Raw genomic sequence first — 54,979 nt, 5'->3', positions numbered from 1 at the left:
GGCGATCACCTGGTCGAGGGCGAACAGCGGTGTCCTCCGGGTCAGCGCCCAGCTCCCGTAGCCCGTCCAGGCCAGGCAGAGTGCGACGAGCAGCCCGAAGGCCAGGTGCGTGCGGCCCGGCAGCGCCGGCTCCGTGGCCCACAGCAGGCCCACGCCCACCGCCCCCACCAGCCCGCCCAGCAGCGCCACGACGACGCCGATCCGGCTGCGCAGTGAGAGCGGCCGGGACAGTTTGCCGATCATGTCATCGGGGTTCATCGCCGGTATCCCTTCTCCGTCAGGTGGTCGCGCAGCATGCGCCGCGCACGGGAGAGGCGTGACTTGACGGTGCCGACGGGGACGGCGCAGATCTCGGCGCAGTCTTCCACGGAGAGATCCTCCAGGTAGAACAGCACGAGGATCTCCCGCTCGCGGACCGGCAGCCCGGACAGCCCCTCGACCAGCTCGGCGCGGTCCACGAGCGCGACGGTCGCGTCCGGTGACACCGGTCCGTCCTCGGCTGCGACCTCCGGCCTGGCGTACTCCTCGCGGAGCCTGTTGGCCACCGCGCGCCGGGCGATCGTGAACAGCCACGGCGCGAACCTGTCGGGCTCCTTGAGCCGGGGCAGCCCGCGGACCACCGCGAGCCAGACCTCCTGACTCACGTCGTCGGCCTCCATCGGGCCCAGCATGCGGCGGACGTAGGTCCACACGGGGCCGTGCCAGGCCCGGACCAGCTCGGCGAACGCCTCGCGCTCGCCGAGCTGGCAGCGGACCACCAGCAGTTCGTCGCTCACCTTGCCTCCTCACCCTGCACAGTCGGGGAGCAGGCCCGTCAGGTTCACGGTCCCGCGGGCTCCGGCGCACGGCCCCGCGGGCTCCGACCGTGAAGGGCGGCGGCTAGTCCGCCGGGAGGTGGGCGGTGAGCCACTCGACGAGCGGGGTGAGGTCGCGCCAGACCACGCGGACGCGGTCGAGGACCTCGGGGGTGTGGACCCACGGCTCGGGAGGGAAGCGGCGGCCGGCGTGCAGGGATCTGTGGCGGAGCAGGTCGAGGCGGGGGTGGCCCTCCGGGGTGCCGCGGGGGCGAGTCTTCAGCCGGTCGCCCTCGATCTCGTAGCCCGCCGCGCGGAGCTCGTCCACGATCTTCGCCAGCGGGACGCCGCTGAGCTCCTCGTCGACCGCCTGACGGTAGCGGGCGAGTTGGCCGCCCTGCGCCGAGTAGAGGCCCGCGCCGGCGTGCAGCCCGGCGGCGTCGATCTGGACGTAGTAGCCGATGGCGTCGGCGGTGGCGGCGTAGGCGCCCTGGTGGGTCTTGTAGGGCGACTTGTCCTTGGCGAAGCGGACGTCGCGGTGCGGGCGGAACAGGTGCACCGGGCCGAACTCGGCGGACAGCTCCTCGCCCAGCGCGGTCATGGGCGCCCTGACCATGTCTGTGTAGAGCTGCTTGTGACGCGTCCAGTAGGTCTTGGAGTTGTCGGCCTCCAGGCCCTCGTAGAACAGGAAGGCCTCGTCGGGGAAGCCGCTGAAACTCATGGTGCCCATACTTCCACCCGCGACCGACATCGGCCCGTCACCGCCCGGCGGGCTCCCTGTCCTCGCCGTACTCCTCGCCGGGGGTGAGTTTCCCGCCGTACAGCTCGGAGACCGTCACGAACGTGTAGCCCCGGGCGGCGAGCAGGTCCAGCACATGAGGGGCGGCTTCGATCGTGGTGGGGTGGATGTCGTGCATGAGCACGACGGAGCCCGGCGTGGCGGCGCTCGCCCGCCGCGTGACGATCAGGCTGTCGCGGTCGCGCCAGTCCTTGGTGTCGACGTCCCACAGGATCTGGGCGAGCCCCCTGTCCCGGGCCACGGCGGCGACGCGCTTTCCGGTGGCCCCGTACGGCGGCCGCATGAGGGTCATCCAGCGTCCGGTCACATGGTGGACGACTCCCTGGGTACGGCTCAGCTCGCCCCTGATCCCGGCCTCCGACAGTGCGGTGAGCTGCGCGTGGCTCCAGGTGTGGTTGCCTATCTCGTGCCCCTCCGTCACCATCCGGCGGAGGTTGTACGGGCCGTCCCCCTCGGCCACCATCCGGCCGATCACGAAGAAGGTCGCCCGGACGCCGCGGCCGGCGAGGATGTCGAGCAGTTGCCCGGTGTGTTCGCCCGGCCCGTCGTCATAGGTCAGCGCCACACACTTGATCCGTCCGCAGTCGATGTGGCGCTTCCCGGGCGGGACGGGATACCTGCTCCTGGGCCACTGCGGCTGGATCGCGGCCAGCTTGGCGGCCAGGGCGCCGAGGTCGACCGGCGGGGGCGGGGTGGCGGGGGCGGCGGCCGCCGGCACGCTCCCGGGCCCCACCACGGCGACCGGCGCGGCGCATCCCCCGGCCCCCGTCATCAGGGCGATCAGGACGATCCACAGCCGCACGCTTCCCCCAAGGAGGCCATGCGGGGCTACGGGTAATCCTCGGCCGCGTCCCCCCGCAGGATCCTGGCCAGGTCCTTCCACCAGGATGGGACATCGGCCTGTAGTTCGGCGTATCGACGCGCCACCCGGATGGCGCATCCGCCGGGGTCGGTGCCCAGGTGACGGCGTTTCACCGGCCCCTCCTGCCAACGGTAGAAACCATCGCGGAAGCGGATGACCAGCCCTATCCAGACCGACAGGATCCCGTCGTCCCCGACCTCGTAGACGCCGGTGACACCGAGGTCCCCCAGCTCGGCGCGGAGCCGGTCTATCTCCCCGCGCGGCCCGTTCACCCGCCACCTCCCGGGCCGGGCGGCGGGAGCGGTCGGCCGGGGGCGGGGCCGCCGTCCGGCGGGGCGGGCAGGCCGGGACGGGAGGGGGCGGGCAGGCCAGGACGGGAGACCGAAAGCGACATACTGTAATGATGCGGTTCCGTCCTGTCGCCGGACAGTGGTTCGCCGCTATTGGTCTGGAGCCTCTGGCGCCCGGTGGCGACCACCGTGAAGTGCCGGGCCGAGGCGGAGAACGACCGCTGTGGCGCCGGCGACGGTCCGCGCGGCGGCGTACGGCACGGCGGGCTCTCCGGGGACCTTGCCACGCCACGGTCACAGACCTCTCCGAGGGCCCGGCGACGCGAGGGTCACAGGTCGTTGCAAGGGCCCGGCGACGCGAGGATCAGAGGTGCCGGCGTTGGTGGCGCCCTCCACGACGGCGGGTCCGGCCCGGGTGGCCGCGCCGCCGCCCGCAAACACCCGCGAGACGCCTCGCGGGGCCTACGCGGCCTGCCGCTGCGCGGGCAGCCGGAACTCGCCCTCCTCGATGGCGTAGTCCTCGAGCATCGTCCGGAGCTGGCGACGGCCGCGGTGCAGACGCGACATGACCGTGCCGATGGGGGTGCCCATCCGCTCGGCGATCTCCTTGTAGGCGAAGCCCTCCACGTCGGCCAGGTAGACGGCCACCCGGAAGTCCTCGGGCAGGGCGCGCAGGGCGTTCATCACCGCACTGTCGGGCAGCTGCTCCAGCGCCTCGGTCTCGGCGGACTTGAGCCCGGAGGACATGTGGGACTCGGCGGCGGCGAGCTGCCAGTCCTCGATCTCCTCGGTGGCCGAGAGCTTGGGCGAGCGCTGCTTCTTGCGGTAGTCGTTGATGAAGTTGTTGGTGAGGATCCGGTGCAGCCACGCCTTGAGGTTGGTGCCCTCGCGGAACTGGTGGTAGGAGGTGAACGCCTTGGTCACCGTCTCCTGCACCAGGTCCTCGGCGTCGGCGGAGTTACGGGTCAAACGCATCGCGGACGCGTAGAGCTGGTTGGTGACCGGTACAACGTCGCGCTCGAACCAGTCCTGGCGCTGCTCTTCGGTCATCGTGATCACGTCATCCCCCTCTTGCTATTCCCTCACTCACCGTCCGGTGCAGGCGCGACGCACCTTCCCCCACGGCTTACGGCATGCTCGCACGCACGTGGTAAAGGTGCCGTTAAGAGTGATCGTGCCTGCTCAGGGGGTTCATCAGTGGCTGTGCCAGTGGCGGGTGCGACACGCCCTACAGCCGGACAAGTCTCATTATCGTAACATCCCTCCTTCAATTTGACTGAACATGTGTCTATCATCACATAACCGCAGCTAGCGATACCTTTAGCCCTATGAAATACGTGGATCGACACGACCCCGAGACCCGGACCTGGGTGGCCGAGGCCATCCGCCGAGTCGAGGCCGACGCCCATAGAAGCTGCGACACTCATCTCCACGTCTTTCCGCTTCCCTCGCGGTGGGGGGTAAACCTCTACCTGAAGGACGAGTCGGTCCACCCGACCGGTTCGCTCAAACACCGGCTCGCGCGCTCTCTTTTCCTGTACGGCCTGGCCAACGGCTGGATCGGTCCCAGAACCACGGTCGTCGAGGCCTCCAGCGGCTCCACCGCGGTGAGCGAGGCGTACTTCGCCCGGCTCATCGGCCTGCCGTTCATCGCGGTGATGCCCGCCTCGACCTCGCGCGAGAAGATCTCGCTGATCGAGTTCTACGGTGGCAAATGTCACCTGGTGGACGACCCTGGAACGATCTACGAGGAGTCCCACCGGCTGGCCGTCGAGACCGGCGGCCACTTCATGGACCAGTTCACCTACGCCGAGCGGGCCACCGACTGGCGCGGCAACAACAACATCGCCGAGAGCATCTTCAGCCAGATGGAGATGGAGCCCCACCCCGAGCCCGCCTGGATCGTGGTCGGCGCCGGCACCGGCGGCACCTCCTCCACCATCGGCCGTTACATCCGCTACCGGCGCTACGCCACCCGGCTGGCCGTGGTCGACCCCGAGGGTTCGGCGTTCTACTCCTCCTGGTGCTCCGGCGACGCCACGGCCACCGCCCCCGGCTCCCGCATCGAGGGCATCGGCCGCCCCCGGGTGGAGCCGTCCTTCATGCCCACCGTGATCGACCGCATGCTCCAGGTCCCCGACGCCCTCTCCGTCGCGGCCATGCGCTGGGTCCGCGAGGTCACCGGCCGCGACGTCGGCGGCTCCACCGGGACCAACGTGGCGGCGGCCGTACAGCTCCTGCGGGAGATGCGCGAGGCGGGCGAGCAGGGCAGCGTCGTCACCCTGATCTGCGACGGCGGCGAGCGCTACCGGGACACCTACGACAACGACGCCTGGCTCGCCGGACACGGCCTGGACATCGAGCCCCACCTGGTGGGGCTGAGGTCCTTCCTCACCGAGCCCTGACCTCCGCTCCCACCCGACCAGAATTTCCTTTTGGGGCTAAGGTTTGGACGCTAATGTGAGCACCACTTGCATCGATCTTGAAGAACTCGCGAGGAGGGGCATATGACGACGCCCTACGGTGACTTCGGGCGGAGCGGCGACCCTGAGGTCGACCGGCTGCTGGAGGGCTTCGGCAAGCTCTCCAAGCAGTACGAGAAGATGATCGACGAACTCTCCGAGGCGAACGGGCAGGGAGAGGCCGCCGACGGTCTGGTCCGGGTCGAGGTCGGCCCCGAGGGCTCGCTGATCGGCGTGAAGATCGACCCGCGGGCCATGCGTCTGGGCTCCGAGGCGCTGGCGGACGCGATCATGGAGGCCGCCACGAAGGCGCAGACCCGGGCCACCGAGCGCCTGAGCGAGGTGATGTCGCCGCTGACCAACCAGCTGGACGGCTTCAACCACTCGGTGCAGGACCGGTTGCCGCGCATGGGGCTGACCCCCCGCATCGACTCCGATCCGCAGATCGCCGAGGCGCTGCGCGAGCTGCAGAAGATCCGCTCCGAGTACGAAGGCCGGTGATCCGGTGGACCGCACGGCCTGCCGTGCGGTCCACCGGGGCCGATCCCGCGTCCCGCCTGAGATCGGCGGGGCGCCGGGCGGGCCCGGGCGGGTCAGACGTAGGACCAGCCCTCGTCGCCGGAGCGCTGGACGCTGCCGCGCTTGATGTCGTCGAAGTCCGTCTTGCTCGCGTCGCCCGGCAGGCCGCCGCTGTCGAGGTTGACCTGGGGCTGCGGGAACTGGTTGTCGGCGCTCGTCAGTCCGACCAGGTCTCCGAGGCTGAACAGGACGGTCGCGCTGATGCCGACGACCGCGGTGATCGTCCCACCCATGAGGAACAGGGCGGAAGACTGCTTCGTGGCGGTCGCCTTGGCCTGGATCCCCATCCCCCGCACCTTGACCTCGCCGCCCTTGATCATCGCACTCATCTTGAGGGCGGCGGTGGCGGGGTCGCCGGCGGGCATGGAGTTGGCCCGGGCGATCAGCACGTCGCCCGCGGCCTCCACCCGGTACCCGAACAGCTGCATGATCTCCGAGGAGATCATGATGGCCAGCAGGGAGTCGATGAAGAGGCCGCAGGTGTTGACGATGCGGTTGACGTTGGACTGGGCGCTCTGCACCGCGCCGGCCATCTGTCCGGCGGCGGTCTCGAACTGCTGGACCTCGTGGTAGACGATCTGCATGAACTTGTCGAAGGCACGGCGGTCGGCGCCCTCGGGCCAGGCCGCCTGGATCTTGGCGAGCTTCTGGTCCCACTCCCTGGTCCTGAGATGCAGGACCTTGAGGTTCACCGTGCGCCAGTCGTTCCACGCCTTGGAGATCGCGTCGTCGTCCCAGGGCTGGGCGAGCGCCCAGATGGCCGCCGCCCCGATGGCCGGCGCCGCCAGCTTCCCGGCCAGGTCGATCTTCTTCATGGTGGCCGCCCAGTTCGGCGCGATCCGGCCCAGGGCCAGCATCCCACCGATGACCCCGAGCTCCGAGGCGCCCAGTACCCCGAGTTCTTCACCTGGCATGCGACACCCCGTCTAGTCCGTGAGTCCCTGGTTCTTCTTCTTCGCTTCCTCAAGGAAGGACCTGTTCGTCTCCAGCCTCGCCTGAAGATCGATGATCTTCTCGGTCTCGTTGCTCTGCTTCGCGGAGGCGAGGTTGGCCTCCATGTAGTGGATCACCACGCTGAGCAGGCCGGCCTTGATGCCGTTGAGGGAGTTGACGAAGCCGTCGGCCTGCTTGGTCTGGTATTCCTGGGCCGGGTTGTAGTTGTTGGCCACCGTGACCGCCCCGATGGGGCCCCACGCCAGCGGACTCAGATGGGTCCCGTCGGCGAGGGTTTTGACGCTCTCCGCGATGGGGAGCAGCGCGTCGACGAACTCCTTGGCAGCCTTCTCCAGCGCCTTCGAATCGACTTCGACCATCCCGCCCCCGCTTCCCGATGCGACGCATGTGAACGATGTGACGATGTGCCGGGAACGAGTAAATCAGGATCAACAACGGTACGGCAAACAAATGGTGATCTTCGGTGAACACCTCACAAATAGGGACAGATCGCGGTGAGGCGGAAGGAAGCCGGCCCCTGCTCAGGGGCCATGGAAAAGGCCCGGCGCCCCACGAAGGGGCGCCGGGCCGGTGACCGGACAGGCGTCAGGCGGCCTTGGCCGGGTCTACCTCGAAGAACCCCGCGAGGTCGTCGAGGATGGCGTGGGCGCCCTGGATGCCGACGGCGCTCATCCAGGTGACGTCGGCCACGTCGTGCTTGGTGCCCTTGAGCTTGCCCCAGAGCGGGTTGGCCTCGAACTTCTTCTTGATCGGCTCGACCGCCGGGTCGGAGTAGGCCGCGACGAAGATGTGGTCGGCGTCGAGCTGGGAGATGTTCTCCTGGCTGATGTTCACGGCGATCGTGTCGGTGGCGGTCGGCTGGCCCTCGGGGCGGGGGAAGCCGACGTCCTTCAGCACCAGGCCGGAGTAGGAGTTCTCCACGTAGAGGCGGACGGTCGGCTCACCGGCGAAGCGGACGACGGAGACGGTGGGCAGCTCGCCGTCCTTGGCCTTGATCGACTCGCCGATCTTGGCGGCCCGGTCCTGGTAGGTCTTGATCGTCTGCTCGGCGAGGTCCTCCTTGCCCAGGGCCTGACCCATGAGCTTGAGGTTCTCCTTCCAGATGGCGCCCGTGGTCTCACTGAACACCGTCGGTGCGATCTTCGAGAGCTTGTCGTAGAGTGCCTCATGCCGGACCTTGGCCGAGACGATCAGGTCGGGCTTGAGCGCGATGATCTGCTCCAGGCTCGGCTGCTCCAGGGTGCCGACCGACTTGGCCTCCTTGGCGTGGCCGAGCACCGGGGCCAGATAGTCGGGGAGCTTCTCGTCGATCGTCCGGTAGCTGGTGAAGCCGACGACGTCGGTCTCCAGGGTCAGCACCGCGTCCACGAAACTCTGGTCGAGGGCCACCACCCGCTTGGGCTGGGCCGCGATCTGGGTCTCACCCATGGCGTGCTTGACCGTGCGGGGGAAGGCGGCCGCGTCGCTCGCCGCCGGGGCCGGAGCCGTCTGACCGGCGTCCGCCGTGGTGGTGGTCGATCCACAGGCGGCGAGGCCAAGGGAGAGTACGGCTCCCGCCACGCCCACGGTCAAGACCCGCAACGCTCTCATCGAACAGCTTCCCTTCAAGGTAAGGCCAACCTAATTTAGCTTAGCCATACCTAAAACTGACATACTCATGCGGGGTCCGGCAAATGAGAGGAGCAGAGGTGAGCACAGCGGTAGCCGCCGCACGGCCGCCGTCGCCCGGAAGGCTCCGGGCGGTCCACCGGCACCGCCTGCTTGTGCTGGTCGGGCTGTTCGGCGCCCTGGCGGTGACGGTCGTGCTGAGCGTCACGATCGGCGCGAAGCCGGTCCCGCTGGATGAGGTGTGGCACGCGCTGACCGGGCCGACCGGCACCGAGAACGACATCGTCATCCGCTCGCTGCGCATCCCCCGGACCGCCGTCGGCGTCCTGGCCGGGGTCGCGCTCGGCGTCGCGGGCGCGCTCATGCAGGGCCACACCCGCAACCCGCTGGCCGACCCCGGCCTGCTCGGCGTCACCCAGGGCGCGGCGTTCGCGATGGTGCTCAGCATCATGGTGCTCGGCGTCACCAATCTGTACGGCTACATCTGGTTCGGCCTGGCCGGGGCCCTGATCGCCAGCGTGGGGGTCTTCGCCCTCGGCATGGCCGGCGGCCGCGGCAGCCCCACCCCGGTGACCCTGGCCCTGGCCGGCACCGCGGTCAGCGCCTTCCTCTACGCCCTCACCTCGGCCCTGGTCCTGATGGACGAGCAGGCCATGGACGTCTTCCGCTTCTGGCAGGCGGGCTCGATCGCGGGCCGGGGCGGTGACGTCGTCTGGCAGGTGCTGCCGTTCATCGCCACCGGCCTGCTGCTGGCGATGGTCAACACACCCGGCCTCAACGCCCTGTCCCTCGGCGAGGACGTCGCCCGCGCCCTCGGCCAGAACGTCACCCTGACCCGCGTCGTCGGCGTGGCCGCCATCACCCTGCTCAGCGGGGCCTCGGTCGCGGCCTGCGGCGCGCTGGCCTTCCTCGGCCTGATGGTCCCCCACCTGGCCCGCCCGCTGTCCGGGCCGGACCACCGCTGGCTGCTGCCGTACTCCGGGCTGATCGGCGCCGCCGCCCTGCTCTTCGCCGACGTGATCGGCCGGGTGGTCGCCCGCCCCGGCGAGCTGGAGGTCGGCGTCGTGCTCGCCCTCATCGGCGCCCCGTTCTTCGTCTTCCTGGTCCGCCGCAGAAAGCCGGTCCGCCTGTGACCTCCTCCCCCACCCGGCCGCCGCGTGAGCGCCCGGTACGGCTCGCGCACGAGCGGCCGCTGCGGATCGGCTCCGCGTCCTGGCTGCTGCGCCTGCGCTCCGCCGTCGTGGCCCTGATCCTGCTGGCCGCCGCGGTGCTGCTGATGGCGCTCGGCATGCGCATCGGCGACATCCCGATGAGCGTCCCGCAGGTCTTCCAGGCGGTCACCGGCGACGGCCCGGACCACTTCGTCGTGATGGAACTCCGGCTCCCCCGGGCCCTGACCGGCGTCCTCGTCGGCGCGGCCCTCGCCCTGGCCGGCGCGATCACCCAGGCCATCGCCCGCAATCCGCTGGCCAGCCCCGACATCCTCGGCGTCACCACCGGATCCAGTGTGACCGTCGTCGCGATCATCGTGGCCGCCGGGAGCACCGCGGGCGGCGCCAGCGGTGCCCTGGCCGAGGTGGGCATCCCCCTCATGGCCCTGCTCGGCGGCCTGGTCGGGGCGTTGACGGTCTACCTGCTGGCCTGGCGCAAGGGACTGGACGGCTACCGCCTGGTGCTGGTCGGCATCGGCGTCTCGGCGGTGTTCACCAACGTCAAATACTGGCTGCTGACCGTCGGGGACGTCACCGACAGCAGCCGGGCCATGGTCTGGATCAGCGGCTCGCTGAACGGCCGGGGCTGGGAGCACGTGCTCCCGGTCGCGATCGCGCTCGCCGTGCTCATCCCGCCGACCCTGGTCGGCACCCGCTCGCTCGGCGCGCTGCGCTTCGGCGACGACACCGTGACCGGTCTGGGCATCCGGATGAACCTCGCCAGGGGCCTGATGATCCTCGCCGCCGTCCTGCTCGCCGCGGTGGCCACCGCCGCCGCCGGGCCCATCTCGTTCGTCGCCCTGGCCGCCCCGCAGATCGCGCTGCGCCTGGCCGGGGTGGCCCAGCCGCCACTGGTCGTCTCGGCCCTCGCCGGAGCCGTCCTGACCGCCGCGGCCGACCTGATCGCGCGGACCCTGTTCAGCCCCGCGGAGCTGCCGGTGGGCGTGGTCACCGCGGTCCTCGGCGCCCCCTATCTGATCTATCTCCTGATCCGTGTGCGCAAGGAGGGACGCTCGTGAGACTGCAGGCCGTCGACGTAAGGCTCGGGTACGGCGATCGCGTCATCGTCGACGGGCTCGATCTCGGGATCGAGGCCGGGACCGTGACCACGATCATCGGGCCGAACGGGTGTGGCAAGTCAACGCTGCTGCGCGCGCTCGGACGGCTGCTCAGGCCCTCGGGCGGCGAGGTGCTGCTGGACGGCAAGCGCATCGACAGGATGCCGACCAAGGAGGTCGCCAAGGTCCTCGGCGTGCTGCCGCAGGCTCCGAGCGCGCCGGAGGGGCTGACGGTGGCCGACCTGGTGGCCAGGGGGCGGCACCCGCACCAGACGTGGTACCGGCAGTGGTCCTCCGACGACGAGTCGGCGGTCAGCGAGGCGCTGTCCATGACCGGCCTGCTCGACCTGGGGGAGCGCCCGCTGGACGAGCTGTCCGGCGGGCAGCGCCAGCGCGCGTGGATCTCGATGGCCCTGGCCCAGGGCACCGACCTGCTCCTGCTCGACGAGCCGACGACCTTCCTCGACCTGGCCCACCAGGTCGAGGTCCTGGAGCTGGTCCGCAGGCTCCACCGCGAGCTCGGCCGCACGGTGGTGATGGTCCTGCACGACCTCAACCTCGCCGCCCGCTACGCCGACCGCCTGGTCGCCATGCGCGGAGGCAGGGTCGTCGCCGCCGGGCCGCCGCACGAGGTCCTCACCGAGCCCCTCCTCGCGGAGGTCTTCGACCTGGACGCCAAGGTGATCGAGGATCCGGTGGCCGGGACCCCGCTGGTCGTCCCGGTCGGCGTGCGGCACTGATCGGCGCACGGCGTCGACCGGCTACCGGCTTACGGCGTCGACCGGCGCACGGCGTTGATCGGCTTACAGCGTTGACCGGCGTACGGCGCCGGAGACGTCCGCAGAACATACGGTGCCGGAGCCGCCCGCTGGGGAGGCTTCACGGGCGGGCGCGCGGAGGCCTCCGCCCGGAGGGCGCCCCCGCGGCACGGGGGCGCCCTCCGGGCGGAGGTGATCAGTCTCCGAGGAGCGTGTCGACGAAGACCTCGGCGTCGAACGGGGCCAGGTCGTCGGGGCCCTCGCCGAGGCCGACGAGCTTGACCGGGACGCCCAGCTCGCGCTGGACGGAGATGATGATGCCGCCCTTGGCGGTGCCGTCGAGCTTGGTCAGGGCGATGCCGGTGACGTCCACGACCTCGGCGAACACCCGGGCCTGGCGCATGCCGTTCTGGCCGGTGGTGGCGTCGAGGACGAGCAGGACCTCGTCCACCGTGGCCTTCTTCTCGATGACGCGCTTGACCTTGCCGAGCTCGTCCATCAGGCCGGTCTTGGTGTGCAGCCGCCCGGCGGTGTCCACGATCACCACGTCGACCTTGTCCTCGATGCCCTTGGCTACGGCGTCGAAGGCGATCGAGGCGGGGTCGCCGCCCTCCGGGCCGCGCACGACCTCGGCCCCGACCCGGTCTCCCCAGGTCTGGAGCTGGTCGGCGGCGGCGGCGCGGAAGGTGTCGGCCGCGCCGAGCACGACCTTGTTGCCGTCACCGATCAGGGAGCGGGCCAGCTTGCCGGTGGTGGTGGTCTTGCCGGTGCCGTTGACGCCGACCACGAGCACCACGGCCGGGCGCTCGCCGTGCGCCCTGACGTGCAGGGTGCGGTCCAGGTCGACGCCGAGCTGGGTGAGCAGCTCCTCCTTGAGCAGGGCGCGCACCTCCTGCGGCGTCCGGCTGCCCAGCACCTTCACGCGGGTGCGCAGCTCCTCGACCATCGCCCGGGTGGGCGCGACGCCGACATCGGCGGTGATCAGGGTCTCCTCGATCTCGTCCCAGGTGTCGTCGTCGAGACGGTCGCGGGAGAGCAGCTCCAGGAGCCCCTTGCCGAGGGTGCTCTGCGAGCGGGCCAGCCTGGCGCGCAGCCGTACCATCCGGCCGGCGGACGGCGGCGGGATCTCGATGACCGGGCCGGCGACCACGGGCTCGGCCGGCTTGACCGGCGGGGGCGGGAGAGTGGTGGTCGCCGCGTCGTCATCGGTGGCTCCCCTGGGGGGCGCCTGCTCCCCTTCCTTGGGGATCGGCAGCACCTGCGGCGGCTCGGCGGGCGGAGCCACCTTGCCCCCAGGCCGCTTGAACAGCAGCAACATGCCGCCTGCCGCCAGTAGGGCGATGACGACAACGATCGCGATTATGCCGAAGGGTTCCACAAGACCACAGTTTTCCAGACGGCCCGGGATGCTCCGACCCCCTGGGGGTCAGACGGACTCGTGTTCTCTCAGCCGCTGACTGATGACCTGGGTGACGCCGTCACCCCGCATCGACACGCCGTACAGGGCATCGGCGATCTCCATCGTGCGCTTCTGGTGGGTGATGATGATGATCTGTGACGTCTGTCGCAGTTCTTCGAACAGGGTCAGCAGGCGCTGGGTGTTGGTGTCGTCCAGCGCGGCCTCCACCTCGTCCATCACGTAGAACGGCGAGGGTCGCGCCTTGAAGATGGAGACGAGGAAGGCGACGGCGGTCAGCGACCGCTCGCCGCCGGACAGCAGCGACAGCCGCTTGACCTTCTTGCCCGGCGGCCGGGCCTCGACCTCGACGCCGGTGGTCAGCATGTTCTCCGGATCGGTGAGCAGCAGCCTGCCCTCACCGCCGGGGAACACCCGCGTGAAGATCGTCTCGAACTCGCGGGCCACATCGTGGTAGGCGGCGGTGAAGACCTGCTCGACCCGGTCGTCCACCTCCTTGACCACGAGCAGCAGGTCGCGCCGGGTCTTCTTCAGGTCCTCCAGCTGCGAGCTGAGGAAGGCGTGCCGCTCCTCCAGCGCCGCGAACTCCTCCAGCGCGAGCGGGTTGACCTTGCCGAGCTGGGCCATCTGCCGGTCGGCCGCCTTGGCCCGCTTCTGCTGCTCCTCCCGGACGTAGGGCACCGGATCGCCGTCCACCGTGGGGACCGGCTCGTCCGGGCCGTATTCGGCGACGAGCGTGTGAGCCTCGACGCCGAACTCCTCCACCGCCCGCGCCTCCAGCTGCTCAAGGCGCATCCGCTGCTCGGTCCTGGCCACCTCGCTGCCGTGCGCCCGGTTGACCAGCTTGTCCAGCTCCCCGGACAGCTCGCGGACCCGGAGCCGGACGGACTTGAGCGAGGCGTCGATCTGCCCGCGCGCCTGCTCGGCCTCGTCCCGCTCGGCCGCGGCGCCGGCCAGGGATGCCTCCAGCGACCGCAGCGTCAGCTCGGTCCCCCGGACCACCGCCTGGGCCACCTGCGCCTGCCTGCGCCGCCGCTCCCGCAGGACGGCGGCCCTGGAGCGCTCCTCGCGCTCCCGCTCGGCCGCGCGCATCAGCCCGTCGGCCCTGCCCTCCAGACCCCTGACCCGCTCCTCTGCCGTCCGTACGGCCAGGCGGGCCTCCATCTCGGCCTGCCGGGCCGCCGCGCAGACCTCGGCGAGCTCGTCACGGATCTCGGTGCCGGGCTCGGTCTCCAGCCCCTCGGCGGCCTCGGCGGCGGCGAGCCGCTCCTCAAGCTCGGCCAGCCCGGCCGCGTCCTGGTCACGTGCCTCCCGCGCCGCACGCACGCCCCCGGCCAGCCGCTCGCACTCGTCCCTGGCGGCCTGCGCCGCCGCGCCGAGCTGGGCCAGCCGCCTGGCCGCCGCGGCGGCCTGCTGGTCGGCGTCGCGCTGCCGGGCCCGGAGCTGGTCCAGGGCGGCCTGCGCCGCGTTGACCCCGGCCTGCGCGGTCTGCACGCCCGTCTGCGCCTCGGCCACGCCCGCCTGGGCGGCCTCGACCGCGAGCTGCGCCTCCCCCTCCGCCTCGGCGGCCTCCTCCAGCGCCGTCGCCGCCTGCTCGGCGGCCACCCTGGCCGTGGACAGGTCGGCGACGGCCTCGTCGAGCGCGGCCCGCACCTGGAGGGCCGAGGCGCCGCCGGTCGAGCCGCCCCGGGCCGCGTAAGTGCCCAGGAGGTCACCGGAGCGGGTGACGGCCCGCAGCTCCGGCCGCTGGTCGACCGCCTTCCTGGCGGTCGCCAGATCGTCGACGACGAGCACGCCCCCCAGCAGGTGGGCGGCGGCGGCCCGCAGCTCCGGCGGGACGGTGACCAGGTCGACCGCCCATTCGGCGCCGGCCACCGGCACGGGGCCCGCCGGGCTCTGCGCCCCGTCCGCGGCGATGACCAGGGACGCCTGGCCGCCACCCGCGCTCCGCAGGAAGTCGATGGCGTCGGCCGCGCTCTGCAGGGACTCCACGGCGACGGCCTCGGCGGCCGCGCCCAGAACGGTGGCGACGGCCACCTCGGCGCCCGGCCGGACGGCCAGCATGGCGGCCACCGGGCCGAGCACCCCCGCCAGGTCGGCCGCGAGCAGCGCCGCGCCGCCGTCGGCGCCTCTGGCCAGGCTCAACTCCAGCGCCTCGAACCTGGCCTCCAGCGCGGCGACCTGGCGCTGCGCCTCCTGGTCGGCGCGGCGCGCCGTGGTCAGGGCGGCCCTGGCCGCGCCGAGGCCGGCGTCCGGGCCCGCGACGGCCGACTTGGCCTCCTCCACCACGGCCCTGGCCTGGTCGACGGCCTGCCTGGCCTGGTCGACGGTCTCCAGGGCGATCTCCAGCTCCTCGGTGAGGGCGGGGTCGGCGGCCGGGTCGGCCTGCTCCTGGCTGTCGTGCTCAGCCTGGGCGCGTTCGGCGCGCTGCTCGGCCTCCTCCAGGGAGCGAGCCAGCCGGCCGATCTCCTCCTCGGCGGCCCCGGCCCGGCTGCGCGCGGCGCCGACCTGGCCCCGGAGCCTGGCCAGCCCTTCGCGCCGGTCGGCGGCCGCCCTGGCCGCGGCGGCCAACCGCCGCTCCTCGGCCGCGAGCGCGCCCTCGGTCTCGGCGCGCTCGGCCACGGCCCTGGCGAGGGTCTCCTGCTCCTCGGCGAGCAGCTCGGCGAGGACCCGCTCCTGCTCCCGGACCTCCTCGGCCTCGCGCTCGAAGTCCTCCGGGTCACGCCCACGCCGTTCCACGGCGGTGTCGGTGGCGTGACGGTGCCGCTCGGCGGCGAGCCCGGCCAGGCCCCTGAGGCGCTCGCGGAGCGAGGAGAGGCGGAAGTAGGTCTCCTGCGCGGCGGCCAGGCGCGGCTGGGCCTCGGCCTCGGCGGCCTCCAGCTCGGTCTCGGCGAGCTGGCCCTGCTCCAGCTCGGCCTCCACCGCCGTACGGCGGGCGAGGACGGCGGCCTCGTCGGCCGTCTCCCGCTCCAGCGTGGTCCGCAGGGTGAGCACGTCGTCGGCGAGCAGCCGGAGCCGGGCGTCGCGGAGGTCGGCCTGGATGACGGCGGCCTTGCGGGCGATCTCGGCCTGGCGGCCCAACGGCTTGAGCTGGCGGCGCAGCTCGGTGGCGAGGTCCTGGACGCGGGTCAGGTTGGCCTGCATCGCGTCGAGCTTGCGCAGCGCCTTCTCCTTGCGCTTGCGGTGCTTCAGGACGCCCGCCGCCTCCTCGATGAACGCCCGGCGGTCCTCGGGGCCGGCGTGCAGCACCTGGTCGAGCTGGCCCTGCCCGACGATGACGTGCATCTCGCGGCCGATGCCCGAGTCCGACAGCAGCTCCTGGATGTCGAGCAGGCGGCAGGTGTCGCCGTTGATGGCGTATTCGCTCTGCCCCGCCCGGAACATCAGGCGGCTGATCGTGACCTCGGTGTAGTCGATGGGCAGCGCGCCGTCGGTGTTGTCGATGGTGAGGGTGACCTCGGCGCGGCCCAGCGGGGCCCGCGAGGAGGTCCCGGCGAAGATGACGTCCTCCATCTTCCCGCCGCGCAGCGACTTCGCGCTGTGCTCGCCCATGACCCAGGCCAGGGCGTCGACCACGTTGGACTTGCCGGACCCGTTGGGGCCGACGACCGCGGTGATGCCCGGCTCGAAACGGAGGGTGGTGGCCGAGGCGAAGGACTTGAACCCGCGCAGGGTGAGGGTCTTCAGATACATGCAGGAACCCCCCATTCCCCGGTGCGCTCACCTCGGCCGCGGCGTCGGGCGTCACGGCTCGGGCGCCGGCGGCCGGGATCCTCCCCCGTCGCACAGCCGGTCCGCCCGCCTGGGAAGACTACCGTTCTTCACCCGCGCCCGCCTGTACACCGCCTGGGTCCCCGCGCGGACACGGCCCCGCACCGCGCGTGGCGCCCCGCACGGACGGATGGACCCGGTCCGCCGCCAAGGGCGAGATCTTCGGCGGGTGGCCGTGGGCATGGGTCGGCCGCCAAGGGTGAGGACCCCCGGCGGGCGCCTGCGGGCATGACGGACCGCTACCGAAGGCGGGATCCCTGGCGGGCGCCTGCGGGTATGGGCCGGCCGCCGCCGAGGGCGAGATCCCTGGCGGATGGCTGGATACGCGGCCTACCGCCGCCGGAGGCTCCCGGGGCGGTCCGCTCTCTCCTCGCACCGCGTGGGAGGCCGTGGGTGACGGCTCCCCGGTGACGACGGATATGACAAGGGACGCCCCGGAGAGGCGTCCCTGGACAGTGTGTTCGTCCCGGCCCCTTAGGTGAGGGCCGGCTCACGATCCTGCAGGCGGGTGAACGCCTCATCACGGGTGCTGGCCGCGAGTTCGTCGTTCTGGGCCTGGAGCCGGGTGAGCTCTGCCTCGAGATCACGGATACGCTGCTGGAGACGGCGCATTTCCGAGACCATACGAGGGTCAGGACCGCCGACGTGGCCGAGTAGAGCCTTCGCCATGGTTAAGGGTCCTCCACGCTGAGTGACCAGACTGGTTCGCGCACTTCTTGCCGCGGGAGGGGTGCGCGTGGTTCTTATCAAGAGTCGCACTGGTGAGGGAGACGGTCAAGTTGAACGCTCCGCTCGGATGCACCTGTGGGCACTCCCGACGGTAAAATATACCCCATTTTGGGGAGTTAAAGGAACGGTTAGCGCTCCACAAAACCAGTGGATCCTCCCTTCGCCTCGCTCCAGCGTTCGACGACCCCGTCGACGCGGCCCGGCGTGTCGCCGCCACGGAGCAGTTCCAGCAGTCTGACGCAGGACTCCTCCGAACCCTCCGCCACGACCTCCACCCGCCCGTCGGCGGTGTTCCGCGCCCAGCCGACCAGGCCGAGCTCCAGCGCCCGTGCCCGCGTCCACCAGCGGAAACCCACGCCCTGCACCCGGCCCCGGGCCCAGGCGGTCAACCGGACCTCCGTCATGACCGGGCCTTCCTCGGACGGGGCTGGCAGCGGGGGCAGCTGTAGGAGGAGCGGTTCATGAACGACTCCCTGATGATCGGAGTGCCGCACCTCCGGCAGGGCTCGTCCCGCCTGCCGTACACCGCGAGCGAGCGGTCGAAGTAACCGCTCTCGCCATTGACATTCACGTAGAGACTGTCGAAGGATGTGCCGCCCTCCGACAGCGCCGCGGCCATCACCTCACGGGCGGCGCCCAGCAGCTCGGCGATCTTGGGCCGGGTCAGCGCCCCGGTGGGCCGGGCACCGTGCAGCCGGGCCCGCCAGAGCGCCTCGTCGGCGTAGATGTTGCCGACGCCACTGATCAGCGACTGGTCCAGGAGCGCCCGCTTGATCTCGGTCTGCCTGGCCCGCAGCCGGCGGCCGAACAGCTCCTCGTCGAAGTGCTCCTCGAACGGGTCGGCCGCGATGTGCGTGATCGGCTCCGGCACGGGACGGCCGCCGGCCTGGACCAGCACGGTCAACAGCACGTGGCCGAAGGTCCGCTGGTCGACGAAGCGCAGGTCGGGACCGCCGTCGGTGAAGCCGATCCGGACGCGCAGGTGCTTCTCCAGGGCCGCGCCGGGCTCCACCACCAGCAGCTGGCCGCTCATCCCCAGATGCGCCAGGATCGCGTCGGAGCCGCCGTCCAGGGGGAGCCAGAGGTATTTGCCCCGGCGCTCGGCCGGGCCTATCACCCGGCCCTTCAGACGGGCGGAGAACTCCTCGGCGCCGGGGAGGTGCCGCCGGATCGCCCGCGGGTGCAGCACCTCGGCGTGGGCGACCACCCGCCCGGACACCCAGCGCTCCAGACCTCGCCGGACGACCTCGACCTCGGGCAGCTCGGGCATGCGCCCCTCCTTGAACGGCTCAGCTGGCTTCGCGCTTGTCCCGGTCCTGGCGGATCCGGTTCCAGGCCGCCTCCGCGGCCTGCTGCTCGGCCTCCTTCTTCGACCGGCCGGAGCCGGAGCCGTACTCCTCGCCGCCGAGACGGACGACGGCGGTGAAGGACTTGGCGTGGTCGGGGCCGCTCTCCTCGACGTGGTATTCGGGCACGCCGAGCGACTCGGAGGCGGTGAGCTCCTGGAGCGAGGTCTTCCAGTCGAGTCCGGCGCCCAGCGAGGCCGAGCGGGTGATGAGGGGGTCGAAGAGCAGGTGGACCACGCGGAACGCCTCGTCCAGCCCCCTGTTGACGTAGACCGAGCCGATGAGCGCCTCAAGGGTGTCGGCGAGGATCGAGGACTTGTCGCGGCCCCCGGTGCCCTCCTCGCCCCGGCCCAGCCGCAGGAACCGGCCCAGGCCCAGCGTGCGGGCCACGTCGGCGAGGGCGCGCATGTTGACCACCGCGGCCCTGAGCTTGGCGAGCTGCCCCTCGGGCAGGTCCGGGTGGTTGCGGTAGAGGGTGTCGGTGACCACCAGGCCCAGCACCGAGTCGCCGAGGAACTCCAGGCGCTCGTTGGTGGGCAGGCCGCCGTTCTCGTAGGCGTAGGAGCGGTGCGTCATCGCCCGCTCCAGGATCGCGACGTCCAGCCGGACCGAGAGGACCCGCTCCAGCTCGTCCCTGACGGACTCGACGGCAACTGGCTTAACGCTCGTACCCACGTCTTCTCCTCGCACGTTTCTCGTTCGAATGCGCGATGGCGAAGGGGGACGAGAGATGCCCGAAGACGTGGTGGGCGCCGGGAGGGTACGCGTCATCGCGGACCCCGGCGTCCACCACAGCCGCGGGCGGACCGCCATCGCATTGGTGTGCAGACGGTTACGCCGGCCGGACCGGAGGGCCCGGCCGGCGTCCGTCGGTCAGCATGCGATCAGGCGGAGGGCTCGATCACCTGACGGCGGTTGTAAGTGCCGCAGGTCGGGCACGCCACGTGCGGACGCTTCGGCGAGCGGCACTGGGGGCAGCTCACGAGCGAGACCGCGGCGGCCTTCCACTGCGACCTGCGGGAGCGAGTGTTGCTCCGCGACATCTTGCGCTTGGGGACAGCCACGTCAGCTCTCCTGATCGTTGTTATGTTCCGGAATCAGACCTTGCAGCTTGGCCCAGCGTGCGTCGATCACCTCGTGCCCGTGGTCAGGCTCGGCATCCGCGAGCCTGACCCCGCATTCCGTACAGAGCCCCGCGCAGTCTTCACTGCAGACCGGGCTCAGCGGCAGTGTGAGCACCACCGCGTCACGGAACGTGGGTTCAAGATCGAGCAGTTCACCGTCGAGGATCGAGTCACCCTCGGCGGCATCCTCCGCCGAGTAGAAGAACAGCTCCTGGAAGCTCACCTCGGTATCCGAGATGACCGGCTCCAGGCACCGCGCGCACTCCCCCCGCAGCGGGGCTTGCGCCGTGCCCGTGACGAGCACGCCTTCCATGACCGCCTCAAGCCGGATCTCCAGCTCGACATCGGCGTCCTTGGGGACACCGATCATCTCAACGCCGATCTCCGCCGGTGCCGGGAGAGTGCGGGTGATCCGGAGCATCGAACCCGGTCGCCTGCCCAGATCGTGGGTGGATATCACCCAGGGGGCTCGAGGATCGAGGCTGTGCAGAGTCATTCCGCTCTCATCAGGCATGGCGAATCAACGCCGTTGTGCAAGGCCAAAACAAGAGAATACCAGGAGCTAACCCCTGAGCCGTTCGACCAGAAGCTCCTGCACGAGGTCCGGGACCAGGCCGGCCACGCTCCCACCGTATCGGACGATCTCCTTGATGCGGCTGGAGGACAGGAAGGACACCTCCGGGCCGGTGGCCATGAACAGCGTCTCGACCCCCGACATCCGGTAGTTGAGCTGGGCCATCTGGAGCTCGTAGTCGAAGTCGCTGACGGCGCGCAGGCCCTTGACGATCGCGGGGATCTCCTGCTGCTTGCAGTAGTCCACCAGCAGGCCGTGGAACTTGTCCACGCGGACGTTGCCGTACTCCTTGGTGACGGTCTGGAGCATCTCGATGCGCTCCTCGACCGTGAACAGGCTCTTCTTCTCGATGTTGATCAGGACGGCTACGACGACCTCGTCGTACTGCCGGGAGGCCCGGCCGATGATGTCCAGATGGCCGTTGGTAACGGGATCGAACGATCCCGGACAGACAACGCGACGCAAGGCGAACCCCCTGCTCTATGGATTCCCGGCGGCGCGACCGTACCAAACGGACGCTTCGCCGTAACGACGGACCCTCTCCTCTTCGTATCCGGTGGGCCACACCAGGTCCTTCCCCCGGCTCTCCCGCTCCACCGCGATCAGCGCGTCCTGCGCGAGCCAGCCGCGATCTCGCAGCTGCCCGAGCACCGCCTCCACCGCCCCGTCGGTCATCACGTAGGGCGGATCGGCGAAGACGAGGTCGTAGGGCTCCTCGGTGCCCCGCTCCAGCACCCGCTCGACCCGGTCGGCGGCGAGCACGGCCCCCGGGAGCCCGAGGGTCGTGATGTTCGCCCTGATCGTCCGGACCGCCTTGGCGTCGGACTCCACCAGCAGCGCGTGGGCCGCCCCCCGGGACAGCGCCTCCAGCCCGACCGCGCCGGAGCCGGCGTAGAGGTCCAGCACCCTCGCCCCGTCCAGCGCGCCGAGCAGCGACCCCACCGTGGAGAAGATGCCCTCCCGGGCCCGGTCACTCGTGGGGCGGGTCCCCCGCCCCGGCGGCACGGCCAGCCGCCGCCCCCCTGCGCTCCCCGCGATGACTCGACTCACCCGCCCATTGTCTCAGTGCCGGATGTCACCCCTCGTCCCACAATCTTGGCCAACGGCCCGTCCCGGCAGCCCGGCGTGTCGCGGCGGATCGCATAACCGCAGGTCAAAAGGGTCTGGGGAGGTGATCTAGGTCAAGAGTGGGCAAGGAGTGGCGACGAAAGCGCAAGGGTCGTTCCACCCGGTCCCGACGCCTTGCATGATGAGTCGTGCGGCCTCCAAGTGACCCAGGGGGAGGCCGACCGGCGTGATCGTGAGCCCTTCCGCACGCCGGTGCTCTCGGCACCTGACCCGAGAGTGGGCCCAGGCGGGGACGGCATTCGGGGGGAGGCCGTCCCCGCAGTTGGGCGTCCGCCCCACATCCCGCCGCACCGCCGGCGGCCCCCTTCCGATCCTCAGGTCTTCTCGAGATATTCCGCGCGCTCGTCGGCCAGGAGCCTGTCGATCTCCATCCGGAGGACGGGGTGCCCCGCCAGGTCGGGGTCGGCCGTCAGCATGGCCTCGGCGTCCTGGCGGGCGGCGTGGATGACGTCCTCGTCACGCAGGAGCTGGAGCATCTTCAGCGACGACCTGCGGCCCGACTGGGCCACGCCCAGCACGTCGCCCTCGCGGCGCTGCTCCAGGTCGACCCGGGACAGCTCGAAGCCGTCGAGGGTCGCCGCCACGGCGTCGAGCCGCTGGCGGGCCGGGGTGCCGCCCAGGGAGTCGGTCACCAGCAGGCACAGGCCGGGCAGTCCGCCACGGCCGACCCGGCCGCGGAGCTGGTGCAGCTGGGAGACGCCGAACCGGTCGGCGTCCATGATGACCATGACCGAGGAGTTGGGGACGTCGACGCCGACCTCGATGACCGTGGTCGCCACCAGGACGTCGACCTCGCCCCGGGTGAAGGCCCGCATCACGGCGTCTTTCTCCTCCGGCGGCAGCTTGCCGTGGAGCACCGCCGTGCGCAGGCCCCGCAGCGGACCCTCCGACAGCATCTCGGCCACCTCCAGCACCGCCAGCGGCGGGCGCCGCTCGTCGTCGTCCTTCGACAGGTCGCCCTCGTCCCCCTCCAGGTCGCCGATGCGCGGGCAGACGATGTATGCCTGCCGGCCGAGCTCGACCTCCTCGCGCAGCCGCGTCCAGGTGCGGTCCAGGAAGTGCGGCTTCTCGGCGGCGGGCACCACGTGCGTGGTGATCGGGGCGCGCCCGGAGGGGAGCTGGGAGAGCGTGGAGACCGTGAGGTCGCCGAAGACCGTCATGGCGACCGTGCGCGGGATCGGGGTGGCGGTCATGACCAGCACGTGCGGACGCCCGCCGCCGGCCTTCTCGCGGAGCGCGTCGCGCTGCTCGACACCGAAGCGGTGCTGCTCGTCCACCACGACCAGACCGAGGTCGGCGAACTGCACGCGCTCCTGGAGCACCGCGTGGGTGCCGACCACGATCCCGGCGGTGCCCGAGGCCGCGTCGAGCATGGCCGAGCGGCGGGCCGCCGCGCCCAGCGAGCCCGTCAGCAGGGCGACCGCGGTGCCGCCGAACATGCCGCCGGCGGCCAGGTCGCCGAGCATGGCCGAGATCGACCGGTGGTGCTGCTGGGCGAGCACCTCGGTGGGCGCCAGCAGCACGGCCTGCCCTCCGGCGTCGACCACCTGGAGCATGGCCCGCAGCGCGACGACGGTCTTGCCCGCGCCCACCTCGCCCTGCAGCAGCCGGTGCATGGGATGGGCGAGGGCCAGGTCGGCCGCGATCTCCTCCCCCACGCTCTGCTGCCCCTCGGTGAGCTGGAACGGCAGGCGCCCGTCGAAGTCGGCCAGCAGCCCGTCGCCGCGCCCGGGCCGGGGCGTGGCGGGCCAGGAGGCGGCGGCCATCCGGCGCTGCAGCAGCACGGCCTGGAGCAGGAACGCCTCGTCGAACTTGAGCCGTTTGCGGGCCCGGGTCACGTCGCCGTGATCGCGCGGCCGGTGGATCGCCAGGAGCGCCTCGGCCAGGCCGGGCAGCTTGTGCCGGGCCCGCAGCTCGGCCGGGAGCGGGTCGTCAAGGGGGCCCATGGTGTCGAGGACGACCCCCAGCGCCCGGCGGATCGCCCAGGGCGTCACGTCCTTGCCCGCCGGGTAGATCGGCACCAGCGCGGCGGCGAACTCCTCGGCTCCGGCCTCGCTCTCGTCGAACATCTCGAACTCGGGGTGGGACAGCTGCCACCTGCGCTTGTCGCCCTGTCCGAACGCGCCGACCTTCCCCGCGAACATGCCCCGCCTGCCCGGCCGCAGCCGTGTCTCGGCGATGTGGGAGGCCTTGCCGAAGAACGACAGGTAGATCCGGCTGCGCCGGCCGTCGACGACCTCGACCTCCAGCCAGGTGCCGCCCTTGTTGCGCATCGGCTTGCGCATGGCCCTGGTGACCTCGCCCACCACGGTGACGTGCTCGTCGACCTGCAGGTCGTCGAGATCGGTCAGCTCGCCGCGCTCGGCGTAACGCCGGGGGTAGTGCCGCAGCAGGTCGCCGACGGTGCGCAGGTCGAGGACGCTCTCCAGCAGCTTGGCCGTCTTGGGGTCCAGTGCCTTCGCCAGCGGCTCGTCAAAGCTCGTCACCCCAAGTTTCTACCGCGTCCGGGCGACAGAATTCACGCGGCGCCCCTTGCCCGCTCACCACCCGTCACCGGCCGCGCCGCACCGCCTCCGCCCCGGCCGCGCCGCACCGCCTCCGCCCGGTCCGTCACCGCACCGTCTCCGCCCGGTCCGTCACCGGCCGCGCCGCACCGCACCGTCCCGGCCCGTCACCGGCCCGCCGTACCGTCCCCCGACCGCCCGCCTCCCCGGCCGCCGCGGCGCCGGGCTCACTCGACGCCGATGAGCAATGGGTAGCCGCCCTGCCCGCCCTCGTACAGGACGACCTCGACGTCGGGCCTGGTCGCGGCCAGATGGTCCTGTACGGCCCGCGCCAGCCCCTCCGGCGCGTTGACGCCCTGGAGCATGGTCACCAGCTCACTGCTCGCCGACACCATGCGGCGGGTGATCTCAAGGGCGGTGTCCACGAGGCCGGTGCCGATCACGGCGGCGTCGCCGTCGATCACGCCCAGGACGTCTCCCGGCACGGTCAGGCCCGCGCTCGTCATCACCTCCCGGTCGGCCACCCAGACGTGCCCGTGGCGGGTGTGCGCGGCCGCCTCGGTCATGGCCACCACGTCGTCGTCGAAGCGCCTCAGCGGGTCGTGGACGGCCAGCGCCGCCAGACCCTGCACCGAGGCCCTGGTGGGCAGCACGCTGACCACCAGCCCCTCCTCACGGGCGATCTCGGCGGCGGCCGCCGCGACCTCGCGGGTCCCGCTGTCGTTGGGCAGCACCACGACCTCCGTGCCGGCCTCGCGGATCGCGGCCAGCACCGCCGCCAGGGGCGGGCTGGAGCCGGGCTCCCGGCGGACCACCACCGCCCCCGACTGCTCGAACACGGCGCCCAGCGCGGGCCCGGCGGCCACGGCCACCACGCCCCGCCCCCGGGCCGCCGGGTGGGTCCGGCCGGAGCCGACCAGGTAGGTCACCTTGATCCGGTGGGGCCGGCCCACCCGCATGGCCGCCTCGATCGCCGCCCCCGCGTCGTCCACGTGGACGTGCACGTTCCACAGGCCGTCGCCGCCCACGACCACCAGGGAGTCGCCGAGCGCGTCCAGCTCGCCGCGGAGCGCGCCGACCGCGGCCTCGTCCGCGTCGAGCAGATACATGACCTCGTAGCCGGGGCCCTCCCCCACCTCCGGGGCGACCCTGTGGGCCGGCGCCGGGATGTCGACCCGCCCGGTGTAGGAGTCGGTGACCACCGCGGCGAGGCTCTCCAGGATGATCGCCAGCCCGGCCCCGCCCGCGTCCACCACACCGCTGCGGGCGAGCACGTCGAGCTGGTCCGGGGTGCGGCGGAGCGCCGAGCGCGCCTCGTCGGCCGCCCTCCTGGCCACCGAGGCGAGGTCTCCCGTCAAGCCGCGCACGGCCCCGGCGACCGCGGTCAGCACGCTGAGGACCGTGCCCTCGACCGGCCTGGCCACCGCGCCGCGGGCCAGCTCGGCGGCTCTGACCAGCCCGCGCCCGAGATCGGCGCCCCGCCCCTCGGCCGCCCTGAGCACCTCGGCGAGGCCGCGCAGCGCCTGACTGACGATCACTCCGGAGTTGCCGCGGGCGCCGAGCAGCGCGCCCTGCGCGAGCGTCTGCCAGGTGGTCGCCGCGTCGGCGTCGCCGGGCAGCCCGTCGAGCGCCTCGGCCGCGGAGAGCATGGTCAGGTGCAGGTTGGTGCCGGTGTCGCCGTCGGGCACGGGGAAGACGTTGAGCGCGTCGATCTCCTCGCGCGCCTTCCCCAGCGTCTCGGCGGCCAGCCGTGACCACCGCCGGACCGCCGGCGGGTCGAGAACCTGCAGCATGCCTGCCCTCCACCCTTCCGGTATGCGCTACGGTTGCTCTGGAGATTATCCCCGTTCGGCCAGTCATGGCGGCCCGTGTTGGCATGCAGGGCCGGACATCGGATACCCTCGTGTGGCCAGCCGGTTGTCCCGGCGTGCCCGATGACCGCCTGCTTGTGCGGCGGATCGAGCCTATCGACTGATAAAAGGAGCGAACCGTGGCTTCCGTCTGCGACGTTTGCGCTAAGAAGCCGACCTTCGGCAACAACGTCTCCCACTCGCACCGCCGCACCCGCCGCCGCTGGAACCCGAACATCCAGCCCGTGCGCGCAGTGGTGAACGGCACGCCGAAGCGGCTGAACGTGTGCACCTCCTGCATCAAGGCCGGCAAGGTCACCCGATAGTCAGGCTTCCTCGCAGCCCGTCGCCCCGGAAGGGGTGACGGGCTGTTGCCTTTCCGGCGTCTCCACGGGATCGCCGCCCCAGGTGGCCGGTGTCTATGGGGCCACTCCCCGAAGACCGACGGGATCGCCGCCCCGGATGGCCGGCCGCCGGATCCCCCACCTGTACGCCCAGGAGCAGTCCGGTCCCGAGATCCGGCTCCGGCTGCGCACGGCGGGCGAGTTCCCGCCGCCGCACGAGCCTGCGGTCCTGGCCGACGCCGTGGAGCCGGGTCACCGGCCCGGCGCTGAGGCCGAGCAGGCCGCCCGGACGGCCGGCCTGCTCCGGTGCCTGGGCACCGACCCGATCACCAGGATTCTCTAGGGCGTGTCCCGTGGGGCCGCCTCCCGGCGCCACTGCCAGGCGTGGTCCACCGGGCCGATGCCCTCCCCCAGCGCGAACCCGTGGGCGATCGCGCCCGTGACGTATGTCTTGGCCCGCTCCACGGCGGCCGGGACGTCCTCGCCGCGCGCCAGGTAGGAGGCGATCGCCGAGGCCAGGGTGCAGCCGGTGCCGTGGGTGTGGCGGTTGTCGTGGCGCTCGGCGGTGAAGCGGAACTCGCGGGTGCCGTCGGTCAGCAGGTCCACCGGGGCGCCGGGCAGGTGGCCCCCCTTGATCAGCGCCCAGGTGGGGCCCAGTTCCAGGACCGCCTCGGCGGCCCGGCCCAGGTCGGTTTCGTCTTCGACCTTCACCCCGGTGAGCTGGGCCACCTCCCAGAGGTTGGGGGTGACCACGGTGGCCGTCCGCAACAGGCGCGACTTCACCGTGTCGACGGCCTCGGGGGCGAGCAGCGTGTCACCGTGCTTGGAGACCCCCACCGGGTCCACCACGACCGGCGCCTCGACCCCGGCCAGCACCTCGGCGACCACCTCCACCAGCGCGGGCGAGGCCAGCATCCCGGTCTTGACCGCCTGGACGCCGATGTCGCCGAGCACCGAGTCGAGCTGGGCGCGCACCGCCTCCGGCGGGAGCTCCCAGTATCCCTGGACGCCCAGCGAGTTCTGTGCGGTCACCGCGGCGATGACGCTCATGCCGTGCACGCCCAGGGCGAGCATGGTCTTCAGGTCGGCCTGGATCCCGGCGCCGCCGCCGGAGTCGGAACCGGCGACGGTCAGCACACGAGGAGGGGTCGGATCGGTCATGTACCCATCCAACCAGCTCCGGCTCAGACGACCGAGCACTCTCCCCGGGTGCTCTGGCAGCTCCGCGGGGCCTGTGCCCGGCCCTGCGCGGTGAAGGTGAGGACCAGGTTCTCGCCGGCCTCCAGTGACGCGGCCGGCCTGATGACCAGGGTGTCGCCGTTCTGCTCCCAGCCGGCCCCGCTCACCGAGGTGACCTCGCCGCCGACCGGCAGGCTCAACGTCAGGTCGGTGAGCCGCTCTCCGGCGGTGACCACGAGCTCGGCGGTGTAGACCTCCTCCTTCTCCGTGACGACGCCGAAGTCGACTGTGATCGCCGCGCCGCCGGCCGCCGGGGGGTTCGGCGTGCCGGGGTCGTCCGGGACGGAGGGCTGGGGGTCCGGGGGCTGGGTGGCGGCCGGGCTGTGCACCGGGTCCTGCGTCCGGGTGTCGGTGACGAGGGACTGGTCGGTCCGGCTGGGCCGGGGTTCCGGCCGTTCGGTGCGCCGGGGGGCACGGGTGGCCGTCGGCGTCGGAGTGGGGTCCGCGGTCGAGGTGCGGCCGGTCCGCCTGCGGGTGGCCGCCGGTGTGGGGGCGGGGTCGGTCTCGCCCTCCTTCGCCGTCTCGGGCTCCTGGCTCGGTGTGGGCTCCCCGCTCTGGCCGGCGGTGTCGGCCAGGTCGGTCGGGTACGGCTCCGACTGGTCCGGCGTCTCCGCCTGGCAGCCGCTGGGCGGGCAGTCGGCGGTGGATCCGGCGGGGCTGCCCAGCATCTGGACTCCGGCCACGGTCCCGCCGAGCACCACGGCCACCGCCGCGACGGCCAGCACCAGTGTTCTGACCCGCCCGCCGGAGCGGCGCTTCTCCTCGGGCCAGACCGGGTCGGACAGCTCCGACGTGGCCGACCACCCCGATCCCAGGAACCCGGCCCGGGGCTCGGTCACCGCCGACTCCTCGGGACGGAGCCGGCGCCCGATCGGCTCGTCGCGATAGTCAGGCTCCGGGGTGGGCTCCGGCTCGCGTCTCCCCCGGTTGCGGGGGGCTTGCTGGTCATGTCCACCGTGGCGGCCCATGTTGCCCCTTTCTCTCGGGAATCTCGACCGCCCATCTTCATACCAGTTTAATAACCGTTTGTCGCAAATTTAACTGATGTCACATGAGTGGGAAACGTCACTTCCGGAAGTGATCCCAGCCGCCGTGCTCCAGCTTGCGGCCCCTGACCTGTACGCCCTCGCCCTCGGTCACCCGGCCGACCACGGCCCATCCGGGCGGGAGCCGTACGTCCTCGGGGAAGGTCGCGGCGAGGGCGTGGTCCTCCCCGCCGGTGAGCACCCACTCCAGCGGATCGGCGCCGAGCAGCCGGGCGGCCTCCTCCAGCGGCGCGGGGACGGCGAAGTTCTCGGGGGCCAGCACGATGCCGACCCCGGCCGCCCTGGCGAGGTGCCCCAGGTCCTGGAACAGGCCATCGCTGACGTCGAGCATCGAGGTCGCGCCGAGCGCGGCCGCCTCCGGGCCGCGGGCGTAGGGCGGCCGGGGGCGGCGGTGGGCGTCGATCAGCTCCGCCGGCTCGCTCAGGCCGCCGTCGAGCAGCGCGAGCCCGGCGGCGGCGTACCCGAGCCGCCCGGCCACCGCCACCGCGTCGCCCGGACGCGCTCCCGAACGCGTGACCGGTGCGCGCCCGCCCAGGTCGCCCAGGGCGGTGACGCCGATCACCACCAGATCGCAGCGGGTGATGTCGCCGCCCACCACGCTGGCGCCGACGAGGTCGCACTCGTCGCGGAAGCCGTCGGTGAGGTCGTCCAGCCACTCCGTGGCCGCCTCCGCGGGCAGGCCGAGACCGACCACGATGCCGGTGGGGTCGGCGCCCATCGCCACGACGTCGGACAGATTCTGCGCTGCGGCTTTTCGACCGATGTCGTACCCACTGGACCAATCGCGACGGAAGTGCCTACCCTCGATCAATAAGTCTGTCGTCACGACGACCCGGCCGTCTGGAGCACTCACCATCGCGGCATCGTCTCCGGGACCGAGCAGTACGGCTCTTCCCTGGGGCAAACGCCCAGTAATACGTGCAACAACTCCGAATTCGCCGAGATCTCCGACTGTGATGACGCACCTCCCGTTCATCACAGGGTACGGTGGCCCTTCGGCACTGATCCAATCGCCCGGGAGGACGTTATGGTGCAGGCCTACATCCTTATCCAGACCGAGGTCGGCAAGGCGGCGAACGTGGCCGGGGAGATCTCCGGGATCTCCGGCGTCACCCAGGCCGAGGACGTCACCGGCCCCTACGACGTGATCGTCCGCGCCGAGGCGCGGAACGTGGATGAGCTAGGCAAGCTCGTGGTGGCTCAGATTCAGGCGGTCGAGGGGATTACACGTACTCTTACGTGTCCAATCGTCCACATTTGACCTTTCAGGAACATGCGTGATGTCACTCCGGTTCGCTCGTTGGACGGGGTACGCCTGCGCCCTGCTGATCCTGGCGGGATGCAGTAGTACGGTCCGGGTGGATCCCCCCACCCCGGAGGGTCCGGCCGCCGCCGCGTGCAGGAAACTCGGCGAACGGCTGCCGCAGGAGCTCGACGGCGCCGCCCGGGTGGAGACCACCCCGGCGTCGCCGTACGTCGTGGTCTGGGGGGAGGCCGGGATCGCGCTGCGCTGCGGGGTGCCGCGGCCGGCGACGATGACGGCCACCGAGCAGGTGCCCGAGATCGACGGGGTGGCGTGGTTCTCCGACCCCGCCAGGCCGTTGCTGTTCACCTCGGTCGGCCGCGAGGTCTACGTGGAGGTGACGATCTCCCGGCAGCATGTCCCGGAGAACGTCCTCGTCGACCTCGCGGCCCCCATCAAGGCGGCGCTACCGTAGGCCCGGCGACCGGCGCAGCGCGAGCCGGATCAGCCGGTCGACCAGGTCGGCGTAGGACAGGCCGGTGGCGGCCCACAGCTGCGGCGCGACCGACATCGCGGTGAAGCCCGGCATCGTGTTGATCTCGTTGAGGACCAGCCGGCCGTCGGTGGTGTAGAAGAAGTCGACCCGCGACAGGCCCTCGCAGCCCAGCGCCTCGAACGCGCGTACGGCCATCGCCCGCAGGTTCTCGGCCACGTCGGCGGGGATGTCCGCGGGCACCGCCAGGGACATGTCGTCACCGATGTATTTGGCCTCGAAGTCGAAGAACTCGTGGTCGCCGCGGACCAGCACCTCACCGGGCACGCTGGCCCGCGGGGCGTCGTCGCCCAGGGACTCCAGCACCGCGCACTCGATCTCGCGGCCCACGATCGCGGCCTCGACCAGCACCTTGGGGTCGTGCTCGCGGGCGAACTCGACGGCCGACTCCAGCTCCGCCAGGTCGTGCGCCTTGGAGATGCCCTGGCTCGACCCGGCCCGGGCGGGCTTGACGAAGACCGGCCAGCCGAGCTCCTGGACCTCCTTGAGGACCCGGTCCCGGTCGGTGCGCCAGTCACGGTCGCGGATCACGACGTGGGGGCCGACGGGCAGGCCCGAGGCGGCGAGCACCATCTTCATGTACGCCTTGTCCATGCCGACCGCGCTGGCCAGCACCCCGGAGCCGACATAGCGGACCCCGGCCATCTCCAGCAGGCCCTGGATGGTGCCGTCCTCGGCGAACGGCCCGTGCATCACCGGGAAGACGACGTCCACCCGGCCGAGCTCGACCGGGATGCTGCCGGGCTCGGTGGCCACCAGCGTGCCGCCGCCGGGCGGCAGCGCCAGGCCCGTCCCCCCGGCGTCGACGGACGGCAGCTCGTCGCCCTCGATCGCGTAGCGCTGGTCGTCCGGGACGAGCACCCACCGGCCGTCCTGGGCGATTCCGATGGGGACCACCTCGTACTTAGACCGATCGATGGCCTCCAGCACGCTACCGGCTCCGAGGATGGAGACGGCGTGCTCGGAGTTACGGCCACCGAAGACGATTGCGACCCTCGGCCGGGTTTCGTGCTGCTCGCTCATGATGACCGAATCTACCCCCTCTGAGAGGTCAATCCGCCTGTCAGACGCGCCTATCCCGCCGATTCGGGGAGGGAGTCCAGCGCCTGGGTCACGTCCATGATCAGGTCTTCGGCGTCCTCCAGGCCGATGGAGAAGCGGACGGCCGCCGCGTCGACCCCGGAGGCCCCGCCGGCCGGCCGGCCGGTCGAGGCCAGGTGCGCGGCCTTGGTCCGGGTGCCGCCGGCGGAGGTGGAGATCGAGGCGAGTCTGAGGGCGTCGATCAGCGCCGTGCCCGCACCGTGGCCGCCGCGCGGGGTGACCGTCACGCAGGCGCCGTATCTGGTGCCCTCGGGCCCGGAGTCGAACAGGTGCCTGGCGAGCTGGTGACCCGGGTGCCCGGGCAGGCCCGGGTAGTCGACCCGGCGGACGGCGGGGTGCTTGGCCACCGCCGCGGCGAACACCATCGCGGTGGCGCACATCCGGCGCACCCGCAGCGGCAGGGTCTCCAGCCCCCGGCGGAGCAGGAAGGCGTCGTCGGGCGAGAGCGTCCCCCCGATGTCGGCGCAGACCTCCCGGAGCCGGGCGATCAGGTCGGGACGGCCGACCGCGACGCCGCCGGTGCAGTCGTCGTGGCCGCCGAGGTAGCGGGCCGCGGAGTGGATCACCAGATCGGCGCCGTGCTCCAGGGGGCGGCAGACGACGGGGGTGGCGAAGGTGGAGTCGACCACCAGCAGCGCGCCGGCCCTGCGGGCGATCCGGTAGAGGCCGCGGATGTCGGCGACGGCCGTCGTGGGGTCGGACAGCGTCTCCGCGTAGATGATCTTCGTGTGGGGCTGGATCGCCGCCTGCACCCGGGCCGGGTCGCCGTAGTCCACGAAGGCGGCGTCGACCCCGAACCGGGACAGCACATTGGTGATCAGCGAGTGGGTCCCGCCGTAGAGCGGGGCCGGGGCGACGATGTGCGTGCCCGCGCGCAGGAAGGTCATCAGGACCGCGTTGACCGCGGCCATCCCCGACGCGAACGCCTGCCCGGCGACGTCCTCGGGCGCCGCGGCGCCCTCCAGCGCGGCCACCGCCGCGGCGAAGGCGGTGGTGGTGGGGTTGTCGATCCAGCCGTGGGCGGAGCCGGAGCCCCTGCCCTCGAACGCCTCGGCGAGCTGGGCGGAGTCGGCGAAGCTCCACGCGGAGCTGCGCCACACCGGGGGGCCGAGGGGGGTCCGCCGCGGCGCCGGCGGGGCGGGCAGGTGCGCCGACCGGGTGTTCTCGCCCTGCCGTCTGCGCGCGCGTCGGTTCACACGCCGTACCGTTCCGGCTTGGGGGTGCGGGACATCAGCAGCATCGCGGCCTCACTGGGGGGCAGCCCGTCATGGACGACGGCCACCACCACCTCGGTGATCGGCATCTCCACATCGTGCTTTCTGGCCAGCTCCAGGACCGACTCGCAGGACTTGACCCCCTCGGCGGTCTGCTTCGTCGCGGCGACGACCTCGGCCAGGGTCATGCCCTGCCCGAGATTCTTGCCGAAGGTGCGGTTGCGGGACAACGGGGAGGTGCAGGTCGCGATGAGGTCGCCCATCCCGGCGAGCCCGGCGAAGGTGTGCGGATCGGCGCCGAGCGCCGCGCCCAGCCGGGAGATCTCGGCCAGCCCGCGCGTCATCAGCATCGCCCCGACGTTGTCTCCGAGGCCCATCCCGGCGGCGACGCCGACCGCCAGGGCGATCACGTTCTTGACCGCCCCGCCGAGCTCCACCCCCACCACGTCGGGGTTGGTGTAGGGGCGGAACCACGGTGGCAGGTGGCAGACCTCCTGGAGCCGTTCCATGGCCCGCTCGTCGGTGCAGGCGACCACGGTCGCGGCCGGCTGGCCCCGGATGATCTCTCCGACCAGGTTGGGCCCCGACACCACCGCGACCCGCTCCTGGGGCACCTCGGCGACCTCGCAGATCACCTCGCTCATCCGCTTGGTGGTGCCGAGCTCGATGCCCTTCATCAGGCTGACGAGCACGGCGTCGGGTGGCAGGTCCGGCTTCCAGCCCATCAGGTTGGTCCGCAGTGTCTGGGAGGGGACCGCGAGCACCACGAAGTCGGCGCCGTCGAGCGCCTCGGCGGGATCGGTCGTGGCCCGCAGGGTCTCGGGCAGCGTCGCGCCAGGCAGGTAGTCGGGATTCTCGTGACGGCGGTCGATCGCCTCGACGACCTCCGGGCGCCGCCCCCACAGGATCGTCTCGGTGCCCGCCCCAGCCATGATCATCGCGAAGGTGGTGCCCCACGATCCCGTACCGAATACAGCCGCCTTGGTCATTTCATCACCGTACGCCGAAGTCAGTTGTCGGAAGGTCTCTTGAACGGCGCCTCTGGCGCCTTCTCCTCGCGTAACTCAGCGAGCAGGTCCGTGATGGCCGCCATGATGTCGGCGGTCGCCTCGCGCAGGACGTCGGCGTGGAGCGGCTGTCCCTCGTACTTCGACAGGTCGACCGGCGGGCCGGTCAGCACGCGGAAGGTCTTGCGCGGGAAGAGGTCGGGCTTCTTGCTCCCGTAGGGGAGGATCTCCTGCGCGCCCCAGTGGGCCACCGGGATGACCGGCGCGCCGCTGGACAGGGCGAGCCGGGCCGCTCCGGTCTTGCCCTCCATGGGCCAGAAACGGGGGTCGCGGGTGCAGGTGCCCTCGGGGTAGAACAGCACGCACGCCCCGTCGGCGAGCCTCCGCTCGGACTCCTTCAGCGAGCGGATCGCCTCGGCGCTCCCCCGGTAGACCGGGATGGCCATCAGCGATCTCACCATGTGCCCGAGCAACGGCACCGAGAACAGCCCCGACTTGGCCAGGATCGTCGGCCAGCGCCCGTTGTCGTAGAGGTAGTGGGACAGCAGGACGGGGTCCACCCAGGAGAGGTGGTTGGTCGCCAGGATGATCCCGCCTTCCTTGGGCAGGCGGTCGGCCCGGCGCCAGTCCTTCTTGACCAGGAGCCACGCGATCGGCTTGACGATCGCGACTGCCACGGCGACCCAGAACCGGGAAGGCCATCCAGGGCGTCTCATGAGCTCCTCCATGTAAGCGGGATGCGCCCTAAGTGTCCCGGTTGGCTCTGCGGGATGTCGAGGCGGGATGCTTAAGGCTATGCCTGCTTCGGAGAGTTCCGGCTGGACCTTGGTCGTCCCTGTCAAGACACTGGTCGCCGCCAAGACCCGGCTGTCGGAGGCGGCCGGCCCGTACCGGGCCGCGCTGGCCGTGGCGATCGCGTGCGACACCGTCGAAGCGGCGCTGAGCTGCCCGATCGTCACGCGGATCGTGGTGGTCACGGGCGACCCGGTGGCGGCCCAGGCTCTCGGCGGGGTGGGGGCCCATGTGGTCGGCGACCCCGAGGCGGGGCTGAACGCGGCGCTGCGGCACGGCGCCCAGGAGGCGGTACGGCTGGCGCCCGGCGGTGCCGTCGGCGCGCTCCAGGCCGATCTCCCCGCGCTCCGCCCGGCGGAGCTGGCACTCGTGCTGGCCGCCGCGGCGGAGTTCGACCAGGCGTTCCTGCCCGACGCCGCCGACGTCGGCACGACCTTCTACGGGGTGCGGCCCGGTGTGCCGTTCACGCCGGGGTTCGGCGGCGAGTCGCGCGACCGTCACCTGCGGCGCGGCGCGAAGGAGGTCTGCCTGGAGGGGATCGACTCGGTCCGCCGGGACGTGGACACCCCCGACGATCTACGGGCGGCCCTGGCTCTCGGCGTGGGCCCCCGCACCCTGGCGATGGCGGAGAAGATCAGGAGGGAGCCCCCCGCCGGGGGGGCTCCCTCCGTGTGACAGCGGTGGTCAGTGCCCCGCGTGCGCCTCCTCGCGGGCCTTCCTCGGCAGCAGGAAGGCGGTGAGGAAGGTCAGCAGGAGCATGCCGGCCACCACCCACAGCACCACCCGCATCGCACCGGCGATGTCGGGGTGCGGCCCCCCGGCCACCAGGTCGAAGAAGACCGTGCCGAGCAGCGCGACGCCGAAGGCGCCGCCGAGCTGCTGGACGGCGGTCATCGTGCCGGAGGCCGAGCCGGTCTCGTGCTGCTCGACCCCGGCCAGCACGATGTCGAAGAAGGGCGCCATCAGCAGGCCCATGCCGATGCCGGTCACCGCCAGGGCGGGGACGAACTGCCAGGCGGTCACCGTCGCCCCAGCCAGGGTGATCGTCAGCAGGACGCCGAGTGTGCCGAGCGCCATGATGAGGACGCCGCCCTGCAGGACCTTGCGGCCGAACCTCGACACCGCCTGGGCCAGCCCGAAGCCGGCGACCATGGCCAGCGACCAGGGGATCATCACGAGAGCGGCCTTGAGCGTGGAGTATCCGAGGCCGATCTGCGTGTAGAGGTTGAACACCAGCGTGAAGCCCGACATGGCGGAGAAGAAGACCAGGCCGGTCAGCAGGCCGCCGGTGAAGGCCCGCTTGCGGAAGAGGCTGGGCACGACCAGCGGGTCGCCGCCCATCCGGCTCCTGCGGGACTCGAACCAGCCGAAGACCGCGAAGACCACGACCGAGGCGCCGATCATGACGAAGGACCAGGCGGGCCAGCCCTCCTCCCGGCCCTGGACGAGCGGGAAGACCAGGAGCAGGCCGGCGGCCGAGGCCAGGATCACACCGGGGACGTCGAGCCTGAGCGGGTGCGGGGAGCGTGACTCGGGCAGGAAGCGCAGCCCGGCGGCGAGGGCGGCCAGGCCGAGCGGCAGGTTGATCAGGAAGATCATGCGCCAGCCGGTGCCGAAGAAGTCGGCGTCGATCAGCCATCCGGCCAGGATCGGCCCGCCCACCGAGGACAGGCCCATGACCGGCCCGAACATGCCGAAGGCCGCACCCACCTCCTTCGGCGGGAACATCTCCTTGATCAGGCCCAGCCCCTGCGGCAGCATGACCGCGCCGAACAGGCCCTGCACGACCCGCGCGCCGACGAGCAGTTCGGGCGACTGGGCGAGGGCGCACAGCAGGGAGCCCAGGGTGAACCCGGCCGCGCCGATGAGGAACATCCGCTTACGGCCGAAGATGTCACCCAGCCGGCCACCGGTGATCAGGCCCACGGCCATGGACAGGGTGTAGGCGGCGCCGAGCCACTGGATCATGGCGGCGGTGCCGCCGATCTCGGCCTGGATCGTGGGCGCGGCGATGTTGGTGACCATGGCGTCCAGGAGGTCCATCACCTCGGCGGCGAGGATCACGAACAGGGCGGTCCAGCGCCATCGGTAGGCGGGTGGCTCGACGGCCGCTATGACCGGGGTCGTCATGTCTGTGGCCAATTGGGGCTCCTCATATGTCTGCGGGGGGATGTCCACCACCGATGAACAGTGTTCACTGTAACTGAGCAACGTTCTTATCATGAGCACTGTTCTCCGGAACGCGCGGTGTTCTGAAGATATATCTCATGTGACCACAGATCAAGATATATCGTGAAGGTGAGCGCCGTTCGACCTGGTGAGCGTTGTTCACTTGAGCGTTACACTGACGCCATGAGTGACGAGTTGCCCGCGCTGCCCTGGGAGCGGTCCCGTCGCAGGACGCCACCGGTCCGGATCCCGCTCACCCGCGACCGGATCGTCGACGCCGCCTACGCGGTGCTCGACCGCGAGGGCTACGACAAGCTGAGCATGCGCCAGGTCGCGGCCGAGCTCGGTGTCGCGGTCTCGGCTCTCTACGCCCACGTGAGCAGCAAGGACGAGCTGTTCGAGCTGATGTACGTCCGGATGTTCCGCGACTGGACCCTGCCCGACGCCGACCCCGCCCGCTGGCGTGAGCAGATCATGGACTTCGCCAGGAGCAGCCGGGCCAGGCTACGGGAGCATCGCGACCTGGCCCGGATCTCCATGAGAAACGTGCCGTTCAATCCCGAGGTGCTGCCGCAGGTGGACCGCCTCCTGGGCGTCTTCCGCGCGGCGGGGCTCCCCGACCGGGTGGCCGGAGCCGCCGGCGACGTGATCTCCACCTTCATCGACGGCTTCGCCTACGAGGAGAACATGTGGGAGGACCGCCGCCGTGAGGCGGAGGAGGGCACCTGGACAGACCTCCAGACCACCATGAACCAGTATTTCAAGGACCTGCCGGCCGACCGGTTCCCCAACCTGGTCGCCCTCTCGGACTTCCTGATGGACAAGTCCAACGACGACCGGTTCGAGCTGGGCATGGAGATCATCGTCCGCGGGCTGGCCGCCATCGCCGAGGAGGCCCGACAGGCCGGAGACTCAGGATCCCCCGGCGGGCCGGGACCGGTGGACGGGCGAGAGTGACGCCGGCCACGGTGAGCGCGCCGCGCTGGAAGAGCTACGCTGATCGCGTGCAGGCGACGGTGCGGACCTTTGACGCGACGACCCGGTCGGGGTCGGTGTTCCTGGACGACGGGACCGAGATCCCCTTCGGCGCGGCGGCCTTCGACGCCGGGCCGCTGCGACTGCTCCGCCCAGGACAGCGGGTGAACATCATCGTGGACGGCGGTCAGGTCACCTACGTCACGCTCTCGACCTTCCCCCTGCCGGGCCCGAGCGCGGACCCCCGCCCCTGACGGCCGGGCGCCCCCGCGCCCGTCCCCGCCGCACCGGGCGCCCCTCGTCACCCGGCGGCGGCCGGCCCCCCGTCCCGGACAGCCGGACGCCCGGATCCCCTCGGCGGGGATCCGGGCCGTCCGCGTGAGGCCCTACTTTTTCTTCGCGGCCTTCTTTCCCTCCACGTTGACGAGCTCCTTGAAGTCCGAGCCGGGACGGAACTTCGGACCCCAGCTCTCGGCGACCTTGATCTCGGCGCCGGTCGAAGGGTTACGGGCCGTGCGAGCCGGCTTGTGCACCATCTCGAAGGCGCCGAAGCCGGTGATGGAGACCTTGTCCCCGCCGGCGACGGCCTTCTGAATGGCGTCGAGCACCGCGTTGACGGCCTCGGTGGCTGTCTTCTTGTCGCCCACCCGATCCGCGATCGCGTCGACGAGTTCCTTCTTGTTCATAAAGTTGCTCCCCCTGTTACCGATGTCTGGGAGTGGGTCATGAGGCAGAAAACCCGTCTCACCCGATTTGTCACGGCACGGGGTCCCAACTGAACGAGAAACCCCTTGCCCGCTTGAAATTAGGGGACGGAGCCGCGCGACTCAATCACCTTCCGCAATGTTTCCAGCACTCGGCGTATCTGAAACCAGAGCATCAAGGTCTAGAAGGAATAAATCAAGACGCCCCGCTGCATGGCTGAGATCACGTTTGGCGACGTCACAGATGGAGAGCAGGCGTCTGCTCAGGCGCTCCCTCTGATCAAGGGGAACGGGCAGCACGCGGACGCGGCGGTGCGCATCGCGCAGCCGCCACGCCAGCTCGTTCTCTGAACGCGTCAGACGGTCGTCGGCAGCCATGGCTGCCGCCTATTCTCGTATGCCGCGACGTCATCGGCATTACGCAGGGTCAGCCCGATGTCGTCCAATCCCTCCATCAGACGCCAGCGGGTGTAGTCGTCGATTTCGAACCCGGCGATCTCCCCGGCCCAGCGGACCTGGCGTTCCCCCAGGTCAACCGTGATTTCCAAGGCGGGATCGGCCTCGACGGCGGCCTGCAGGGCCTCGACCGTGGCGGCCGGCAGGACAACGGGCAGCAAGCCCATCTTGGTGGAATTATTACGGAAGATATCGCCGAAACGGGCCGCGATCACGGCGCGGAAGCCGTACTGCTGCAGGGCCCAGACCGCGTGCTCGCGCGAGGAGCCGGTGCCGAAGTCGGGCCCGGAGACGAGGATCGAGGCGCCCTCGTGGGCGGGGTCGTTCAGGACGAAGGACGGGTCCTCGCGCCAGGCGGAGAACAGGCCCTTCTCGAACCCGGTCCGGCTGACCTGCTTGAGCCAGACCGCGGGGATGATCTGGTCGGTGTCGACGTTGCTGCGGCGCAGCGGCACGGCCCGGCCGGTGTGGGTGGTGAAAGCTTCCATGATCGAGATCTCCTAGGCCAGGTCGGCGGGCGCGGTCAGTTTGCCGGTGACGGCGGTCGCTGCGGCGACCTGCGGGGAGACCAGGTGGGTGCGGCCCCCCTTGCCCTGGCGCCCCTCGAAGTTGCGGTTGGACGTCGACGCGCTGCGCTCGCCCGGGGCGAGGGTGTCGGGGTTCATGCCCAGGCACATCGAGCAGCCCGCCTCGCGCCACTCGGCGCCCGCGGCCTTGAACACCTCGTGCAGCCCCTCCTGCTCGGCCTGGAGCTTGACCAGCATCGAGCCGGGGACGATCAGCGTGCGGGTGACGACCTGGCGGCCGCGCAGCACCTCGGCCACGGCCCGCAGGTCCTCCAGGCGCCCGTTGGTGCAGGAGCCGACGAAGACGGTGTCCACCGCGACCTCGCGCAGCGGCGTGCCCGCGGTCAGGCCCATGTATTCCAGCGCGCGCTCGGCCGCGGCCGGGTCGTCGGTGTCCTGCGGGGCCGGCACCGCCGCCCCCAGGGGAGCACCCTGGCCGGGGTTGGTGCCCCAGGTGACGAACGGGGTCAGCGCCGTGGCGTCGATCTCCACGACCGTGTCGAAGACGGCGTCCTCGTCGGTGGCCAGCGACTTCCAGTATTCGACCGCGGCGTCCCAGTCGGCGCCGGTCGGCGCGTGGGGCCGGCCCTTCAGGTATTCGAACGTGGTCTCGTCCGGAGCGATCAGGCCCGCCCGGGCGCCCGCCTCGATGGACATGTTGCAGACGGTCATCCGGCCCTCCATGGAGAGCTTGCGGACGGCCTCGCCGCGGTATTCGACGATGTATCCCTGGCCGCCGCCGGTGCCGATCTTGGCGATGATCGCCAGGATCAGGTCCTTGGCCGTGACGCCGACCGGCAGCTCGCCGGAGACCTCGATGGCCATCGTCTTGGGCCGGTAGGCGGGCAGGGTCTGGGTGGCCAGCACGTGCTCCACCTCGGAGGTGCCGATGCCGAAGGCGATCCCCCCGAAGGCGCCGTGGGTGGAGGTGTGAGAATCACCACAGACGATCGTCATGCCCGGCTGGGTGAGGCCGAACTGCGGCCCGATGATGTGCACGACGCCCTGGCCGGCGTCGCCCATGGGGTGCAGCCGGATGCCGAACTCCGCGCAGTTCTTGCGCAGCGTCTCGACCTGGGTGCGCGACACCGGGTCCTTGATCGGGCCGAGGAGGGTCGGGACGTTGTGGTCCTCGGTGGCGATCGTCAGCTCCGGACGGCGGACGGGACGGCCCGCCATGCGCAGGCCGTCGAACGCCTGCGGGCTGGTCACCTCGTGAATGAGGTGAAGGTCGATGTAGAGCAGATCGGGTTCTCCGTCGGCACGTCGCACAACGTGCTGCTCCCAGACCTTCTCCGCCAGCGTGCGGCCCATGTCGCCTCCTTGCGATCGCTTTCCGCACCCCACTTGCTTTCTCATATGTCGAGACGGCAGTATCGGTGTATGGACAACTCTAGCGGAGTCGGCGTACTCGACAAGGCCGTGCTCGTGCTCAATGCCCTCGAAGCCGGTCCGGCGTCCCTCGCGCAGCTCGTCCAGGCCACCGGTCTGGCACGCCCCACCGCCCATCGGCTCGCCGTCGCGCTGGAGCACCACCGCATCGTCTCCCGCGACACGCAGGGCCGGTTCGTGCTGGGCCCTCGCCTGTCGGAGCTGTCCACGGCCGCCGGGGAGGACCGGCTGCTGGCCGTCGCCTCGCCGGTGCTGGTCCAGCTGCGCGACCTCACCGGGGAGAGCGCTCAGCTCTACCGCCGCCAGGGCGACGAGCGCGTGTGCGTGGCGGCCGCCGAGCGCTCCAGCGGGCTGCGCGACACCGTGCCGGTCGGCGCCGCGCTGCCGATGCTCGCCGGGTCGGCCGCGCAGATCCTGCTCGCCTGGGAGGAACCGGACCGCCTCCACCGGGGCCTGCGCGGGGCCAAGTTCACCGCGGCCACGCTGGCGAGCGTCCGGCGCCGGGGCTGGGCGCACAGCGTCGGCGAGCGCGAGCAGGGCGTGGCCAGCGTCTCGGCGCCGATCCGGGGCGTGGGCGGCAAGGTGGTGGCCGCGGTCTCGGTCTCCGGCCCGATCGAGCGCCTCACCCGCACCCCCGGCAGGCTGCACGCCGCCCCCGTGGTCACCGCCGCCGAGCGGATCACCGAGACGATGCGGCGGGCCAACTGAACCGTGCGATATGGGGAGGCGAGCACCCTTGCGGCCCCCTAGGCTGGGTAGGTGACAGATCGCATCGAGGCAGCCGCCGCTGAACTGCGTCCCCTGCTCCAAGAATTCATCCTCTGGGCGCGCGAGAACGCACCCGGCAGCGATGCCAACCTGGTCGGCTCGGTGGTCCTGTGGCACCGGCTGATCGCCTCCGACGACGTGGGCCGGTGGAAGCGGGCCGATCTGCGCACGGTGCTGCTCGACCGGATGCCCCAGGTCGTGGAGGACCCGGACGCCGCCGCCGACGGCATGGTGTCCGCGGTCCGCGCCTACCTGACCTTCCTGTCGGAGACCGACCGGCTCTCCAAGGGCTCCGCCTCGCTCAAGGACCTGCTCGCCGAGCTCGACGACCTTGAGGACGACTTCGTCGACGCGATGGAGGACCTCGTCGCCGAGCAGGACGAGGAGGAGGAAGACGAGGAGGACGAGGAGGAGGACGAGGGGCTGGGCGACTTCGAGCCGTTCGCCGACGAGCTCGCCGAGCTGCCGACGATCCGGCTGCGCCCCGACGCCGAGCTGGCCGCGGCCACCCGGGTCGCACCGCTGATCGCCAAGGCGCGCGACCTCGCGGTCTGGGTCGGGTCCGAGCGCCGGGTGGGCGAGACGAGCCTGCTCACCGACGCCGAGATCACCGAGGCCCTGGCCGCCCTGGGGCTGCCCGCGCCCAAGGGGGGCGACAGGTCGCTGGCCGACTCGGTGCCCGCGCTCTGGAACATCTGGAACCTCGCCATCGACCTGGACTTCCTCCAGCCCGAGGGCGAAGACACCGTCAGCGCGGACGCCGACACCGCCGACTGGCCCTTCGAGGAGGACGACGACGCCCTCGACGTCTGGATGGCCGGCCTGCACTCGATCGACTACGGCGACCCCGAGCTCGAGGACGAGGACGCCACGATCGCCCTGTCGGGACTGACCCGGGCGCTGCTGGTCCGGGTGCTCCTGGCGACCGGCTCCAAGCCGCTGGCCGAGCTCCGCGCCGAGCTGGCCGAGGCCGCCGCCGAATACGACGAGCAGGGCGCCGAGGCCTGGGCCGCGGCCATCGCCCAGTACGGCGACCCGCTCAGCCCCGTCCTCGACTGGCTGGCCGGCTACGGCATGGTCGAGGTCGAGCACGACCAGGTACGGCTGACGCCGCTCGGCATGGAGGGCGTGGTCCACCTGGCCGACGACGCCGACATCGAGCTGGACGCCCGGCCCGCCATCGACGCGATGACGGCCCTGGACCTGCTCTCCTTCAGCGCGGAGCTGCCCGAGGAGGAGGCGGACGCCGAGTTCGCCGCCTGGATGGAGCTGCGCGAGCCCGACCGGGCCGCCAAGGAGCTGCTGGAGGCCGCGGCCGAGGACGACGCGGACGCCCTGGTCCGGGTCCAGGCGGCCAGCATGGTCGGCTCGCTCGGCGAGGTCGCCGTGCCCGCGTGGCAGGACGCCCTGGACGAGCCGTCCCTGCGCCCCTACGCGGCCACCCACCTGGCCCAGCTCGGCGTCGACGACGCTCCCCCGCCCACCCAGGCCGACACCCACTGGCTGATCCTCGACATGCTGACCATCTCCGCCGGTCTCGGCCGGCCGGAGTTCGTCAGCAGCCTCGACGACATCGGCAACGTGCCGAAACTGATCAACCTCCTCGACGTGATCTGGAAGGTGCCCCACCCGCACCTGGAGGAGCTGCTGGAGGCGATCGGCAAGGCCCACCCGGACAAGCAGGTGGGCAAGGCCGCCAAGCGGGCCCTGTTCAAGGCCCGTTCCACCAACAACTGAGGTGACCGGAGGTGGGCCGGGGTGGGCCACCGGAGTGTGGCCCACCCCGGCCCACCTCCCCTGACCAGCCCGCCGCGCCCTCCCCCAGCCGCCCTGACCCGCCCGGCCCACCCCGCCCGGCGCGCTCCGGCCCGTCGGGCGCGCTCCGGCTCGGTCCGGTCGCACGGGCACCGGCCGCACGGGCACCGGCCCGGCCCGGTCACCGGCCCGGTCCAGTCCGGCCACGGGTACCGGCCCGCAGCGCGGCGCCGGAGAGGCGCCGACACGAGACAGACAAGAGGGCAGATCGTGACATATCCAGATCCGACTTACTTCGGCGACAAGGGCGAGATCAACGCGACCTACCGCCCGGCCGCCCACACGCCCGAGCTGACCTACCGGTCCGGCAACACGGTGCACTACCTGGCGACGGGAGCCTCCACCAACGGCCAGTTCGGCCTCTACCGCTGGGAGATGGGACCGGAGCCGAGCGGGCCCGACCAGCACTTCCACCGGTCGATCTCCGAGTCGTTCTACATCCTCACCGGAACGGTCCGGATCTACGACGGCAGCCGCTGGATCGACACCGAGCCGGGCGACTTCGTCCACGTCCCCGAGGGCGGCGTCCACGCCTTCCGCAACGAGTCGGGCGAGCCCGCGTCGATGCTGCTGCACTTCGCCCCGGGCGCTCCCCGCGAGGGCTACTTCGAGGGCCTGGCGGAGTTCGCCGTCTCCGGCCGTCCCAGCGACGAGGAGCTGGCCGCCTTCTACTTCCGTCACGACACCTTCTGGCTCTGACCGTTCCGCCACGACACCTTCTGGCTCTGACCGGATGATCCGCCGCCGTTCACCCGCGCCCTGGTGGCCGGGCCCGTCCCGGCCCGGGACGCCGGCCACCGGTCGCCCCAGGGCGGTCCGGGGGTCCGGCGGCGGACAAAGAGGATCCGAAAGGGATCGTCTACTTCAAAACCATCTGCTACGGTCTCTCCTGTTGCCCCATTCGACAGGAGTGCCCTCATGTCTGCCGCTTCCGCCCCTTCCGCGCCCCGGTCGCGCTGGCTCGCCCTCGGAGTGATCGCCACCGGGATGCTGATGATCGTCCTCGACGGCAGCATCGTGACCGTGGCGATGCCGGCCATCCAGAACGATCTGGGCTTCTCCCCGGTCGGCCTCAGCTGGGTCGTCAACGCCTATCTGCTCGCGTTCGGCAGCCTGCTGCTGCTGGCCGGACGGCTCGGCGACCTGATCGGCCGCAAGCAGATGTTCCTGGCCGGCACCGCGGTGTTCACCGCGGCCTCGCTCCTGGCCGGGGCGGCCACCTCCCCCGCCGTGCTGATCGCCGCCCGGTTCCTGCAGGGGATCGGCAGCGCGATGGCCGCCGCGGTCAGCCTGGGCATCCTCGTGACGCTGTTCACCGAGCCCCGGGAGCGCGCCAAGGCGATCGCCGTCTTCAGTTTCACCGGCGCCGCCGGCGCCTCGATCGGCCAGGTGCTCGGCGGCGTCCTCACCGACGTCCTCAACTGGCACTGGATCTTCTTCATCAACCTGCCGATCGGGCTCGCGGCGCTCGTGATCGCCGTGCCCGTGCTGCCCGCGGACCGCGGGCTCGGCCTGGGGGCCGGGGCCGACGTCATCGGCGCCCTCCTGGTCACCGCCGGGCTGGTGCTGGGCATCTACACCGTCGCCAAGGTCGAGGAGCACGGCTGGACCTCGGCGCCCACGCTCGGGTACGGCGCCCTCGCCGCCGTCCTGCTCGCCGCGTTCGTCATCCGCCAGGCCACCGCGCGGAACCCGCTCATGCCGCTGCGGATCTTCCGCTCGCGCAGCGTCTCGGGGGCCAACCTGGTCCAGATCCTGATGGTCGCCGCGCTGTTCTCCTTCCAGATCCTCCTCGCCCTCTACCTGCAGCGGGTGCTCCGGTACGGCGCCGCCGAGACCGGCCTCGCGATGCTCCCGGCGGCGGCGGTCATCGGCGCGGTGTCGCTGGGCGTCTCCGCCCGGCTCAACGCCCGCTTCGGCGAGCGCAACGTCCTGCTGGCGGGGATCGCGCTCCTGATCGGGGTCCTCGGGCTGCTCGCCCGCGTCCCCGTGCACGCGGACTATCTCACCGACCTGTTCCCGGTGATGCTGCTCGCCGCGGGCTTCGGGCTCGCCCTCCCGGCGCTGACCACGCTCGGCATGTCCGGCGCGGGGGACGACGACGCCGGGCTGGCCTCCGGACTGTTCAACACCACCCAGCAGATCGGCATGGCCGCGGGGGTCGCGGTGCTGTCCACGCTGGCGGCCTCCCGCACCGAGGGCCTGCTCGCCGCCGGCGAGAGCCGGGCCGTGGCGCTGACCGGCGGCTACCACCTGGCCTTCGCCACCGGTGCCGGGCTCCTCGTCGCCGCCTTCGTCGTCGCCTTCACCATGCTGGGCCGGCCCGGGCGGAGCCCCGCCGCGGAGCCGGAGAACGGCAGCCCGGTCACCGCGCACGCCGTGATCGGCTGACCCCACCACCACGGCCGACGACCGGCCCCACGCCACCACCAGACGACTGACCCCACACCACGACCAGCGGAAGGCTGATCCGATGAACGAGAGCACGATCGAGAGCGGGACCGCACCGGGCGGAGAGGCGCAGAAGCCGGGCGCCGGGCCCGCGCCCCGGATCCTCACCCAGGAGGAGCTGTCCGGACTGCTGCGCGAGCAGCGGTCCGGGGTGCTGGCGAGCGTCCGGCGCACCGGCCACCCGCACCTGTCCACCGTGCTCTACCACTGGGATCCCGAGGAGCGCGTGCTGCGGATCTCCACCACGGCCGACCGGCTCAAGACGCGCCAGCTACGGCACGACCCGCACGCCGCCCTGCACGTCGACGGCCCGGACCTGTGGTCCTTCGCCGTCGCCGAGGGTGAGGCGGAGGTGTCGGAGGTGACGACCGTACCCGGTGACGCCGTGGGGCGGGAGCTGCTGGCCCTGACGCCCGGTTTCGAGGATCCCGCGGAGGAGGCGGCCTTCCTCGAGCAGATGGTGGCGGACCGGCGCGTGGTGATCAGGATCCGGGTGACCCGCCTGTACGGAACGGCCCTGGACATCCCCGGCTGATCAGCCGCTCCCGCCGGACCTCCCACCGGCCGCCGCGTCGGCCACGGCGCCGGCCAGCCCCTCGGCCCAGGCCCCGTAGCCCGCGGCCGAGGGGTGGAAACCGTCCCGGGCGAAGAACCCGGTCGGCTCCGGGGGGACGTCCACGTTCATGTGGGTCATGCCGGCGACACCGCCCACCACTTCCCGCATGACCCGGTCCAGGGCCCGGGCGCGCAGCCCCATGACCGTCCTGAGCGGCCGCGGCAGGGCCGGGAAGCGGCCCACCGGAGGCATCCCCGTCACCAGGATCGGCACGCCGGGAATCCTCGCGCGCACGGCCGCGACCAGCTCGCGCAGCTCGCGCCCGAAGCGGGGCGGCCGGTTGAGTTCGAGCAGCTCGTTGACCCCGAGCACGGCCACCACCACGTCGGCGGGCTCCAGCAGCGGGACCAGCTCCGCGGTGGCGGTCCGGGTGTTGATCCCGCTCCTGGCCGCCACCTGCCAGCTCACGGGCCTGCCGGTCCGTACGGCCGCCGCCCGGGCCAGGTGTCCGGCCAGGCCGTCCTCGTGGGTCTCGGCGCCCACACCGGCCGCGGTGGACTCGCCGAGCACGGCCATCCTGAGCGGCACGCCCGCTCCCGTGACCGTCCCGGTGCGCGGCCCCGCCGCCTCGGGCAGCCGGGGTGTCCCGCGCCGCATCCGCAGGCCCTGGACGGCCAGCACCGGGGCGAGGAGGAGGGTGATCGGCCCGGCCAGCCGCACCGGGAGATCGTTCACCGGGTTTCCTCGTGCCATGGGAGATCGTTCACCGGGTTTCCTCGTGCCAGTCGGGCAGCGGACGGTAGATCGCCACACCGCTGTCCTCCAGCTCCTGGCGGAGCTTGAAGTACTCCTCGCCGAACGGGTCGACGCCGTTGAGCGGCATCAGGCCGCGGCGGATGGCCAGGTCGTGCGGGGCCAGCTCGGCGGCCTGGGCGAGATGCCGCTCGGCGGCCGCCGGCCGGCCGCCCCGGAACAGCCACGCCGCCAGCCGCGCGTGCAGCCGGGCCAGGCGCTCGTCGTCGGTGGGGGCGCGCAGCTCCCGGGCGGTCGTCCCGGCGTCGCCGTCGATCACCCACCTGCGCAGGGCGGCGGTGGCCCGCTCGGAGGACAGGCCGTTCATCGACCGGAAGGTGTCGGTGGCGGTCATGGTGTCCTGCGGCCGGGCGATCCGGCCCTCCTCGTCGATCCAGACCACGGTCGGCACGTTGATCACGTTGTAGAGCTCGGCGATCCGGCCGTCCGCGTCGATCACCGCGGGGTGGGTGACGTCGGCGAGCCACTCCCGCGCGTCCTGCGGGTCGCGGTCGAGGGAGACGCTGACCACGCTGAACCCGTGTCCGCCGAGCTCTCGGTGGAGGGCCTCCCAGGCGGGCAGGTCGTAGCGGCAGCCGCACCAGGAGGCCCAGAAGACCAGTGCGACCTTGGTGCCGCGCAGGCCGGCCAGCGGGCCGAAGTCCGGGGCCCGGTCGAGGGTGGGCCCGGCCGGCTCGCCGACCGCCACCACGCCCTCGTCGAGGTCGGCCACCACCTGCCTGCCGAGCAGCCCGGCGAACCTCACCAGGTCCACACCGTCGCCGCTCTCGGCCGCCGCGGCACGGAAGGACGGGATGCAGGCTTCCTCCCGGCACCAGCCGTGCGGCTTGCGCTCCCAGCCGAGGATCTTCACCCCGTGCGGCACGGCCAGTCCGTCGATCTTCTCCTCGTGCCCGTCGGCGAGCAAGGTGATCATCTTCAACCCCCTATTGGATAGCGTCACTCTCCAATTATTGGACAGCAGAGCTATCCAATCAAGGGGTAATCTTGTCCCACGTGCCGGAAAACAGAAAACCCCCGGAAGCCGATGCTTCCGGGGGTTTCACCCATGTAGCCCCGACCGGATTCGAACCGGCGCTACCGCCTTGAGAGGGCGGCGTCCTAGGCCACTAGACGACGGAGCCTTGCAGAGATGACAGTGGTAGTCCCGACCGGATTCGAACCGGCGCTACCGCCTTGAGAGGGCGGCGTCCTGGGCCACTAGACGACGGGACCCTACACACTGTCGTCAGATCCGGGGGGACCGGATCTGAAGCATCCCCCTGGAAGGGGATGCAGCTGGGGTACCAGGACTCGAACCTAGAATAACTGAACCAGAATCAGTCGTGTTGCCAATTACACCATACCCCACCGCGTTTGACCCCCTTGCGGGGCTCGCTGGCGACTCCGAAAGAATAGCCCAGGTTGGGGGTCAAGGCCAAAACGATTGGCGACGGCAGGATCCCCCTGGCGGCGGAGTGCAGCCGAGGGTCCGTTATGTAACGCTGATTTCGGAGATCTGTCCGCATGTGAGGAGACCACGCCTTGACCGAGAACCCGTTCTTCTCCCCCAGCACGCTGCCCTACAAGCTGCCCGACTTCACCCGGATCCGGGAGGAGCACTACCTGCCCGCCTTCGAGCGCGGCATGGCCGACCAGCTCCGGGAGGTCGAGGCGATCGCCGGGGACACCGGCCCGGCGACCTTCGCCAACACGGTCGAGGCCCTGGAACGCTCCGGCCAGATCCTGAAACGGACGGCGACGGTCTTCATGAGCATCGCCTCCTCCGACACGACCGACGGCATCCGGGAGATCGAGACCGAGGTTCTCCCCAAACTGACCAAGCACAGCGACGCCATCCACCTCAACCGCGCCCTCTACGCACGGATCAAGCAGGTCACCACGGAGGACCCGGAGGAGGCGTGGCTGCTGGAGAAATACCGCGAGGACTTCGTCCGGGCCGGCGCCGACCTGTCCGAGGCCGAGCAGGAGCGGCTCAAGGAGCTCAACGAGGAGCTGACCAGGACCGCCACCGCCTTCTCGCAGAACCTGCTGACGGCCTCCACCGCCTCGGCGCTGGTCGTCAAGGACGCCAAGGAGCTCGACGGGCTCTCCGAGAGCGCGATCAAGGCGATCGAGAAGGACGGCGAGTACGTCCTGCCGCTGCTCAACTTCACCAACCAGCCCGCCCTCGCCGAGCTGACCGACAGGCAGACCCGCAGGAGGCTGTACGAGCTGTCGGTGAGCCGGGCGCCGGAGAACTTCGACCTGGCCGTCAAGCTGGCGACGCTCCGGGCCGAGCGGGCCGCCCTGCTGGGCTACCCCAACCACGCCGCCTACTCCGTGGCCGACCAGACGGCCAAGACCACCGACGCCGTCGAGGAGATGCTCGGCAAGCTGGTGGGCCCGGCGGTGGCCAACGCCCGCCGCGAGGCCGAGCTGCTGAGCGAGCAGGCCGGCTTCCCCATCGAGGCGTGGGACTGGTCGTTCTACGCGGAGAAGGCGCGCAAGGCGCGCTACGACTTCGACAGCTCCGAGCTGCGCCCCTACTTCGAGCTGGACCGGGTGCTGCGGGACGGCGTCTTCCACGCCGCCGGCGAGCTGTACGGGATCACTTTCGCCGACCGGGACGACCTGACCGGCTACCACCCGGACGTGCGGATCTTCGAGGTGTTCAACGCCGACGGCTCACAGCTCGGCCTGTTCGTGTTCGACCCCTACGCCCGGCCCACCAAGCGGGGCGGCGCGTGGATGAACAACCTCGTGGACCAGTCGCACCTGTTCGGCGAGCTGCCCGTGGTGATGAACAACCTCAACATCACCAAGCCCGCCGAGGGCCCGACGCTGCTGACCTTCGACGAGGTCAACACCGCCTTCCACGAGTTCGGCCACGCCCTGCACGGACTGTTCTCCGACGTCCGCTTCCCCCGGGTCTCCGGCACCGAGGTGCCGCGCGACTTCGTGGAGTATCCCTCCCAGGTCAACGAGATGTGGGCGACCTGGCCGTCGGTCCTCGCCAACTTCGCCAGGCACCACGAGACCGGTGAGCCGGTGCCGGCGGAGCTGCTGGAGAAGATGAAGGCCGCCGAGAAGTTCAACCAGGGCTTCGCGACCGTGGAGTATCTCGCCGCGGCGCTGCTCGACTGGGCCTGGCACAAGCTCGCCCCCGGCGAGACCGTCGAGGACGCCGAGGCGTTCGAGGCCGCGGCCCTGGAGCGCGCGGGCATCGCCTTCGACCTGGTCCGCACGCGCTACCGGACCAACTACTTCGCGCACATCTTCTCCAGCGGCGTGGGCGGCTACAGCGCCGGCTACTACTCCTACATCTGGAGCGAGGTGCTGGACGCCGAGAGCGTCGAGTGGTTCAAGGAGAACGACGGCCTCAAGCGCGGCAACGGCGACCACTTCCGGTCCGCCCTGCTGTCGGTCGGCGGATCCATGGACGTGATGGCCGCCTTCCGCAACTTCCGCGGCCGCGACCCCCGCATCGAGCCCCTCCTGGAGCGCCGTGGCCTGCTGACCTGATCTCCGCCGCCCGCCGGGGCGGAGGCGCCTCCACCCCGGCGGGCGGTCAGGACTCCAGCTCGGCGACGGCCTCCCTGAGCCACCGCTTCTCGGCCTCACCGGTGGCCCGGGCGATCAGCAGCATGCCGCGGTGGAACGGGTCGGGGACCTCCTCGGCCCGCAGCGGCCGGCCGTCGCGGTAGAAGAAGCTGGCGGGGGCCTGCAGGAAGGCGAGGCGGCGGCGGAGCACCCCGGCCTGGTCCGCGCGGTCGGGCAGCTGGGCCAGGAAGGTCAGCAGGCCGAAGAAGCGGGTCTGGTCGCTGATGTCGAGGTCGGCGGGCTCCCGCAGCCGCCGCAGCAGCTCCGCCCGCCCGGCCTCGGTCAGGGTGAGGACCTGACGGCGGGCCGCGCCCGCCCCCTCCTCCTCGTGCCGCTCCACGAGCCCGCCCTTCTCCAGCCGGGCGATCGCCGGATAGAGGGCCCCGTCGCTGACCGGCCGCAGATGGCCGCTGAGCTGGAGGATCCGGGCCTTGAGCTCGTAGCCGTGCATCGGCCCCTCGCCGAGGAACCCCAGGATCGACAGGGTCAGGTCGCCGCTTGCCATGGAAGCATCGTAACGCTATACCTCTAAACGAGATAGCTCGAAACGAGGTGTTGCGTGAAACTGATCCGCCTTGCCCTGCCCGTCTACGTGGAGCTGCTGACCGCCGTGGTCGCGGTCGGCCTGATCGACCTGCTCTGGGTCTCCGGCCTGGGCAGCCGGGCCGTGGCCGCGGTGACGGTCGCGACCACCACCGAGCACCTCGCCCTGGGTGTCATCCTCGCCGTCCAGACCGGGACCACCGTCCTGGTCGGCAGGCGGGACGGCAGGGAGCCGGTCACGCCGGTGATCCGTACGGCGTGGCTGCTCTGGGCGGCGGCCAGCCTGGCGGTGGCGGTCCCCGGGGTGCTGCTGCGCGAGCCGCTCGCCCGGCTCTTCACCGGCGACGCCGCGACCGCCGCCCTGACCGCCGACTTCTACCTGGTCTCCCTGGCCGGGATCCCGATCTTCTTCGCCCAGTCGCTGACCGACGGGATCTTCAAGGGGCGCGGCGACACCACCACCCCGATGCGCACCGCCCTGCTCTGCAACGCGCTGGTGATCGTCCTCGACCCGCTGTTCATCTACGGCCTCAACCTCGGCGTCCAGGGGGCCGCAGCGGCGACCGTGCTGGCCCGGGCGGTCACCCTCGCCGTCGCGCTGACCCTTCTCCTGCGGCGGACGCCCCGCGACCGTACGGCCCGCGCGGACCGTACGGTCGCGGCGGAGATCGTCCGCACCGGCCTGCCCATGTCCGGGGACTTCCTGGCCCGGGCCCTGGCCGGCATGGTCCTGGTGGAGGTGGTCGGCGGGTCCGGCGTCGTGGCGCTGGCGGGCTACGGCATCGGGATGAAGATCATGCTGGCCGGGACGATGGCCTTCTACGCGCTCCGCCAGGCCGCCATGATCCAGACGGCCCGCTCCGGCGCGGCGGGGCCCGCCCTCGGGTACGGTCTGGCCGCGGGCCTGGTCGTCGCCGCCGCGCTCAACGCCGTCGCCGCGCCCGCGGTGGGACTGTTCACCGGCGATCCGGCGGTGGCCGCCGGGGCCGTGAGCTTCCTGCGCTGGATGACGCTCTATCTCGTCCCGTTCGGCGGCCTGATCGCCGTCGGCGGGGTGCTCCAGGCGAGCGGGAGGGGCGGCAGGCTGCTCACCGCCACGCTGACGGGTCTCGCGCTCCAGCTCCCCCTCGCCTACGCCCTGGGCGCCGCGCTCGGCCCCACGGGCGTCTGGCTGGCGATGGCGGCGGGAGCCGCGCTCTCGCTCGCCCTCACGCTCACCGCGGGGCCCGGCCGGCCGGACGGCTCCGCCGCCCCGGTCCCGGGCCCCGTCCGGCTGCCGCGGCTCAGCCCTGGAGCCTGGCGAGGGCGGCGCGGATCCGGTCCATCGAGCGCTCCCGGCCGAGCGCCTCGACCGACTCGAACAGCGGCAGGCCGACGGTCCGGCCGGTGACGGCCACCCGGACCGGGGCCTGGGCCTTGCCGAGCTTGAGGCCGTGCTCGGCCCCGACCTCCTCCAGCGCGGTCTTGAGCGACTCGGGGTCCATGTTGACCTTCTCCAGCCGGGCGAGGTAGCCGGTGAGGATCTCTGCGGCGGAGGTCTTCATGGCCTTGTCCCACGACGCCTGGTCGAAGACGGGCTCGTCCAGGAAGAGGAAGTCGACGTTCGCCGTGATCTCGGACAGGACCGCGATGCGGGTCTGGGCCAGCTCGGCGACCTTGGCGAAGGTCTCGCGGTCCCAGCTCGGGTCCAGCCACGGCTCGCAGCGGGCGATGAAGGTCGCCAGCGGCAGCGCCCGGATGTATTCGCCGTTGAACGCGCGGAGCTTCTTCTCGTCGAAGAAGGCCGGGGACGGGTTGACGTCCGACAGCTTGAACAGCGGCACCATCTCCGACCAGGGCATGATCTCCCGGTCGTCACCCGGGCCCCAGCCGAGCAGCATCAGGTAGTTGACCATGGCCTCGGCCAGGTAGCCCTCCTCGCGGTAGGACTCCAGGGCGACCTTGTCGCGGCGCTTGGACAGCTTCTGGCGCTTCTCGTTGACGATCACCGGCACGTGCGCCCAGGTGGGCGGGGTGACGCCGAGCGCCTCCCAGAGCAGCTGCTGCTTGGGCGTGTTGGACAGGTGCTCCTCGGCGCGGACCACGTGGCTGATCCGCATCTCGATGTCGTCGACCACGTTGGCCAGCACGAACAGCGGGGAGCCGTCGGCGCGGGCGACGACGAAGTCCTCCATCGCGTTGTTGGGGAACTCGACCGTGCCGCGGACCAGGTCCTCGACCACGGTGACGCCGTCGTCGGGGGTGCGGAAGCGGACCGCGCCCTCGGCCAGGCCCCGGTCACGGCAGAAGCCGTCGTAGCCCTTGTGCTCCGAGCCGGTGCGGGCCTTCACCTCGTCGCGGGTGCAGGTGCAGAAGTAGGCCCGGCCGCCGGCGACCAGCTTGGCGACCGCCTCGCGGTGCTGCTCCTCGTAGGCCGACTGGAAGTAGGGGCCCTCGAAGAACGGGCTGTCGCCGTTGATGCCGATCCACGCCAGCGCGGAGATGATGCCCTCGGTCCACTCGGGCCGGTTGCGGGCGGCGTCGGTGTCCTCGATGCGGAGCACGAACGTGCCGCCGGACTGCTCGGCCAGCGCCCAGTTGAACAGCGCCGAGCGGGCGCCGCCCACGTGGAACATGCCGGTGGGGGAGGGAGCGAAACGAACCCTAATCACGGGAGACCACCCGGTTGGTGAGAGTGCCGATTCCTTCGATGCCGACGCTGACCTCGTCGCCGATGTCCAGCGGACCGACCCCCTCGGGAGTCCCGGTGAGGATGACGTCGCCGGGGATCAGGGTCATGACCGCGCTCACGTGGGCGATCAGCGTCGGGATGTCGTACATGAGCTTGGAGGTGCGCGAGCTCTGCTTGATCTCGCCGTTCACCGTCGTGGTGATGCCCAGGTCGCCCGGGTCGAGCTCGGTCTGGATCCACGGGCCGAGCGGGCAGAAGGTGTCGAAGCCCTTGGCGCGGGTGAACTGGACGTCCTTCTTCTGCAGGTCCCGGGCCGTGACGTCGTTGGCACAGGTGTAGCCGAAGATGACCTCGTGGGCCCGCTCCGCGGGGACCTCCCGGCAGAGCCTGCCGATGACCACCGCCAGCTCGCCCTCGAAGTCGACCCGCCGCGACAGCCCCGTCGGGTAGGCGATGGCCTCCCCCGAACCGATCACCGAGGTGGACGGCTTCAGGAAGACCAGCGGCTCGTCGGGGACGTCGCCGCCCATCTCGCGGGCGTGGTCGGCGTAGTTTCTGCCGATCGCGACGACCTTGCTGGGCAGCATGGGCGCGACCAGCTTGACCTGCGAGAGCGAGTGACGCTCACCGGTGAACTGGATCGGGCCGAAGGGATGGCCGGAGATCGCGGAGACGAACTCCTCGCCGGGCCCGCCCTCGACCACGCCGAATCCGACACCCTCACCTGTGGAGAACCTCGCTATACGCACACGACAAGGCTAGTCGGGCCCGGGGTCCCGCCGGACCGCCGCCCGGCGCCGGGCCGCGGCGTGTCCGCCGTACGGCGCGCAGGCCGTCGCACACCTTCACGGGGAACCCTGGGGCGGGTCAGCCTCAGCGCACCCCACTGACCGGACTTCTCGCACATATCCATGATTACTCCAGAAAAAGGTATGTCCTGGTTGCTGTTCTTATGGGGGGTATTAAACCCAGTAAGCAACTTCGGGGAAGACTCGATCTTCCCCCGGGGGAAGGAACCGACGTGACCGAAGCCAACCCGGTGAGCACGCCGTCAAGGGGCGACGAGAGCACGGTGCCGCGGGCCCGGACCGACAGTCCTGGAGGCCGAGGGGATCTGATGACCCCCAAGGGCAACACGAGCATCGACAGCGGGGTCGTCGC

The 54,979-nt window shown here is 71.4% G+C and carries 58 protein-coding genes and 3 tRNA genes (2 of these 61 only partly in view); 20 read left to right on the top strand and 41 right to left on the bottom strand.

All coding sequences use genetic code 11. The features are described from left to right. From ACZ6R6_RS34655 to ACZ6R6_RS34630, 6 genes are all read right to left on the bottom strand, one after another. On the bottom strand, positions 1 to 258 hold the 5' portion of the coding sequence (locus ACZ6R6_RS34655; protein WP_470100556.1) for a hypothetical protein. It extends 210 nt beyond the left edge of the window; only the first 258 of its 468 coding nucleotides appear in the window; its start codon is at positions 256 to 258; its stop codon lies beyond the left edge, outside the window. Then, entirely contained in the window at positions 255 to 776 is a 522-nt protein-coding gene (locus ACZ6R6_RS34650) for an RNA polymerase sigma factor (RefSeq protein WP_470100554.1), read from the bottom strand. Before ACZ6R6_RS34650 ends, ACZ6R6_RS34655 begins: the two co-directional genes overlap by 4 nt. A 103-nt stretch (positions 777 to 879) precedes the next feature. Further along, the gene (locus ACZ6R6_RS34645; RefSeq protein ID WP_470100552.1) at positions 880 to 1,515 is read right to left on the bottom strand and encodes a DUF2461 domain-containing protein; all 636 of its coding nucleotides are present in this window, start codon (positions 1,513 to 1,515) and stop codon (positions 880 to 882) included. 37 nt (positions 1,516 to 1,552) lie between these two features. Further along, the gene (locus tag ACZ6R6_RS34640; protein ID WP_470100550.1) at positions 1,553 to 2,395 is read right to left on the bottom strand and encodes a polysaccharide deacetylase family protein; all 843 of its coding nucleotides are present in this window, start codon (positions 2,393 to 2,395) and stop codon (positions 1,553 to 1,555) included. Between the two features lie 26 nt (positions 2,396 to 2,421). After that, positions 2,422 to 2,727: a hypothetical protein gene (locus ACZ6R6_RS34635; RefSeq protein WP_470100548.1), complete on the bottom strand. Its 306-nt coding sequence runs from the start codon at positions 2,725 to 2,727 to the stop codon at positions 2,422 to 2,424. Positions 2,728 to 3,207: 480 nt separating this feature from the next. Then, a complete protein-coding gene (locus ACZ6R6_RS34630; RefSeq protein ID WP_043657805.1) occupies positions 3,208 to 3,795 on the bottom strand; it encodes a sigma-70 family RNA polymerase sigma factor in 588 nt (195 codons plus the stop codon). Between the two features lie 278 nt (positions 3,796 to 4,073). On the opposite strand from ACZ6R6_RS34630, the gene ACZ6R6_RS34625 reads away from it, so the two are divergent. Beyond that, a complete protein-coding gene (locus tag ACZ6R6_RS34625) occupies positions 4,074 to 5,150 on the top strand; it encodes a PLP-dependent cysteine synthase family protein (protein WP_470100546.1) in 1,077 nt (358 codons plus the stop codon). A 102-nt stretch (positions 5,151 to 5,252) separates the two neighbouring features. Next, a complete protein-coding gene (locus ACZ6R6_RS34620) occupies positions 5,253 to 5,708 on the top strand; it encodes a YbaB/EbfC family nucleoid-associated protein (RefSeq protein WP_470100544.1) in 456 nt (151 codons plus the stop codon). 92 nt (positions 5,709 to 5,800) lie between these two features. On the opposite strand, the gene ACZ6R6_RS34615 is transcribed toward ACZ6R6_RS34620, so the two are convergent. From ACZ6R6_RS34615 to ACZ6R6_RS34605, 3 genes are all read right to left on the bottom strand, one after another. After that, positions 5,801 to 6,700: a hypothetical protein gene (locus ACZ6R6_RS34615; protein ID WP_470100542.1), complete on the bottom strand. Its 900-nt coding sequence runs from the start codon at positions 6,698 to 6,700 to the stop codon at positions 5,801 to 5,803. A gap of 12 nt (positions 6,701 to 6,712) precedes the next feature. Beyond that, complete coding sequence (locus ACZ6R6_RS34610; protein WP_470100540.1) at positions 6,713 to 7,099, bottom strand: hypothetical protein; 387 nt, start codon at positions 7,097 to 7,099, stop codon at positions 6,713 to 6,715. Positions 7,100 to 7,325: 226 nt separating this feature from the next. Then, entirely contained in the window at positions 7,326 to 8,330 is a 1,005-nt protein-coding gene (locus ACZ6R6_RS34605) for an ABC transporter substrate-binding protein (RefSeq protein ID WP_470100538.1), read from the bottom strand. A 98-nt stretch (positions 8,331 to 8,428) separates the two neighbouring features. Here ACZ6R6_RS34605 and ACZ6R6_RS34600 point away from each other — a divergent pair, with 98 nt between their 5' ends. Genes ACZ6R6_RS34600 through ACZ6R6_RS34590 form a run of 3 tightly spaced genes read left to right on the top strand, consistent with a single transcriptional unit; the run spans position 8,429 to position 11,357 of the window. After that, entirely contained in the window at positions 8,429 to 9,481 is a 1,053-nt protein-coding gene (locus ACZ6R6_RS34600) for a FecCD family ABC transporter permease (RefSeq protein WP_470100536.1), read from the top strand. Continuing rightward, entirely contained in the window at positions 9,478 to 10,578 is a 1,101-nt protein-coding gene (locus ACZ6R6_RS34595) for a FecCD family ABC transporter permease (protein ID WP_470100534.1), read from the top strand. Before ACZ6R6_RS34600 ends, ACZ6R6_RS34595 begins: the two co-directional genes overlap by 4 nt. Then, positions 10,575 to 11,357 (top strand): ABC transporter ATP-binding protein, encoded by a 783-nt coding sequence (locus tag ACZ6R6_RS34590; protein WP_470100532.1) that lies wholly within the window; start codon positions 10,575 to 10,577, stop codon positions 11,355 to 11,357. Before ACZ6R6_RS34595 ends, ACZ6R6_RS34590 begins: the two co-directional genes overlap by 4 nt. 214 nt (positions 11,358 to 11,571) lie before the next feature. On the opposite strand, the gene ftsY is transcribed toward ACZ6R6_RS34590, so the two are convergent. The 12 genes from ftsY to ACZ6R6_RS34530 all read right to left on the bottom strand — a co-directional run bounded on the left by ftsY (position 11,572) and on the right by ACZ6R6_RS34530 (position 25,761). Then, on the bottom strand, positions 11,572 to 12,693 hold the full coding sequence (ftsY, locus tag ACZ6R6_RS34585; RefSeq protein ID WP_470100587.1) for a signal recognition particle-docking protein FtsY: 1,122 nt from the start codon (positions 12,691 to 12,693) through the stop codon (positions 11,572 to 11,574). Between the two features lie 108 nt (positions 12,694 to 12,801). After that, positions 12,802 to 16,485 carry a chromosome segregation protein SMC gene (gene smc / locus ACZ6R6_RS34580; protein WP_470100530.1) on the bottom strand — a complete coding sequence of 1,228 codons (3,684 nt, stop codon included), beginning with the start codon at positions 16,483 to 16,485 and terminating at the stop codon, positions 12,802 to 12,804. A gap of 552 nt (positions 16,486 to 17,037) precedes the next feature. Then, positions 17,038 to 17,232 carry a hypothetical protein gene (locus ACZ6R6_RS34575; protein ID WP_012894377.1) on the bottom strand — a complete coding sequence of 65 codons (195 nt, stop codon included), beginning with the start codon at positions 17,230 to 17,232 and terminating at the stop codon, positions 17,038 to 17,040. 188 nt (positions 17,233 to 17,420) lie between these two features. Beyond that, positions 17,421 to 17,696, bottom strand: a complete 276-nt coding sequence (locus ACZ6R6_RS34570; RefSeq protein ID WP_470100528.1) for an acylphosphatase — start codon at positions 17,694 to 17,696, stop codon at positions 17,421 to 17,423. After that, on the bottom strand, positions 17,693 to 18,562 hold the full coding sequence (gene mutM / locus ACZ6R6_RS34565) for a bifunctional DNA-formamidopyrimidine glycosylase/DNA-(apurinic or apyrimidinic site) lyase (protein ID WP_470100526.1): 870 nt from the start codon (positions 18,560 to 18,562) through the stop codon (positions 17,693 to 17,695). Before mutM ends, ACZ6R6_RS34570 begins: the two co-directional genes overlap by 4 nt. 19 nt (positions 18,563 to 18,581) lie before the next feature. Then, positions 18,582 to 19,265, bottom strand: coding sequence for a ribonuclease III (rnc, locus tag ACZ6R6_RS34560; protein WP_306875551.1), 684 nt, complete (start codon positions 19,263 to 19,265; stop codon positions 18,582 to 18,584). Positions 19,266 to 19,522: 257 nt separating this feature from the next. Further along, positions 19,523 to 19,702 (bottom strand): 50S ribosomal protein L32, encoded by a 180-nt coding sequence (gene rpmF, locus ACZ6R6_RS34555; protein ID WP_012894381.1) that lies wholly within the window; start codon positions 19,700 to 19,702, stop codon positions 19,523 to 19,525. 1 nt (position 19,703) lies between these two features. Continuing rightward, a complete protein-coding gene (locus ACZ6R6_RS34550; RefSeq protein ID WP_470100524.1) occupies positions 19,704 to 20,258 on the bottom strand; it encodes a YceD family protein in 555 nt (184 codons plus the stop codon). Between the two features lie 66 nt (positions 20,259 to 20,324). After that, the gene (coaD, locus tag ACZ6R6_RS34545) at positions 20,325 to 20,801 is read right to left on the bottom strand and encodes a pantetheine-phosphate adenylyltransferase (protein ID WP_031158615.1); all 477 of its coding nucleotides are present in this window, start codon (positions 20,799 to 20,801) and stop codon (positions 20,325 to 20,327) included. Between the two features lie 15 nt (positions 20,802 to 20,816). Then, positions 20,817 to 21,386 carry a 16S rRNA (guanine(966)-N(2))-methyltransferase RsmD gene (rsmD, locus tag ACZ6R6_RS34540; protein ID WP_470100521.1) on the bottom strand — a complete coding sequence of 190 codons (570 nt, stop codon included), beginning with the start codon at positions 21,384 to 21,386 and terminating at the stop codon, positions 20,817 to 20,819. Between the two features lie 392 nt (positions 21,387 to 21,778). Further along, positions 21,779 to 23,950: an ATP-dependent DNA helicase RecG gene (gene recG, locus ACZ6R6_RS34535; protein WP_470100519.1), complete on the bottom strand. Its 2,172-nt coding sequence runs from the start codon at positions 23,948 to 23,950 to the stop codon at positions 21,779 to 21,781. A gap of 245 nt (positions 23,951 to 24,195) precedes the next feature. Next, a complete protein-coding gene (locus ACZ6R6_RS34530; RefSeq protein ID WP_470100517.1) occupies positions 24,196 to 25,761 on the bottom strand; it encodes a DAK2 domain-containing protein in 1,566 nt (521 codons plus the stop codon). 197 nt (positions 25,762 to 25,958) lie between these two features. Between ACZ6R6_RS34530 and rpmB the strand changes: the two genes are divergently transcribed. Both rpmB and ACZ6R6_RS34520 read left to right on the top strand, forming a co-directional pair. Next, a complete protein-coding gene (gene rpmB / locus ACZ6R6_RS34525; RefSeq protein WP_012894387.1) occupies positions 25,959 to 26,144 on the top strand; it encodes a 50S ribosomal protein L28 in 186 nt (61 codons plus the stop codon). A gap of 136 nt (positions 26,145 to 26,280) precedes the next feature. Then, on the top strand, positions 26,281 to 26,505 hold the full coding sequence (locus ACZ6R6_RS34520; protein ID WP_470100515.1) for a hypothetical protein: 225 nt from the start codon (positions 26,281 to 26,283) through the stop codon (positions 26,503 to 26,505). Here the strand turns inward: ACZ6R6_RS34520 and thiD are convergent. The 3 genes from thiD to ACZ6R6_RS34505 form a co-directional block, all read right to left on the bottom strand. Next, entirely contained in the window at positions 26,502 to 27,323 is an 822-nt protein-coding gene (thiD, locus tag ACZ6R6_RS34515) for a bifunctional hydroxymethylpyrimidine kinase/phosphomethylpyrimidine kinase (protein WP_470100513.1), read from the bottom strand. The two genes, ACZ6R6_RS34520 and thiD, sit on opposite strands and share 4 nt — an antisense overlap. Before the next feature lie 23 nt (positions 27,324 to 27,346). Next, a complete protein-coding gene (locus ACZ6R6_RS34510) occupies positions 27,347 to 28,240 on the bottom strand; it encodes a hypothetical protein (protein WP_470100511.1) in 894 nt (297 codons plus the stop codon). A 226-nt stretch (positions 28,241 to 28,466) separates the two neighbouring features. Further along, positions 28,467 to 29,423 (bottom strand): thiamine-phosphate kinase, encoded by a 957-nt coding sequence (locus tag ACZ6R6_RS34505; protein ID WP_470100509.1) that lies wholly within the window; start codon positions 29,421 to 29,423, stop codon positions 28,467 to 28,469. Positions 29,424 to 29,474: 51 nt separating this feature from the next. Here ACZ6R6_RS34505 and ACZ6R6_RS34500 point away from each other — a divergent pair, with 51 nt between their 5' ends. Together ACZ6R6_RS34500 and ACZ6R6_RS34495 are read left to right on the top strand one after the other, a co-directional pair. After that, positions 29,475 to 29,708 carry an Lrp/AsnC family transcriptional regulator gene (locus tag ACZ6R6_RS34500; RefSeq protein ID WP_306865049.1) on the top strand — a complete coding sequence of 78 codons (234 nt, stop codon included), beginning with the start codon at positions 29,475 to 29,477 and terminating at the stop codon, positions 29,706 to 29,708. A gap of 19 nt (positions 29,709 to 29,727) precedes the next feature. Further along, positions 29,728 to 30,165 carry a DUF3515 domain-containing protein gene (locus ACZ6R6_RS34495; protein WP_470100506.1) on the top strand — a complete coding sequence of 146 codons (438 nt, stop codon included), beginning with the start codon at positions 29,728 to 29,730 and terminating at the stop codon, positions 30,163 to 30,165. Here ACZ6R6_RS34495 and ACZ6R6_RS34490 read toward each other — a convergent pair. The 4 genes from ACZ6R6_RS34490 to ACZ6R6_RS34475 are packed head-to-tail and all read right to left on the bottom strand — an operon-like array spanning position 30,157 to position 34,281. Next, on the bottom strand, positions 30,157 to 31,266 hold the full coding sequence (locus ACZ6R6_RS34490) for a D-alanine--D-alanine ligase family protein (protein ID WP_470100504.1): 1,110 nt from the start codon (positions 31,264 to 31,266) through the stop codon (positions 30,157 to 30,159). The two genes, ACZ6R6_RS34495 and ACZ6R6_RS34490, sit on opposite strands and share 9 nt — an antisense overlap. A 50-nt stretch (positions 31,267 to 31,316) precedes the next feature. After that, positions 31,317 to 32,540 carry a trans-sulfuration enzyme family protein gene (locus ACZ6R6_RS34485; protein WP_470100502.1) on the bottom strand — a complete coding sequence of 408 codons (1,224 nt, stop codon included), beginning with the start codon at positions 32,538 to 32,540 and terminating at the stop codon, positions 31,317 to 31,319. Continuing rightward, positions 32,537 to 33,547 (bottom strand): NAD(P)H-dependent glycerol-3-phosphate dehydrogenase, encoded by a 1,011-nt coding sequence (locus tag ACZ6R6_RS34480; protein ID WP_470100500.1) that lies wholly within the window; start codon positions 33,545 to 33,547, stop codon positions 32,537 to 32,539. Before ACZ6R6_RS34480 ends, ACZ6R6_RS34485 begins: the two co-directional genes overlap by 4 nt. A 20-nt stretch (positions 33,548 to 33,567) precedes the next feature. Continuing rightward, on the bottom strand, positions 33,568 to 34,281 hold the full coding sequence (locus ACZ6R6_RS34475; RefSeq protein WP_470100499.1) for a lysophospholipid acyltransferase family protein: 714 nt from the start codon (positions 34,279 to 34,281) through the stop codon (positions 33,568 to 33,570). A 67-nt stretch (positions 34,282 to 34,348) separates the two neighbouring features. Here ACZ6R6_RS34475 and cofC point away from each other — a divergent pair, with 67 nt between their 5' ends. Continuing rightward, positions 34,349 to 35,032 (top strand): 2-phospho-L-lactate guanylyltransferase, encoded by a 684-nt coding sequence (gene cofC / locus ACZ6R6_RS34470; protein WP_470100497.1) that lies wholly within the window; start codon positions 34,349 to 34,351, stop codon positions 35,030 to 35,032. Between the two features lie 9 nt (positions 35,033 to 35,041). On the opposite strand, the gene ACZ6R6_RS34465 is transcribed toward cofC, so the two are convergent. Further along, positions 35,042 to 36,499 carry an MFS transporter gene (locus ACZ6R6_RS34465; protein WP_470100495.1) on the bottom strand — a complete coding sequence of 486 codons (1,458 nt, stop codon included), beginning with the start codon at positions 36,497 to 36,499 and terminating at the stop codon, positions 35,042 to 35,044. Between the two features lie 210 nt (positions 36,500 to 36,709). Between ACZ6R6_RS34465 and ACZ6R6_RS34460 the strand changes: the two genes are divergently transcribed. Then, the gene (locus ACZ6R6_RS34460; RefSeq protein ID WP_470100494.1) at positions 36,710 to 37,483 is read left to right on the top strand and encodes a TetR/AcrR family transcriptional regulator; all 774 of its coding nucleotides are present in this window, start codon (positions 36,710 to 36,712) and stop codon (positions 37,481 to 37,483) included. A 47-nt stretch (positions 37,484 to 37,530) separates the two neighbouring features. After that, a complete protein-coding gene (locus ACZ6R6_RS34455) occupies positions 37,531 to 37,755 on the top strand; it encodes a hypothetical protein (RefSeq protein ID WP_470100492.1) in 225 nt (74 codons plus the stop codon). Between the two features lie 132 nt (positions 37,756 to 37,887). Here ACZ6R6_RS34455 and ACZ6R6_RS34450 read toward each other — a convergent pair whose 3' ends face one another. The 4 genes from ACZ6R6_RS34450 to leuC form a co-directional block, all read right to left on the bottom strand. Next, complete coding sequence (locus ACZ6R6_RS34450) at positions 37,888 to 38,187, bottom strand: HU family DNA-binding protein (protein ID WP_306865021.1); 300 nt, start codon at positions 38,185 to 38,187, stop codon at positions 37,888 to 37,890. Between the two features lie 141 nt (positions 38,188 to 38,328). Next, a complete protein-coding gene (locus ACZ6R6_RS34445; RefSeq protein ID WP_306865018.1) occupies positions 38,329 to 38,583 on the bottom strand; it encodes an SCO5555 family protein in 255 nt (84 codons plus the stop codon). Beyond that, a complete protein-coding gene (gene leuD / locus ACZ6R6_RS34440) occupies positions 38,562 to 39,149 on the bottom strand; it encodes a 3-isopropylmalate dehydratase small subunit (RefSeq protein ID WP_306865014.1) in 588 nt (195 codons plus the stop codon). The genes ACZ6R6_RS34445 and leuD overlap by 22 nt, the downstream gene beginning before the upstream one ends. Before the next feature lie 12 nt (positions 39,150 to 39,161). Continuing rightward, positions 39,162 to 40,541 carry a 3-isopropylmalate dehydratase large subunit gene (gene leuC, locus ACZ6R6_RS34435; protein WP_470100489.1) on the bottom strand — a complete coding sequence of 460 codons (1,380 nt, stop codon included), beginning with the start codon at positions 40,539 to 40,541 and terminating at the stop codon, positions 39,162 to 39,164. Between the two features lie 69 nt (positions 40,542 to 40,610). On the opposite strand from leuC, the gene ACZ6R6_RS34430 reads away from it, so the two are divergent. The 5 genes from ACZ6R6_RS34430 to ACZ6R6_RS34410 all read left to right on the top strand — a co-directional run bounded on the left by ACZ6R6_RS34430 (position 40,611) and on the right by ACZ6R6_RS34410 (position 46,188). Beyond that, the gene (locus tag ACZ6R6_RS34430) at positions 40,611 to 41,327 is read left to right on the top strand and encodes an IclR family transcriptional regulator (RefSeq protein WP_470100487.1); all 717 of its coding nucleotides are present in this window, start codon (positions 40,611 to 40,613) and stop codon (positions 41,325 to 41,327) included. A gap of 51 nt (positions 41,328 to 41,378) precedes the next feature. Further along, a complete protein-coding gene (locus tag ACZ6R6_RS34425; protein ID WP_470100485.1) occupies positions 41,379 to 43,124 on the top strand; it encodes a hypothetical protein in 1,746 nt (581 codons plus the stop codon). A gap of 288 nt (positions 43,125 to 43,412) precedes the next feature. Further along, complete coding sequence (locus ACZ6R6_RS34420; RefSeq protein ID WP_470100483.1) at positions 43,413 to 43,901, top strand: cupin domain-containing protein; 489 nt, start codon at positions 43,413 to 43,415, stop codon at positions 43,899 to 43,901. A gap of 219 nt (positions 43,902 to 44,120) precedes the next feature. After that, on the top strand, positions 44,121 to 45,593 hold the full coding sequence (locus ACZ6R6_RS34415) for an MFS transporter (protein ID WP_470100481.1): 1,473 nt from the start codon (positions 44,121 to 44,123) through the stop codon (positions 45,591 to 45,593). 82 nt (positions 45,594 to 45,675) lie between these two features. Next, on the top strand, positions 45,676 to 46,188 hold the full coding sequence (locus ACZ6R6_RS34410; protein WP_470100479.1) for a PPOX class F420-dependent oxidoreductase: 513 nt from the start codon (positions 45,676 to 45,678) through the stop codon (positions 46,186 to 46,188). Here the strand turns inward: ACZ6R6_RS34410 and ACZ6R6_RS34405 are convergent, their stop codons facing one another. The 5 genes from ACZ6R6_RS34405 to ACZ6R6_RS34385 all read right to left on the bottom strand — a co-directional run bounded on the left by ACZ6R6_RS34405 (position 46,189) and on the right by ACZ6R6_RS34385 (position 48,372). Beyond that, entirely contained in the window at positions 46,189 to 46,944 is a 756-nt protein-coding gene (locus ACZ6R6_RS34405) for an SGNH/GDSL hydrolase family protein (protein ID WP_470100477.1), read from the bottom strand. Positions 46,945 to 46,972: 28 nt separating this feature from the next. Continuing rightward, entirely contained in the window at positions 46,973 to 47,965 is a 993-nt protein-coding gene (locus ACZ6R6_RS34400; RefSeq protein WP_470100475.1) for a redoxin domain-containing protein, read from the bottom strand. A 108-nt stretch (positions 47,966 to 48,073) separates the two neighbouring features. Then, a tRNA-Glu gene (locus ACZ6R6_RS34395) sits at positions 48,074 to 48,146 on the bottom strand. A gap of 15 nt (positions 48,147 to 48,161) precedes the next feature. Continuing rightward, positions 48,162 to 48,237, bottom strand: a tRNA-Glu gene (locus ACZ6R6_RS34390). Positions 48,238 to 48,300: 63 nt separating this feature from the next. Further along, a tRNA-Gln gene (locus tag ACZ6R6_RS34385) sits at positions 48,301 to 48,372 on the bottom strand. A gap of 174 nt (positions 48,373 to 48,546) precedes the next feature. Between ACZ6R6_RS34385 and ACZ6R6_RS34380 the strand changes: the two genes are divergently transcribed. Beyond that, positions 48,547 to 50,526 (top strand): M3 family metallopeptidase, encoded by a 1,980-nt coding sequence (locus tag ACZ6R6_RS34380; RefSeq protein WP_470100473.1) that lies wholly within the window; start codon positions 48,547 to 48,549, stop codon positions 50,524 to 50,526. A 46-nt stretch (positions 50,527 to 50,572) separates the two neighbouring features. On the opposite strand, the gene ACZ6R6_RS34375 is transcribed toward ACZ6R6_RS34380, so the two are convergent. Further along, positions 50,573 to 51,109: a PadR family transcriptional regulator gene (locus tag ACZ6R6_RS34375; protein WP_470100471.1), complete on the bottom strand. Its 537-nt coding sequence runs from the start codon at positions 51,107 to 51,109 to the stop codon at positions 50,573 to 50,575. A 54-nt stretch (positions 51,110 to 51,163) separates the two neighbouring features. On the opposite strand from ACZ6R6_RS34375, the gene ACZ6R6_RS34370 reads away from it, so the two are divergent. Then, the gene (locus ACZ6R6_RS34370; protein WP_470100469.1) at positions 51,164 to 52,537 is read left to right on the top strand and encodes an MATE family efflux transporter; all 1,374 of its coding nucleotides are present in this window, start codon (positions 51,164 to 51,166) and stop codon (positions 52,535 to 52,537) included. Here the strand turns inward: ACZ6R6_RS34370 and gltX are convergent. Together gltX and ACZ6R6_RS34360 are read right to left on the bottom strand one after the other, a co-directional pair. Continuing rightward, positions 52,431 to 53,762: a glutamate--tRNA ligase gene (gene gltX, locus ACZ6R6_RS34365; RefSeq protein ID WP_306875548.1), complete on the bottom strand. Its 1,332-nt coding sequence runs from the start codon at positions 53,760 to 53,762 to the stop codon at positions 52,431 to 52,433. The two genes, ACZ6R6_RS34370 and gltX, sit on opposite strands and share 107 nt — an antisense overlap. Positions 53,763 to 53,790: 28 nt before the next feature. Then, entirely contained in the window at positions 53,791 to 54,567 is a 777-nt protein-coding gene (locus ACZ6R6_RS34360; protein WP_306864987.1) for a fumarylacetoacetate hydrolase family protein, read from the bottom strand. Positions 54,568 to 54,935: 368 nt separating this feature from the next. Between ACZ6R6_RS34360 and ACZ6R6_RS34355 the strand changes: the two genes are divergently transcribed. Continuing rightward, on the top strand, positions 54,936 to 54,979 hold the 5' portion of the coding sequence (locus ACZ6R6_RS34355) for an Asp23/Gls24 family envelope stress response protein (RefSeq protein ID WP_470100584.1). 367 nt of this gene lie beyond the right edge of the window; 44 of the gene's 411 nt are visible here — the first part of the coding sequence; it begins with the start codon at positions 54,936 to 54,938; its stop codon lies off the right edge, out of view.

The organism is Streptosporangium sp. NPDC048886 (genome assembly GCF_055586905.1).
The sequence above is the reverse complement of the archived record's forward strand: the minus strand, read 5'-3'. Positions and strand labels throughout refer to the sequence as shown.

Coding starts and splice junctions, on each gene's coding strand:
- ACZ6R6_RS34500 (WP_306865049.1), top strand. CDS start 29,475: ATGGTGCAGGCCTACATCCTTATCCAGACCGAGGTCGGCAAGGCGGCG.
- ACZ6R6_RS34520 (WP_470100515.1), top strand. CDS start 26,281: ATGGCCGGCCGCCGGATCCCCCACCTGTACGCCCAGGAGCAGTCCGGT.
- ACZ6R6_RS34625 (WP_470100546.1), top strand. CDS start 4,074: ATGAAATACGTGGATCGACACGACCCCGAGACCCGGACCTGGGTGGCC.
- cofC (WP_470100497.1), top strand. CDS start 34,349: ATGCTTAAGGCTATGCCTGCTTCGGAGAGTTCCGGCTGGACCTTGGTC.
- ACZ6R6_RS34410 (WP_470100479.1), top strand. CDS start 45,676: ATGAACGAGAGCACGATCGAGAGCGGGACCGCACCGGGCGGAGAGGCG.
- ACZ6R6_RS34575 (WP_012894377.1), bottom strand. CDS start 17,232: ATGGCGAAGGCTCTACTCGGCCACGTCGGCGGTCCTGACCCTCGTATG.
- leuD (WP_306865014.1), bottom strand. CDS start 39,149: ATGGAAGCTTTCACCACCCACACCGGCCGGGCCGTGCCGCTGCGCCGC.
- ACZ6R6_RS34530 (WP_470100517.1), bottom strand. CDS start 25,761: ATGCTGCAGGTTCTCGACCCGCCGGCGGTCCGGCGGTGGTCACGGCTG.
- ACZ6R6_RS34645 (WP_470100552.1), bottom strand. CDS start 1,515: ATGAGTTTCAGCGGCTTCCCCGACGAGGCCTTCCTGTTCTACGAGGGC.
- leuC (WP_470100489.1), bottom strand. CDS start 40,541: ATGGGCCGCACGCTGGCGGAGAAGGTCTGGGAGCAGCACGTTGTGCGA.
- ACZ6R6_RS34615 (WP_470100542.1), bottom strand. CDS start 6,700: ATGCCAGGTGAAGAACTCGGGGTACTGGGCGCCTCGGAGCTCGGGGTC.
- ACZ6R6_RS34505 (WP_470100509.1), bottom strand. CDS start 29,423: ATGAACGGGAGGTGCGTCATCACAGTCGGAGATCTCGGCGAATTCGGA.
- ACZ6R6_RS34480 (WP_470100500.1), bottom strand. CDS start 33,547: ATGACCAAGGCGGCTGTATTCGGTACGGGATCGTGGGGCACCACCTTC.
- ACZ6R6_RS34550 (WP_470100524.1), bottom strand. CDS start 20,258: ATGACTCTGCACAGCCTCGATCCTCGAGCCCCCTGGGTGATATCCACC.
- ACZ6R6_RS34610 (WP_470100540.1), bottom strand. CDS start 7,099: ATGGTCGAAGTCGATTCGAAGGCGCTGGAGAAGGCTGCCAAGGAGTTC.
- ACZ6R6_RS34460 (WP_470100494.1), top strand. CDS start 36,710: ATGAGTGACGAGTTGCCCGCGCTGCCCTGGGAGCGGTCCCGTCGCAGG.
- ACZ6R6_RS34475 (WP_470100499.1), bottom strand. CDS start 34,281: ATGAGACGCCCTGGATGGCCTTCCCGGTTCTGGGTCGCCGTGGCAGTC.
- ACZ6R6_RS34620 (WP_470100544.1), top strand. CDS start 5,253: ATGACGACGCCCTACGGTGACTTCGGGCGGAGCGGCGACCCTGAGGTC.
- ACZ6R6_RS34605 (WP_470100538.1), bottom strand. CDS start 8,330: ATGAGAGCGTTGCGGGTCTTGACCGTGGGCGTGGCGGGAGCCGTACTC.
- ftsY (WP_470100587.1), bottom strand. CDS start 12,693: ATGTTGCTGCTGTTCAAGCGGCCTGGGGGCAAGGTGGCTCCGCCCGCC.
- ACZ6R6_RS34415 (WP_470100481.1), top strand. CDS start 44,121: ATGTCTGCCGCTTCCGCCCCTTCCGCGCCCCGGTCGCGCTGGCTCGCC.
- ACZ6R6_RS34430 (WP_470100487.1), top strand. CDS start 40,611: ATGGACAACTCTAGCGGAGTCGGCGTACTCGACAAGGCCGTGCTCGTG.
- ACZ6R6_RS34495 (WP_470100506.1), top strand. CDS start 29,728: ATGTCACTCCGGTTCGCTCGTTGGACGGGGTACGCCTGCGCCCTGCTG.
- mutM (WP_470100526.1), bottom strand. CDS start 18,562: ATGCCCGAGCTGCCCGAGGTCGAGGTCGTCCGGCGAGGTCTGGAGCGC.
- smc (WP_470100530.1), bottom strand. CDS start 16,485: ATGTATCTGAAGACCCTCACCCTGCGCGGGTTCAAGTCCTTCGCCTCG.
- ACZ6R6_RS34630 (WP_043657805.1), bottom strand. CDS start 3,795: ATGACCGAAGAGCAGCGCCAGGACTGGTTCGAGCGCGACGTTGTACCG.
- ACZ6R6_RS34450 (WP_306865021.1), bottom strand. CDS start 38,187: ATGAACAAGAAGGAACTCGTCGACGCGATCGCGGATCGGGTGGGCGAC.
- ACZ6R6_RS34570 (WP_470100528.1), bottom strand. CDS start 17,696: ATGACGGAGGTCCGGTTGACCGCCTGGGCCCGGGGCCGGGTGCAGGGC.
- ACZ6R6_RS34375 (WP_470100471.1), bottom strand. CDS start 51,109: ATGGCAAGCGGCGACCTGACCCTGTCGATCCTGGGGTTCCTCGGCGAG.
- ACZ6R6_RS34490 (WP_470100504.1), bottom strand. CDS start 31,266: ATGAGCGAGCAGCACGAAACCCGGCCGAGGGTCGCAATCGTCTTCGGT.
- ACZ6R6_RS34445 (WP_306865018.1), bottom strand. CDS start 38,583: ATGGCTGCCGACGACCGTCTGACGCGTTCAGAGAACGAGCTGGCGTGG.
- gltX (WP_306875548.1), bottom strand. CDS start 53,762: ATGTTCCACGTGGGCGGCGCCCGCTCGGCGCTGTTCAACTGGGCGCTG.
- thiD (WP_470100513.1), bottom strand. CDS start 27,323: ATGACCGATCCGACCCCTCCTCGTGTGCTGACCGTCGCCGGTTCCGAC.